The following is a 56872-nucleotide window of genomic DNA, read 5'->3' on the forward strand; positions in this document are numbered from 1 at the left end:
CGGCCCCTGAGCTGCGGGTGCGTTCATCTCGGTCGTCTGTTCGGCGATCTCCGCCTCCACATCGCGGCGGCCCTCCAGCGCGCCCCGGTGGAAACCGCCGAGCCTGCGGCGCAGGGTCTCGGCGTCCACGCCGCCCGTGCGCGGCTTCGGGGCCGGCGGGGGCGCGGAGATCCTGGGCGTCCGCTTGGGCAGGCCCTTGTCGGTGAGCCGCGGGCCCTCGTCCGGGACACGTTCGTGGGTGTCGGGGCCGATGGCGTACGGATCGGTGGTGGTCTGGGCCGGGAGGTGGACTTCCGGGGTGGGATGGGCCGGGGCCGCCGCCGGGGCGCGTTCGGGACCGGGCGCTTCGGCCCGGGGCTCCGGGAGCAGAAGCTCCATCGTGGTCTCGGGAGCGAGTTCCGGCCTGGACGCCGGCTCCGGCGTGGGCTCCGGCTCCGGCTCCGGCATGAGCTCCGGCTCCGGCGTGGGCTCGGGTTCGTACGACGCCCCGGATTCAGGAGCCGCCGCTTCCGCGCCGGGCTCCTGGGCATCCTCGCGTACCGCCCCTTCCTCCGTGGAAGCCTCCCGTACGGCTTCTTCCGCCGCGGCGATCAGTGGGTCCTCGTCGCCCGCGGGTTCCGATGCCGCCAGGACCGAACGGCCCCTCAGGACATTGGAGTTCGCCTCCGCGTCCGCGCCGGGCAGTGACACCGAGGACGCGCTGCCCCCCAGCCGGGTGGTCGTGGGGGCGGTCACCGCGGGCGCGGCGGCGAGCATCGCCTTCGGCAGGACGACCACCGCGGCGACACCGCCCTGCTTCTGCTCGCGCAACTGGACCCGTACGCCGTGCCGGTGGGCGAGCCGGGCGACCACGTACAGGCCGAGCCCGAGGCCGTCGCCGCCCTCCAGGTCGTACGCGTCCTCCGGATCGAAGTCCGAGAGGCGGGAGTTGAGCTGGCTCATCCGCTCGGCGGTCATGCCGATGCCCTCGTCCTGCACGGAGAGCATCACCTCGCCGCTCTCCAGGAGCCAGCCGGAGACCTCGACGGCGAGGTCGGGCGGCGAGAACGACGAGGCGTTCTCCAGGAGTTCGGCCACGAGGTGACTGATGTCGTCGGCGGCGAAACCGGCGAGGTGCGCGTGCGGCGGCAGCACGGCGATGCGAACCCGCTCGTACCGCTCGATCTCGCTCACCGCGGCGCGCACGACATCGACGAGCGGGACGGGACCCGCGTGGTGCTGGACGTGCTCGGCGCCCGCGAGGACGAGCAGGTTCTCGCTGTGCCGCCGCATGACGGTGGCGAAGTGATCGAGCTTGAAGAGCGTGGCGAGGCGGTCCGGGTCCTGCTCGCGGTCCTCCAGGCCTTCGATGACGCCGAGTTGGCGCTCCACGAGGCCGAGGGTGCGCAGCGCGAGGTTGACGAAGGTGCCGTGGATGGTGCCGCGCACCTGCTCCAGGTGGGTGGCCGCATCCGCGAGTTCGGCACGCAGCCGGTCGCGCTCGTCGGCCATCAGCTGACGCTGCCCGATGAGGTGCTTGCGGTCTCCTTCGAGCGTCGCGAGCCGCTCGTGGAGTGCGGCGGCGTGCGCGTGCAGCGCGTTGACGGAGCGGACGACCTGGGCGAACTCGTCGTTGCGGCCGGTGAACTTGACCGGTTCCTCGGCGCCCGGGTCGGCGGCCAGGCGGGCCGAGCCGATCCGCAGCACGGCCAGCGGGCGGGTGAGACTACGGGCCATGGCCATCGAGACGCCGACCGCGACGAGCAGCAGCGTGCCGATGAGGGCGATCCGGATCTCCAGCGCGGTGACGTCGTCGTCCCGCAGCCGTTCGAGGTCCTTGGTGCGGTGGTCGTTGAGGGAGGCCTCGGCGCCGCGCATCAGCTCGACGCGGGCCGACAGGGCCGCGTCCAGCTTCTTGGTGCTGGTGTCGAGTTCGGCGTCGGAGAGCGTCGGCTGGTCGGTGAGGCTCGCGAGGTACTTGTCGGCACTGCCGACGTCAGGCCCGGTGACCGTGGAGTCGTACGAGGACGTGGCGGCCTTGGGCGCCGCCTCGCGGAAGTCGGCGAGGGCCGCGTCCGAGCGGAGCCGGGCCTGCTGGGCCGCGGCGCTCAGCGTGTCGCGCTGCTTGGTGTCGGCGGCCGAGGAGGCGCTCGTGGTGGTCGGCAGACCGGTGACCGGGTTGATGGTGGTCTGGGTGGTGCGCGGGATGCTGAGGGCGGCGAGGAGCAGTCCGCGGGCGGCGGCGGACTGCTGGACCGCGGAGTCCAGCTCGGCGAGGGCGTGCGCGCCGGAGCCCGCGCGGGGCGGCAGCTGGTCGGCCAGGTCCTCGGCGAGGGCGTGGAGTTCGGTGATGGCACCGGAGTACGCCTGATGCGCTTCGAGAGCGGTGCTCTTCCCGGTGAGCGCCGCTCTGCGCAGGGAGGCGATGGAGTCGAGGTCCTTGAGCAGCGTGGCGGGGGCGTCCTCGTCCGCCCGCAACTCCTCGACCTGCCGGTCGACACGGGCTCCGCGCTGCTCGGAGGGGGCCTTGGCCTTCGGCCTTCCGGCGGCGATGTACGAGGTGACCTCGTCCCGTTCGTCGGCCAGCGAGTGCGCCAGGGTCAGCGCCTGCTGGGTCCGCTGCGCGAGCGTCACCAGGTTCTGGGAGTCGTTCAGCTGCCCCGAGGCGGCCAGCACCGTGGGGGCCCCGGCACCGGCGATGGCGGCCGCGACGACCGCCACGGCGACGATGAGCCGGTTGCGTACGTGGGCGGGTCGACCCCTGCCCGTGGAGTCGGCGGTGTCGCCGGTGGCACCGCCCCCGGTTGAGCTGGAGGCCGCCTGCTTGCCTGTGCGCCTCGGCCGCGTCTTCTGCACCGGTGCTCGCATTCCTGACTCGTGTACCCATGGGCCCGGGTGATGACGTCCCGTCAACTGGGGCGTCCGCCCGGTACGGCTCCCGACCCTCCCAGTGCCGGTGGGCAGTGACCCCGCATCATCTGGCCCGCCACCCGAAGGAGTGAACCTCGGACGGGAGTTGCCGGGCAAGTTCCTCCGGCGTGTTCGACGGCCTTGACCGGCGGGCCGGTTGGACGTCGGCGACGCGCTTTGGCAGTATTCGCCGCCACGCTTGACCGGAGTCGATCATTCCATGCCAAACCCGGCGCCTGAGCTGGTGGTCCGCACCCGTCCGGCAACGGATGCCAGCCTTTCGTGGACCTTGTGAAGGGCTCGTGCAGACTGGCCGGATGCGCACTGAACTCGTCTCGGAGCCCGGCGACCCGGACCGCCCCAATGAGGACTTCGCATCGGTCGGCCTTCCGGCCTCAGGACAGGGGGGTTCGCTGGTCGTCCTGGACGGCGTGACACCCCCTCGGGGCGACTACGGCTGTCTGCATTCCGTCGCGTGGTTCTCCGCGCGCCTCGGCGGAGCCCTGACCGAACTGTCCCTTTCCCGCCGGGATCTGACCCTGCCGGAGGTCCTCTCCGGGGCCATTCGCCGAGTCGCCGACACCCACGCCGACACCTGTGACCTTTCTCACCCACGGACACCCCAGGCAACCGTGGTCCTCGCCAGATGGTCCGCCGCCGAGGTCGAGTACCTGGTCCTCTCGGACTCCGCCCTGCTGGTGGAGCCCCTCACGGGCGAGGTGACCGCACTCCTGGACGACCGCCTCTCCCGCCTTCCCCGCGCCTCCCTCGCCACGGACGCCGTCGCCGACACGACCGTTCGCAACAAGGAGGGCGGCTTCTTCACGGCGGCAGCGGATCCCTCGGTGGCCTCCCGCGCGGTGACCGGCACGCTGCCACGCACATCCGTCCGCGCCCTGACCGCTCTCACGGACGGCGCCTCCCGCTGGGTGGAGAAGTTCCACGAGGGCGACTGGGCCGCCCTGTTCACCCTCGTACGCAAGGAGGGCGCACAGGCGCTCGTCAACCGCGTACGGGCACTGGAGACCGCGGACGCGGAGGAGCGGGTGCATCTGCGACGGAGCAAGACGCATGACGATGCGACGGTGGTGTTCGTGGAGCTGTGAGCCGGCGGGCCCGGGCCCGGGAAGCTCAAGCCGGACCGGGGCCAGGGAAGCGTAGGCCGGCCTGCGGGGCCTAGCGCTGCTGTTCCATCCCCGTGTTGAGCTGGTGCAGCAGCCGCGCCAGTTCCGCGACCTCGCGGGGGTCCCAGCCCGCGAGCTGTCGGACATAGCGGGCCCGGCGGGCCTCCCGGACCTTCCGGAAGCGCTCCCGGCCCTCCTCCGTGAGGTGGACGAGCCAGGCGCGGCCGTCGGCGGGGTCGGGCTCGCGGGCCACCAGGCCGAGGTCTTCAAGGGCGCGGAGCTGACGGGACATCGTGGCCTTGCCGACGCCGATGTAGGCGGCGAGTTCGGTGGCACGCTGCCGGCCGCACTCCTCCAGCCGGAAGAGGAGTCCGTACGCGGAGGACTCCAGGTCGGGATGGACCTCGCGGGCCATCTCGCCGGAGGAGGCCCGGGCGCGCCGCAGGAACACGGTCAACTCGCGTTCCAGCGCCGGGAATTCCTGGTCCACACCACTTCCCGACGCCGCGGATTCGACACGCTGCCCGCCGCCGTTTCCGTTGTCGTGCACGTCAGCACCCCTGACCCGGTTTCCCGATTCTGAAAGTTTCCGCCGAAATCCGCTATTGCCGCAGCTCCGCCAGTATTTCGCAGGCGTAGACCAACGGCAGCCTCCGGGCCCTCTTCCCACGCCGTCTTCTACGTGCGTAGCTTCTCTATCAGGCAATCAGTGGCATGCCCACGCCATCAACAAGTCGACGAGGACTTGACCCCCCACCCGAGCGTGCGCCTGTCGTCAGCGTTCCCCCCACCGAGCACCCCCGTGCACCACCGATCTCTTCGGAGGCACGACATGCCCGTGCACAGACACAGACCCGCAACACCCCACCGCCTGCGCCCGCTCGCGGTAGGAATCCTGCTCACCGCGTTCTCCCTCCTGTTCACCCTGCCCTCCTCCGCGGCCGACGCCCCCGCCCGCGGCTCCGCCCACATGGGCATGGGCGTCGTCGCGCACGACGGTCAGGGAGGTACGCCGAGCGGCGGTGACGCCACGCAGACGGAAGGTGTGGACGTCTCCGGCCACCAGGGCAACGTCGCCTGGTCGACCCTGTGGAGCAGCGGAGTCAGGTGGGCCTACACCAAGGCGACCGAGGGCACGTACTACACGAACCCGTACTTCGCCCAGCAGTACAACGGCTCGTACAACGTCGGCATGATCCGCGGCGCGTACCACTTCGCGACCCCCGACACCACGACCGGCGCCACCCAGGCGAACTACTTCGTGGACCACGGCGGCGGCTGGTCGAAGGACGGCAAGACGCTGCCGGGCGCGCTCGACATCGAGTGGAACCCGTACGGGGCCGCCTGCTACGGCAAGACGCAGAGCGCCATGGTCAGCTGGATCAGCAGCTTCCTCGCCCAGTACAAGGCGCGCACCGGGCGCGACGCGGTGATCTACACGGCGACCAGCTGGTGGACCCAGTGCACGGGCAACTACGGCGGCTTCGCGTCCAGCAACCCGCTGTGGATCGCGCGGTACGCGGCCGATCCAGGGACGCTGCCGGCCGGGTGGTCGTACTACACGATGTGGCAGTACACGTCGTCCGGACCGACGGTCGGGGACCACGACAAGTTCAACGGGGCGCTCGACCGGGTGGTGGCACTGGCCAACGGCTGACACACCCGTGCGTTGGCACCGCGCGCACGGCGAAGGCCCGGGCCTCCCTCACGGGACCCGGGCCTTCCCTTTCCGGTCGCGTCCGTCACGCCGCCACCGGAACCTCCGGCGTCGCGCCGTTCGTCGCCGGCGACAGCGCCAGCTCCAGGACCTGTCGGACGTCCGTGACAGCGTGGACGTCGAGCTTCTCCAGGACCTCGGCCGGGACGTCGTCCAGGTCGGGCTCGTTGCGCTTCGGGATGATGACCGTCGTGACACCCGCGCGGTGCGCGGCGAGCAGCTTCTGCTTCACCCCGCCGATGGGCAGGACACGACCCGTCAGCGAGACCTCACCCGTCATCGCCACGTCGGTGCGGACCAGTCGGCCGGACAGGAGCGAGGCCAGCGCCGTCGTCATGGTGACGCCCGCGCTCGGTCCGTCCTTGGGGACCGCGCCCGCCGGGAAGTGGATGTGCACGCCCCGGTCCTTCAGGTCGCCGACCGGCAGTTCGAGCTCGGCGCCGTGCGACCTGAGGAAGCTCAGCGCGATCTGCGCCGACTCCTTCATCACGTCGCCCAGCTGACCGGTCAGGGTCAGGCCCGCCGCGCCCGTCTCCGGGTCGGCCAGCGACGCCTCGACGTAGAGCACGTCTCCGCCGGCGCCCGTGACGGCCAGACCGGTGGCGACACCGGGCACCGCCGTGCGACGCTCGGCCGGGTCCTGGGCGGACTCGGGCACGTGGTGCGGCCGGCCGATCAGACCGCGCAGATCCGCGTCCGTGACCGTGAACGGCAGCTTCCGCTCGCCCAGTTCGTGCTGGGCCGCCACCTTGCGCAGCAGTCGCGCGACGGCCCGCTCCAGGTTTCGTACACCCGCTTCCCGCGTGTACTCGCCGGCGAGCTTGCGCAGGGCGCTCTCGTCCAGCGTGATCTCGTCGGGCTGCAGACCGGCCCGCTCCAGCTGGCGCGGCAGCAGGTGGTCCCGGGCGATGACGACCTTCTCGTCCTCGGTGTAGCCGTCGAGGCGGACCAGCTCCATACGGTCGAGCAGGGCCTCCGGGATGGCCTCCAGGACGTTCGCCGTGGCGAGGAACACGACGTCGCTCAGGTCGAGTTCGACCTCCAGGTAGTGGTCGCGGAAGGTGTGGTTCTGCGCCGGGTCGAGGACTTCGAGCAGGGCCGCGGCCGGGTCGCCGCGGAAGTCGGAGCCGACCTTGTCGATCTCGTCCAGCAGGACCACCGGGTTCATGGACCCGGCCTCCTTGATGGCACGGACGACACGGCCGGGCAGCGCGCCCACGTACGTACGCCGGTGGCCGCGGATCTCGGCCTCGTCCCGTACGCCACCGAGGGCGACGCGGACGAACTTGCGGCCCATGGCGTGCGCGACGGACTCGCCGAGCGAGGTCTTGCCCACACCGGGAGGGCCGACCAGCGCGAGCACGGCACCGCCGCGCCGCCCGCCGACCACGCCGAGCCCGCGCTCGGAGCGCCGCTTGCGCACCGCGAGGTACTCGGTGATCCGCTCCTTCACGTCCTCCAGACCGGCGTGCTCGGCGTCCAGGATCGCCTTGGCGCCCTGGATGTCGTACTCGTCCTCGGTCCGCTCGTTCCACGGCAGTTCGAGCACGGTGTCGAGCCAGGTCCGGATCCAGCTGCCCTCGGGCGACTGGTCGCTGGACCGCTCCAGCTTGTCGACCTCCTTGAGCGCGGCCTCGCGGACCTTCTCGGGGAGGTCGGCGGCCTCGACACGGGCGCGGTAGTCGTCGGACTCCTCCGCGTCCGAGGACTCGCCGTTCAGCTCGCGCAGCTCCTTACGGACGGCTTCGAGCTGGCGCCGCAGCAGGAACTCGCGCTGCTGCTTGTCGACGCCTTCCTGGACGTCCTTGGCGATGGACTCGGCGACATCCTGCTCGGCCAGGTGCTCACGGAGCTGCTCGGTGGCGAGCTTCAGCCGGGCGACCGGGTCGGCGGTCTCCAGCAGCTCCACCTTCTGCTCGAGGGACAGGAACGGAGAGTAACCAGAATTGTCGGCAAGGGCGGAAACGTCATCGATCTGCGCCACGCGGTCCACGACCTGCCAGGCGCCGCGCTTGCGCAGCCAGCTGGTGGCGAGGGCCTTGTACTCCTTGACCAGGTCGGCGACCCGGCCGGGCAGCGGGTCGGGCACGGTCTCGTCGACCCGGGTGCCCTCCACCCACAGTGCGGCACCGGGACCCGTGGTCCCCGCGCCGACCTTCACGCGCCCACGCCCGCGGATCAGCGCGCCCGGGTCGCCGTCGGCCAGGCGGCCGACCTGCTCGACGGTGCCGAGCACTCCGGTGCCCGCGTATGTCCCGTCGATGCGTGGCACCAGCAGCACCTGTGGCTTGCCGGGCGTCGAGCGGGCGGCGGCCTGGGCGGCCTCCACCGCTGCGCGTACATCGGCGTCGTTCAGGTCCAGCGGAACCACCATCCCGGGCAGCACGACCTCGTCGTCGAGCGGCAGCACGGGCAGGGTGAGCGGTGTGGACGTCGAAGCCATGATCTCCCCTTCGGCAGTCAAGTTGAGTTACACCGACTCAATGCACGTGGGTCTTTGATTGTTCCCCGGGGGCCGTTCGCTGTCAGCGATCAGCTCTGCGATCACCTCTCCCCGCTCCCGAGCGCGGTCGGCGCCGGGAATGAACGTCGCGCACGGCCCGGGCGTCACAGGTGCGGTGCCGGATTCGGCTCCACTCCACCGTCTGCCTCCGGGGGGCATCATGCGGTCCGTCAAACTGCTCGTCGTAGTCGGCCTGGTCGCCGCCGCAGCCGTCGGATGCGGCAACGAGACGACACCCGGCAGGGGCGACAAGGTCCGTGACGGCGGCACCCCCGCCGACTCGGAGCGCGCCCGCCAGGTCGCCGCCGCCTGGGAGGGCTCCGAGGCGGCGCGGGTGTGGCAGCGGGGCTACTACCCGCTCGGCGATGCCGTGCAGTTGCCCGAAGGGGCGTTCCACAACAACGCCGACAAGCGCGCTTACCTCACCCAGAACTTCGAACTGCGCGGCTCTCTTCCCGACGCGCCGAAGAAGAAGGGAGAGATCCGGTGGCGCGACGGCGACTCGCTCGCCCTCCCGGTCGCCTCGGCGCGAGCGGCATACGAGAAGCTCGACCGGGGCGGGAACCCCGGTCCCGCCCTCACCGTGACCGGTGCCCGGCTCGGCGAGATGACCCTGCTGACCAGCCGGGGGACGGCGAAGGTGCCCGCCTGGCACTTCACGATCAAGGGCTACGACACTCCGCTCAAGCGCGTCGCGGTCACCCCCGCGAAACTCCCCCGGCCCCCGATCGGGCCCGTGCCGCAGCAGACGGACGAGCTGATGCCGCTCGCCGGGCTGGACATGGTCGCGAAGGACGGCCGGACGGTCACCCTGCGCGCCGAGCACGGAGCGTGCGACGACGGCCCCGCCGTCGACGTACTGGAGACCGGGGGCAGCGTGGTCTTCTCGGCCTCGATCCGCGGTGCTTCCGACGGCCCCTGCACATCCGAGCTGCGCTTCGAGAAGGTGACGGTGAAACTCGACCGCCCGGTCGGCGACCGCATGCTCCTCGACGCGTTCACGGGCAGGCCCGTCCCCTACGAACAGCCCCACTCCACCTCACCGTCCTGGAGCTGACTCCACCCGGACGGCACGGGGTGAGCCGGGCACCGCCACGCCTCCGCAAGGGCACCGCCACACCACCGCAACGGCGTGCACGGGCAACCCCTGCACACTGCAAGCTCATTCACAGCCAACGGGGACCGCAAGACGGGGGCGAACGCACCATGGAGGACGAAATGGGCGTCGTACATCGGCGAGAACGAGCAGTACACGAAGTACTACGCCCTGCGCCGCGACCCGTACCGGCTCACGAACGAGCTCCACGGTGCGACGGCCGCCCGGGAGCGCCGGCTCGGCATCCCTGGGCCGGCACGACGCCTCGCCGCGGTCCGGAACGGCTGACCGACGAGGGGACTCGCGCCGCCTGCCAGCGCCGCACCAGAGGCCACGTCGAGATGCCGATCGTCAGGGACATCAGATGCCCCCAGCCGGTCATCGGGTCGGTGAAGGTGAGGAGGTCGCCGATGAGCATCGCGGCGTAGCCGATCAGCACCGGCCAGCGCAGCCAGGGCGACAGCAGTCCCGCGAGCGCGCCGACGCTCGCGGCGACGCCGAAGCTGATGCCGTAGTCGAGGCGGTGCAGGGAGCTGTCTGGCAGATGGCCGGCCAACACCGAGAGCCCGACGGGCACTTCGGTGGCCAGCGTGGCGACCACATGCCCGAGCAGGAAGACACCGGCCGTCCGCAGCCCGCCTGTCCGCCGCTCCAGCGCGGTCAGCACGACCAGGAACGACACCGCGTAAGGCGAGGTGATCCCGCCGACGATCCACAGCGCGCTCGCGACCAGCACCAGCATCGGGTGCCGCACGAGGTGCGCGACGTCCGTGCTGGATGCCTGGTGCAGCGCGTGCACGAGCGTGGGGTCCGCGTGTTCGGTGACGACCGAGGTGACGGCGAGGACAGCCGCGTACCCGAAGGTGAAAGGCGTCCCGTAGGGGGTGGGGAACAGCCGCCAGGGGCGGAGGGTACGGAGCCGCCCGGCGAGCGCGCCCAGGGCGGACACACGTGCGGCGGCCGAAGCGGCGGCCCCTTCGGGCGACGCGATCAGAGGCGCCGCCATGCCCGGTCCGCGCGACGCGATCGGCACCGCTGCCCCCGTGACCGGTTCGGACGTCACGACCGACGCCGGTGCCTCCGCGGCCGAGCGGAGGTGCGGGGTGACCGAGCCGCCGCGCTGGCGGGGCATCCCGTCCAGAAGATCGTCGAGGAGGGGCGCGCCCGTCTCGGGGTCGGTCGGCGCGGCGTCAGCCCGCGCGGTGGTGCTCCGGTCCACGGTGAGGCGCTCCTTCCGTTGCGCCCCACCCTTCGTGTCCCACACGTCCCTGTCTATGACCGACGCCACGCGAGAGCCGATTCACAGCAACTTCCAAGTCGCGTCAGGCGTCCGTCGGAAGGCCCCGCCCCTCGACCGTGATCTCGCGAAGGAGGCGGTGGGCGTAGGCGCGGAAGCGTCCGACCCTGTCGAAGCCCTTGGGGTCGAGCACCCACTGGATCTGGAGGCCGTCCATGACGGCGGCGGTCTCCTGCGAGACCGCCACGGTGTCGGTGCCGTGCTTCAGCTCCCCGCCGTCGACGGCGCGCCGCAGCGGGCCGGACATGTGGCTCGACGACGTCCGTGTGCCGCCGGGTGAAGCAGGCGTGTCGCCGAACCGCTCCACCAGCCTCTTCGAGAACCCCTACGTCGACCCGGACCGGGCCGAGGAGGTCGTCGGGGCGGGCGAGTTCACCGCGCTCGGCGAGGCGGCCCAGCGCCGCTCCCTCACCGCCCTGACCAACCAGGACCTGCTGCCGCTCAAGGGCCGCCCGAACCTGTACGTCCAGGGCGTCGACGAGCGGACGGCCTCGGCGTACGGCAATGTCGTCGCCCACCCCGTCGACGCGGAGTTCGCGGTACTGCGCCTGCGCACCCGGTACGAGAAGCGTCCCGGGGCCTTCGAGTCCTTCCTCCACTCCGGTTCGCTCGCCTTCCCCGAGGACGAGCCGAAGGAGATCCTGCGGCTCCTGGAGACGGTGCCGACGCTGGTGTGCGTCAACCTCGAACGACCCGCCGTACTCCCGGAGATCGCCGAGAAGGCGGCCGCCCCGGTCGCCGACTACAGCGCCTCGGACGCCGCCCTGCTCGACATCGCCTTCGCGCGGGCACGGGCCGAGGGGCGCCTGCCGTTCGAACTGCCGCGCTCCATGGCGGTGGCGGCGTCCCGGCCGGACGGCCCAACAAGACGAAGGACCCGGTGTTCCCGTACCGGCACGGGATCGCGCTCAAGGGTTAATTCGGCTACCCATCCTGGTGAAACTGCCAGGATGGGAGCCATGCCTGCCTCGTACGACACCCCTGTGGTCATCGACCGACGCCAGGGCCCGTACGGCGAGGTCGTGCTGCGGCGACACGGCGCGCTGCTGCAGATCATCGCCAACGGGTGCTTCCTGATGGACACCTCCGACGGCCGCTCGGAGCGGCTGCTCGTCGACGCCGCGTACGACGCGCTGGACGGGCGCGCGCAGCCGAGTGTGCTGATCGGTGGTCTCGGCGTCGGGTTCTCACTCGCGCACGCCGCCGCCGATCCCCGGTGGGGGCGCATCACGGTCGTCGAACGCGAGCCGGCCGTCATCGACTGGCACCTCCACGGACCGCTCTCCGCGATCTCCGCCGAGGCCCTCGCCGATCCACGCACGGAAATCGTCGATAACGATCTGGTTGCCTACGTCAATGAGATCTCCGCCACGTACGACGCGCTGTGTCTCGACATCGACAACGGGCCCGGCTGGACGGTCACCGAGGGCAACGAGGGCCTGTACTCGAAGGCAGGACTGGCAAGCTGCGCAAGGGCCTTGAGGCCCGGCGGGGTGCTCGCCGTGTGGTCGGCACAGCCCTCTCCGGAATTTGAAGGAACCCTATGGAATGCCGGGTTCCAGCGGGTGCGTACCGAAGAGATCCCGGTTGCCCGGGGCGTTCCGGACGTCGTACACCTCGCAGTGAGGCCTGGATAGCCGCGGCACGGTGACTGCCCGTACCCTGCTTCCCTGACGCAGATCATTCAAGCGTCAAGCGCAGGCATGGGATCACCCCACGGATTCCGGAAAGCACACCTCAGGGGCGGGCGATGGAGCAGACACACACCTCCCACAACGGCACGGCGGCGACGCCGGGCGCTCAGCGCCGGGTGCTGGTGGTCGAGGACGACCCGACGATCGTCGACGCGATCGCGGCCCGCCTGCGTGCCGAGGGATTCCTGGTGCAAACCGCGGGCGACGGCCCTGCCGCCGTCGACACCGCCGAGGCCTGGCAGCCCGACCTGCTGATCCTCGACATCATGCTGCCCGGCTTCGACGGCCTGGAGGTCTGCCGCCGCGTGCAGGCCCAGCGCCCGGTGCCGGTGCTGATGCTCACCGCGCGCGACGACGAGACCGACATGCTGGTCGGGCTCGGCGTCGGCGCCGACGACTACATGACGAAGCCGTTCTCGATGCGCGAGCTGGCCGCCCGCGTGCACGTCCTGCTGCGCCGGGTCGAGCGCGCCGTCGTGGCCGCCTCGACGCCGCGCAGCGGAATCCTGCGCCTCGGGGAGCTGGAGATCGACCACGCGCAGCGCCGGGTACGGGTGCGCTCGGAGGACGTCCACCTGACGCCCACCGAGTTCGACCTGCTGGTGTGCCTCGCGAACACCCCCCGTGCCGTACTCTCGCGCGAGCAGCTGCTCGCCGAGGTGTGGGACTGGGCGGACGCCTCCGGTACCCGGACCGTGGACAGCCACATCAAGGCGCTGCGCCGGAAGATCGGCGCCGAGCGGATCCGCACGGTCCACGGCGTGGGCTATGCGCTGGAGACCCCGACTCCCTGAGCCGGGCCTTCGTCGGGAGCTTCTTGAGGGGGCTGATGTGATGAGCGGGCTCGGGCAGCGCGGCGCCGACGCGCGTGGTTTCGGGGAGCGCAGTAGCGCGGGTCCCTGGGGCGGCGTCCGGCCCTTCTCCATCAAGACGAAGCTCGGCACGCTGGTTGTCGTCTCGGTCTTCATCACCACCGGTCTGCTGATGATCGCGGTGCGCACCGAGACCGAGCTGCGCTTCATCACGGTCTTCTCGATGATCGCCACACTGTTGATAACGCAGTTCGTGGCGCATTCGCTCACCGCGCCGCTGGACGAGATGAACGCGGTGGCCCGGTCCATCTCACACGGCGACTACACACGCCGGGTGAGCGACAGCCGCCGCGACGAGCTGGGCGACCTGGCCGAGACGATCAACCTCATGGCCGACGAGCTGGAGGCCCAGGACCGCCAGCGCAAGGAACTCGTGGCAAATGTCTCGCACGAGCTGCGCACCCCCATCGCGGGCCTGCGCGCGGTCCTGGAGAACGTCGTGGACGGCGTCTCCGCCGCCGACCCCGAGACGATGCGTACGGCACTGAAGCAGACGGAGCGCCTCGGCCGGCTGGTCGAGACGCTGCTCGACCTGTCGAGGCTGGACAACGGCGTCGTACCGCTGCGCAAGCGGCGTTTCGAGGTCTGGCCGTACCTGTCGGGCGTGCTCAAGGAGGCCAACATGGTCGCCTCCGCGCGCGCGGGCATCGCCTCGGGCTCCGGCAGCCACACGCGCACCGACGTCCATCTGCACCTCGACGTGTCCCCGCCGGAGCTGACCGCGCACGCGGACCCGGAGCGGATCCACCAGGTCGTGGCGAATCTCATCGACAACGCGGTCAAGCACAGCCCGCCGCACGGCCGCGTGACCGTGAGGGCCAGGCGGGGCGACCTCCCGGAGTCGCTGGCCCTGGAGGTCCTGGACGAGGGGCCCGGCATTCCGAAGTCGGAGTGGCACCGGGTCTTCGAACGGTTCAACCGCGGCGGGGTCCCCTCGCCGCACGGTCCCGGCAGCGACGGCGGTACGGGGCTCGGCCTGGCCATCGCGCGCTGGGCGGTCGATCTGCACGGCGGCCGGATAGGTGTGGCCGAATCCCAGCGGGGTTGCCGGATCCAGGTCACCCTTCCGGGACTTCCATCTCTGCCAAGTTGACGTAAAGTTCGAACCGGAGCCGCAAGATCCATGGGTGTCCGCACTGGCGGACACGTGTGATCAGGCACAGGGGCCGCGTGAGTCGTACCGCGACCCGGAGTCGACGTACCCGGACGTGTCCATTCAGCACCGGAACCACGCTTGTTTCCCGCCATTTCCATAGCCGAAACACGGTTTCCGATGTGACTTGCGCGACGTTGGACGGGCCCGACCTGACCTTCCCGGCGCGGGAGGCGTAGCCTTTATTTCCGCTGTCCATCACCTTGTGAAGCGGAAGAGGGCGGTTGCCGCCGTGTCGCCACAGTCCCCCAGTAACTCGAGCATCTCGACCGATGACCAAGCCGCCGGGAAGAACCCCGCCGCGGCGTTCGGTCCCAATGAGTGGCTCGTCGACGAGATCTATCAGCAGTACCTCCAGGACCCGAATTCGGTAGACCGAGCCTGGTGGGACTTCTTCGCCGATTACAAGCCGGGCGTCGCTGCCGCCTCGGCTCCGGCGGGTACTGCGGCCGCAGGGGCCGCCGCCCCGTCATCGGTGCCTCAGGCCGCTCCGGCGGCCCCTGCGGCGCCCGTGACGCCCCCGGCTCCGGCTCAGGCCGCTCCGGCGGCTCCTGCCGCGCCCGCGGTACCGCAGCCCGCTGCCGCCGCCCCGGCTCCCGCGAAGGCCGCTCCGGCCGCCGCCAAGCCGAAGGCCGCGCCCGCCGCCGCGCCCGCGGGAGGCCCCGAGCTCGTCACGCTGCGCGGCCCCGCCGCCGCGGTCGCGAAGAACATGAACGCCTCCCTGGAGCTGCCCACGGCCACGTCCGTGCGCGCGGTCCCGGTGAAGCTGCTCTTCGACAACCGCATCGTGATCAACAACCACCTGAAGCGTGCCCGGGGCGGGAAGATCTCCTTCACCCACCTCATCGGCTACGCCATGGTGCAGGCCATCAAGGCCATGCCGTCGATGAACTACTCCTTCGCGGAGAAGGACGGCAAGCCGACCCTGGTCAAGCCGGAGCACGTCAACTTCGGCCTCGCCATCGACCTGGTGAAGCCCAACGGCGACCGCCAGCTCGTCGTCGCGGGCATCAAGAAGGCCGAGACGCTGAACTTCTTCGAGTTCTGGCAGGCCTACGAGGACATCGTCCGCCGCGCCCGTGACGGCAAGCTGACGATGGACGACTTCACCGGTGTCACGGTCTCCCTGACCAACCCCGGCGGCCTCGGCACCGTCCACTCGGTCCCGCGTCTGATGCCCGGCCAGTCGGTCATCATGGGCGTCGGCTCCATGGACTACCCGGCGGAGTTCCAGGGCACCTCCCAGGACACCCTGAACAAGCTCGGCATCTCGAAGGTCATGACGCTCACGTCGACCTACGACCACCGGGTGATCCAGGGCGCCGCCTCCGGCGAGTTCCTGCGCATCGTCGCGAACCTGCTGCTCGGCGAGAACGGCTTCTTCGACGAGATCTTCGAGTCGCTGCGGATCCCCTACGAGCCGGTCCGCTGGCTCAAGGACATCGACGCCAGCCACGACGACGACGTCACCAAGGCCGCCCGCGTCTTCGAGCTGATCCACTCCTACCGGGTCCGCGGCCACGTCATGGCCGACACCGACCCGCTGGAGTACCGCCAGCGCAAGCACCCCGACCTGGACATCACCGAGCACGGCCTCACCCTGTGGGACCTGGAGCGCGAGTTCGCGGTCGGCGGCTTCTCCGGCAAGTCGATGATGAAGCTGCGCGACATCCTCGGCGTGCTGCGCGACTCGTACTGCCGCACCACCGGCATCGAGTTCATGCACATCCAGGACCCGAAGCAGCGCAAGTGGATCCAGGACCGCGTCGAGCGCCCGCACTCCAAGCCGGAGCGCGAGGAGCAGCTGCGCATCCTTCGCCGGCTGAACGCGGCGGAGGCCTTCGAGACCTTCCTGCAGACGAAGTACGTCGGCCAGAAGCGCTTCTCGCTGGAGGGCGGCGAGTCCGTCATCCCGCTGCTGGACGCGGTGATCGACTCGGCCGCCGAGTCCCGCCTCGACGAGGTCGTCATCGGCATGGCCCACCGCGGCCGCCTGAACGTCCTCGCGAACATCGTCGGCAAGTCGTACGCGCAGATCTTCCGCGAGTTCGAGGGCAACCTCGACCCGAAGTCGATGCACGGCTCCGGCGACGTGAAGTACCACCTGGGCGCCCAGGGCACCTTCACCGGCCTGGACGGCGAGCAGATCCGGGTCTCGCTGGCCGCCAACCCGTCCCACCTGGAGACGGTCGACCCGATCATCGAGGGCATCGCCCGCGCCAAGCAGGACATCATCAACAAGGGCGGCACGGACTTCACCGTCCTGCCGGTCGCCCTGCACGGTGACGCGGCCTTCGCGGGCCAGGGTGTGGTCGCCGAGACGCTCAACATGTCGCAGCTGCGCGGCTACCGCACGGGCGGCACGGTCCACATCGTCATCAACAACCAGGTCGGCTTCACGGCGGCGCCCGAGTCCTCGCGTTCTTCGATGTACGCGACCGACGTGGCCCGCATGATCGAGGCGCCGATCTTCCACGTGAACGGTGACGACCCCGAGGCCGTCGTCCGCGTCGCGCGTCTGGCCTTCGAGTTCCGCCAGGCGTTCAACAAGGACGTCGTCATCGACCTGATCTGCTACCGCCGCCGCGGACACAACGAGTCCGACAACCCGGCGTTCACGCAGCCGCTGATGTACGACCTGATCGACAAGAAGCGCTCGGTGCGCAAGCTGTACACCGAGTCCCTGATCGGCCGCGGCGACATCACGCTCGAAGAGGCCGAGCAGGCGCTGCAGGACTTCCAGGGCCAGCTGGAGAAGGTCTTCACCGAGGTCCGCGAGGCGGTTTCGGCCCCGGCCGAGGTTCCGGCTCCGGACACCCAGCCGCAGTTCCCGGTCGCCGTGAACACCGCGGTCTCCCAGGAGGTCGTCAAGCGGATCGCCGAGTCCCAGGTCAACATCCCCGACCACGTCACCGTGCACCCGCGTCTGCTGCCTCAGCTGCAGCGCCGGGCGGCGATGATCGAGGACGGCACGATCGACTGGGGCATGGGCGAGACCCTGGCGATCGGCTCCCTGCTCCTCGAAGGCACTCCTGTCCGCCTCTCCGGCCAGGACTCCCGCCGAGGCACCTTCGGCCAGCGTCACGCGGTGCTGATCGACCGGGTCACGGGCGAGGACTTCACTCCGCTCCAGTACCTCTCGGACGACCAGGCGCGCCTGAACGTCTACGACTCCCTGCTCTCCGAGTACGCGGTCATGGGCTTCGAGTACGGCTACTCGCTGGCCCGCCCCGACGCGCTGGTGATGTGGGAGGCGCAGTTCGGCGACTTCGTCAACGGCGCGCAGACGGTCGTGGACGAGTACATCTCGGCCGCCGAGCAGAAGTGGGGCCAGACGTCCGGCGTCACCCTGCTCCTCCCGCACGGCTACGAGGGCCAGGGCCCGGACCACTCCTCGGCCCGTATCGAGCGCTTCCTCCAGCTGTGCGCGCAGAACAACATGACGGTCGCCCAGCCGACGCTCCCGTCGAACTACTTCCACCTGCTGCGGTGGCAGGTGCACAACCCGCACCACAAGCCGCTGGTGGTCTTCACCCCGAAGTCGATGCTGCGCCTCAAGGCCGCCGCGTCGAAGTCGGAGGAGTTCATCTCGGGTCAGTTCCGCCCGGTCATCGGCGACGACTCGGTCGACGCGGCCGCGGTCCGCAAGGTCGTCTTCTGCGCCGGCAAGCTGTACTACGACCTCGAGGCCGAGCGGAAGAAGCGCGGCGTCACGGACACGGCCATCATCCGCATCGAGCGCCTGTACCCGCTGCCGGGTGCCGAGCTCCAGGCGGAGGTCAACAAGTACCCGAACGCCGAGAAGTACCTGTGGGCCCAGGAAGAGCCGGCGAACCAGGGCGCCTGGCCCTTCATCGCCCTCAACCTGATCGACCACCTCGACCTGGCGGTCGGCGCGGACGTCCCGCACGGCGAGCGCCTGCGCCGCATCTCGCGCCCGCACTCCTCGTCCCCTGCCGTGGGTTCCGCCAAGCGGCACCAGGCGGAGCAGGAGCAGTTGGTGCGGGAGGTGTTCGAGGCGTAGGTCTCGGCACGCGGTCGCGTAGGCCGGTTCTTGTACTGCGGCGGAGGCCCGGTTCCCTTTCGAGGGGCCGGGCCTTCGGCGTGCGGGCGGTTCACGTGGTCAGGGGTTCGAAGCCCAGCAGGGGCGCTCGCGGTGCCGGGCGGCGCGGGTACGGGGGGTGATCGGCGCCGAGGGTCGCCGCCAGGTTGTTGAGGACCCAGCCGAGCGCCCAGGGGTGGCCGGGCCCCACCGCCCGCTCCATGTCGGCACGTGCTCGGTCGGCGCGTACCGGGGAGTCGGCACCCACGCCTCACGTCTCCTGCGGTTCGAAGTCCCAGTAGGGCCGGTTCCGGGAGCGGGCCGAGATGGTGTGGACGTGGCGGGGGCCCAGCGTGGCGTCCAGGTCGGAGAAGGCTTCCTGTTCGACCTTCTCGGCTTGCTGACGGTCCCTCAAGGCGCGCAGGTCGGCGGCGAGGGCGATGCGGGCGGACAGGGTCAGCGGGTGAGTACGGCCGAGGGCTTCGGTGGCCCGGGCGACCGTGGTCTGACTGAGCAAGGCCGCCGACTCGGGGTCTCCCACGAGGTTGTGCATGGCGGCGGAGTTGATCGCGCAGCCCAGGGTCCAGGGGTGGTTCTCGCCCACGGCCGCGGTCATGTCGGCCAGCGCCTCTTCGATGACCACATGTGCCTGTCCCCGTTCGCCGACGCTCCGCAGGACCAAGGCGTGATTGGCACGGACACCGGCGATGAAGGGGTGCCCCTCGGCCAGCATCACCTCGTAGCGCGCGACGACGGACTCGCCGAGTTCCCGCGCCTGGTCGATATCGCCGTGCTCTCGCAGGAAACAGCTGGTGGTGGCGGCGAACCTCAGGGTCTGCGGGTCGGTCTCGCCCAGGACGCGCTCACACCGCTCCAGCACACGGGGGAGCAGCACGCCCGCCGCGGCGCGGTCTCCGCTGCGGTAGTGGCACAGGGCGAGATTGTGTTCCGCCTCCAGGGTCGGTGGCGTGTCGGGCCCCATGACGAGTTGGTACTCGCGCACGTTGTTGGTCTGGATCGACTCGGCCTCGGTGTAACGGCCCAGCAGGCGCAGGTCGACGGCGTAGTGGAGCTCGGAGGAGAGCGCCCACGGATGCCGAGCCCGCAGCAACAGCCGGCGTGCCTCCATCGTCCGCCGGTCGATGTCCAGCGCCTGCTCGTAGCGGCCGAGCAGCCGCAGGGACACCGCCAGGTTGTTCTGGGCCCCGAGGGTCCGCGAGTCCTGTTCGCCCAGGAGGTCGCGGTACATCAGCACGAGCCGCTGGGAGAGTTCCAGCGCCTCGTCGTAGCGGGCGAGGCCGCGCAGGTCCGCGCCGAGACCGCTGACCGCGCGCAGGTGGTCCAGGTCTTGCTCTCCCCGCTGTTCGCGCAGATGGTCGACGGCGGCCCGCTCGATCGTCTCGGTGCGCTGGTAGTCGCCCACCGCGCGCAGCAGGTTGGCGTAGTGGTGGGTCAGCTCCCAAATCCGGGGGTGGTTCTCGCCGAGCAGCGTCCGCCAGGCTTTCAGGGCCCGTTCGCCGAGTTTGATGCCCGCGCGGTACTCGCCCGAAATGTACATGTACCGAAGGCAGTTGAAGACCAGCGTCTGCACCGCCGGGTCCTTGCTCTTCAGTACGTCCGCGAACTTCAGGTGCGGAACGATCTCCGCGTAACCGGGCCACAGCCGGGTGTCGGTGGGGCGGCGCGGATCGGCGGCGGCCAGTGCCCGGCGCACGACGTCGATGAACTCTCGGCGGTCCTCGTCCGGCATGTCCTTGTGGACGATCTGGTGGACCATCCGGTGGAGGTACAGGGACTCGCCGGAGGAAGCGGCCTCGTCGGTGGCCGCCTCGTGGGACTCCAGGCGGACGACGGAGTACTGGCGGAGCTGGTTGATCGCCTTGTTCCACAGGAGCGGGTCGTTGAGGAGGCCGGCGATCTGTTCGGGCAGCTCGTCGTGCGGCATCTCCTTCAGGAGGCGTACGGGGATGAAGCCCGGTGCGAAGAAGGTGCACAGGCGGAGCAGGTCGACGGACTCCGGGACGGTGTCACGGAGCTTGTTCAGCAGTATTGACCAGGCGGTCTGGAAGGCGACCGGGAAGTCCGCGGAGATCTTGACGACGTCCTGGTCGATGCCGCCGTCCAGGAGGGCGATGTACTCCTGGACGGAGAGGTCGGAGTCGTTGAGCCAGCCCGCCGTCTGATCGAGCAGGAGAGGCAGGTCCTCCAGCGCTTCGGCGAGTTGGTCGGCCTCGGGCTCGGTGAGGCGGGGCGCCCGGCGGCGGATGAAGGCGACCGACTCGTCGCGGCCGTAGACCGGCACTTCCAGCAGCTTGCTGTTGTGCTCGCTCCACTCGGGGTTGCGCGAGGTGATCAGGACGTGGCCGGGGCCGGTGGGGACCAGGTCGTAGATCTGGTCCGGCTCGTCGGCGCCGTCCAGGATCAGCAGCCAGCGGGCGTAGGGGTCACCGCGGCGCAGCGAGTCCCGCACTGCGCGCAGCCGCTCGCCGTATTCGGCGCCCGTCGACAGCCCCAACTGCGGTGCCAATTCAGCCAGTCGACGCCGGTAGGTGACCCGTTTCTCGGCGTTGACCCACCACACCACGTCGTACTCGGAGCCGAAGCGGTACACGTACTCCGCCGCGAGCTGTGTCTTGCCCACGCCCGACATGCCGTGCAGGGTGACCACGCCGGCGCCCGACTCGGCGCCCTGGAGGAGGTGGTAGGCGTCGTTCAGCAGCGGCTCACGGCCGGTGAAGCGGGTGTTGCGGCGCGGCACGCCGCCCCACACCTCGGGCATGGCCGCAGGGAAGCGCGGGCCCCGGCGGGCGCCCTCGACGGACTCCGGCAGGGGATCGGCGGGCAGGTCGAGGCGGTCCAGGACGCGACGCTCGGCCTCGTCGGCACCCATGTTGTTGAGCTCGACCGCGCCGAGTACGGCGGCGGCGGTCGGCACCGGGCTGGTGGTGACGGAGACGGCCGCGAAACGGGTCGGGTCGGGGGCGACGACCTCGCGCAGCGCGGTGTTCCACTCGTCGTGGGTGCGCGGGCCCAGCTGGAAGTACCACTCACTGACGATGATCAGAATCCGGCCCTGGGCGAGCATCAGGTCGCGCAGCAGGTCCACGAGCGGTACTTCGGCCGGGGAATCCCAGCGCTGGTACACGACGCGATGGCCACGCCGCTCCAGACGGTCCCCGATCCAGGCCGCCCAGGCCCGGTTGAAACCGGCGAAGCTGATCGTGACGGTCTGCTTCGCGGCCCCCCTCTCGGTTGGCCCGACCGGCGTACGAGCTCCAGACATGCAGCGGCCTCCCCGCGCGAGATTTTAGAACCGCTGCGAGGTCCGGCGATAGGCACTGACGGATACCAGTCGCTTGCTTCACGGTTCCTTTTCCATCCTTTTCAAGCGACGATCTTGGCGCACTGATCGTCCCGCGTCCGGGAACCCGTGGCTTTCGGCGAGGATGGCTCAATCGAGCCGGTGGCGCGGCGCGTTCGGCGGGTGCGCGACACGTCCGGCGTGCGCCGCGCACGGCTGGTTCACCCCGCTCCCGGCTCATTCGCCCGGCGCGTGGCGCTGCGTCCACAGCGCTCGGGCCGCCCGTATGTACGCCTGCGCGCGCGCCGTCTGCCCGCGCGGCGCGGGGTGCTCGGCGAGCCGTTCGTACACCGCGATCATCTGGTCGACGAACCGGCGCCCCTGAGCGGTGAGGTCCCCCGATCCGACAAGGGTCGGCAGTACGGCCCCGACCTGCTCCCGGTAGCGGGCGTGCTGGGCCCACGCGGAGTCCCGGTGGACGGGGTGGGTGGTGACGAGCGCGGTGCGCTGGAAGAACTCCGCCAGCGCGAGGTGGGAGTACGTGCCCTGCAACAGTCCGTCGTACGGGCGCGGGTCGGGTCGCCAGGGCGCGAAGTAACGTGCCTGCGGTCCGGCGTGGTGGAGCGTCAGCATGTCACTGAGGGCCGCCAGTTTGGTGTGCTGCAGTTCGTGCACCAGCGTGGCCGCGAAGGTCATGGGTGTGGGCGGGGTGCTGCTGAGGAGGGCGCCGAAGGCCTCGCGCCGGGTGCCGCTGCAGCTGCCGGTGGTCCGGCCGTCGGCCGTCGAGCCGGGCGGCGCGGACAGCGGGACCAGACAGCGCAGCAGGGCGACGGCCTCCGTGACGCGGTGCTCGCCACCGAGCCGGAGCACGGACGCGATGCCCGACCACGACTGCAGCCAGCGTTTGCGCTCGGCGTCATCGAGGGCGACCGGTCCGCTGAGCTCGTGGTGCCGGCGGCCGCCGCGCGCGGTGCGGTACGGGTCCAGGTCGTCCAGGGGTACGGGGTCCGAGCCGGGCAGCAGACCGGGCAGCGCGTAGGCGGGTGTCCACGCGGCGGCCTCGGACCAGGCGCCGAAGCCGCCGCTCTGCAAGCGCACAACGATGTCCTTCTCGCCACGGCGGCGCAGGGTCAGACTCCCCCGGCGGTGCACGACGTCGACCGGGACGTCCCCGGACGCGCCCGTGCGCAGCGCGCCGAGGGAGGGCAGGGTCAGCACGCCGTCGCGCGCGGTCAGCCGTACCGCGTAGGAGACCCCCGCGCGGGCGGCGACGACTGCGGCCAGCGCCCCGAAGTAGGCCAGATCGCGGCTGAGTTCGCGCGCGTCCCGCGCGGCGCGCGGCCCGGCTCCCGCACCGAGCCCGCGCAGACAGTACCGGGCCCACGGCCCGACGAAGGGGTGCAGGAGCTGGGTGCGGACGGGCGAGAGCGCGACTCCGGCGAGGGCGCGCCCGGTCGTGGTCGTGGACACCGGGCCGGCATGGGCGCCGCCCTCGGACACCGGCGCCCCTACGGCTCGGTACGCCCCTGGTGCCGGGCCGAGCCGTGCATCGCCGTTCGACGCCGCCGGCTCCACGTCCGGGCCCACGTAGACCCCCGGCCCGTCCGGGCCCGCGTGCGCACCCGGTCCCGGAGCGACACGGGGGCCGCCCCCGGGCGCCGCCTCCGCCACCTGCCCGTACGCGGCCGACGCCGGGCCGGCATCGGTGGTGTGGTCGACGGGCGCCCGCGCGTCCGCGGTGGAGGCACCCGCACCGGTCCAGGACCCGGTACCGCTCACCCCCGCGATCCCCGAGCCGCCCTCGTACCCCCAACCGCCCCGCCGGACGGGCGGCTCCACCCGGTCCGCCTCCTCCAGCAGCCCCCAGTCCTCCCGCAGCCGCGCCCGGGCGTCGGCGGAGCAGACCCCGGGGTCGGCCGCCTCCACCGCGTCGAGCACGGCGCGCAGCAGCAGCAACCGGCGCGTGTACTGGTCGCGTACGAGGAGGCCCAGGGTCTCGGGGCCGCCTTCGGTGCGGCCGAGTTCGGTCAGGGCCCGGTCCGGAACCACCGGCAGGATCACGGGGTGCCTCCTTCGAGAGAGGCCGTGACGGGCGCGGCGGCCCCGGCGAGCCGTCCCGCCACATGGCGGATGAAGCGCTGGAGGTCGGCGCAGTAGACGGAGGGGTTGGCGAAGCCGTGTCCGGTCCGGTAGCGGTGCGCGTAGTGGCCGCCGCCGCAGACGGACAGGAGCGGGCAGGCACGGCAGCGCGCGGCGAGCGAGGCCGCGCCCGATTGCCGGGCCGCGACACCGGGGTGACGCAGAGCCTCGTCGAAGCTGTGCCGGAAGACGTCGAGGCCGGTCTCCGCCGCTCCCTCGTAGCAGGACTTCAGGGAGTCGACCTGCTCGATCGACCCGTCCGTCTCCACGACGACGGCGTCGAACGGGGCCAGCCCCAGCGACTCGGTGGCGGCGGGCAGCCCGAACAGCAGCGCCAGGCACTCCTCGAAGAGCCGCACGCGCGTCTCCCGCCGCCCGGCTCCCCACCAGCGGTCGAAGACGGCACACAGCCAGTCTCCGTACGGGACATCGGTGACGTCCCAATGCGGCGGCGGGGCCGACCAGTTGCCGTGCGGCAGCAGCAGGTCGAGGGCCGGTGGCCGCAGGGCGAGGAGGGAGTCGTACAGCTCGACCGGGTCGGTCGTGGGGTCCACGACCGTGAGGATCCCGGCGTACGCCTCGGGGAAGCGGTCGGCGATCAGGCGGGCCCCGCGCGAGGCGGCGGGCCAGGACGGGCGCCCCGCGCGGTCGGTGCGCAGTGTGTTGTGCGCGGGCAGGCCGCCGTCGAGGCTGATGCCGACGCGGATGCCGTGCCCGGCCAGCACGGCGAGCCGCCGCTCGGTGAGCAGGGTGGCGTTGGTCTGGACGGTGGCGTGCACGGTGCAGGAGTCCGGTACCCGGTCGCGTACGAGATCGGTGAAGCGGGCGAGCGTGTCCGCGCCCGCGAGCAGCGGCTCGCCGCCGTGCAGGACGAGGGAGAGCGCCGTCATGCCGTGGGCGTGCGCGTGCTCGCCGATCCGCAGCGCGGTCCGGGCCAGCACATCGGACGGGGCGGCGGCGGGGCGGGTGCGCCAGGTGTGGTCGGGGCCCTCATAGAGGTAGCAGTAGCGGCAGGCCAGGTTGCAGCGGCCGTGCGCCTTGACGATGAACTGCCGGAAGGGGAACGGCGGTTCGAGCGCCGGAACAGCTGTGATCGAGGTCGCGGAGGTCGCCTCGTCAGACACTCCGGCACCCCCATGCTCTACGGCCCGCGATCCCACGGTACGGTCCGCGTCACGGCCCCCTGCCCGTACGGGGCGGCATTCCCTGGCGGGGGCCGGACGCAAACGCGGCACGATCGAACTTGTCCGGTTCAACCACAGGGCCGACCGAAACTGACGCATTGTGAACGAAGATTGACCGCTTCCACGTTCACCTAGGCCTCCAGATCGCCCCTCAGAACGCGTTGTTGAACCCCCAGAGCATCTCGCTCGGCTGCCCGGCCCGCTCCCTCAGCTCCTCCAACACCTCGGCCAGTACCGGGTGTTGAATGGTCCTGAGATCCGCGAGGTCCAGCTCCAGCAGGTCCGGCAGCCGCCCTGCCGCATCCGTCAGGTCCAGCCGCCGCCCCGCGGCATCCGCGGGCTCCGGCAGCCGCTCCGCGGCGACGTCGGAATCCAGTGCGTCGTCCCGTGCACCCATGTCCTCCCCCTTTTCCCTCACTCCGCTCCGGCACCAGCCGGGCAGGCGCTCCTCACCCCGCCCCGGCGGCCGCCGGGCAGGCGCTCCCTCACTCCAGCTCGGCCAGCCGCTGTGCCGTCTGCCGGGCCGTCGGCTCGCCCGTGCCGACGGCACCGTCCGGCAGCCTGGACCACTCGGCCCGGGCGGCCCGGTAGGCCTCGCGTGCGGCACGCGGGCGCGCCGCCGCCTCGTAGGACATACCCCGCCAGTGATGCGCCTGCGCACCCAGCTCCACGGCCTCCTCGCGGCGGCGGTCCGTCTCCGCCTCCTCCTCGGCGTCACGCGCCGACTCGGCCGCGGCGCGGAAGGCGTCGACCGCCTCGTCGAGCCGGGCGGGCCGGCCCAGGTTCTGGTAGGCCTCGAACTGCGCCTGCCCGAGCTCGAGCCAGCAGCGCGCCGCCGTCAGCGGTTCGCCGGCCTCCAGCGCCGCGAGCCCGAAGAGGTGCTCGGCCTCGCGCAGATCCACCCGGTCGCCCCGGGCCCGGTAGCGCAGCATCAGGGCGCGGCCGAGCAGCAGCAGACGGTACGCGAGCTCCCCGCTGCCCGCGGGGGTTTCGGTACGGCAGTCGCGCAGCACCCGGATGGCCTGGGACAGCGACTCGCGCGTACCGGGACCGTTGGCGGGAACCGCCCGGCGCAGCAGCACTTCACCCCATTCGGCGAGGACGTCCGCGTGCGCGGGGGCGTCCCGTGGCACGCCCCGGGAGGCCTGCTCGAACCGTTCGGCGGCGTCCTGGAGCTCGCGCGGGTCGCCCGAGTCGGCGTACCGCGCCACCTTGATGCGCCCAGCGCGCACCAACAGCGCAGCGCGCAGGCCCTGTTCACGGGTCAGGCCCAGCGCCTCGTCGACGTGCGCCTGGGCGTCGTCCAGCGCGCCGCCCGACTGCAGGATCGCGTCGACGAGGTCGAGGAGGATGCGCACCCGGGACGGCTCACCTGCGGTGAGGAGCCCGGGCTCGGGGCCGGGTTCCAAAGCGGCGCGCAAGGAGTGCGCGCCCTGTTCCGCGTACAGCCGGGCCTGTTCGTGGTCGGCGGTGGCGCTGGACAGGCGCAGCAGGACGCGGCCGTGCGCCAGCGGCAGTTCGGGCGGGCGGTGGCGCCGGTCGGGCCAGGCGTCGCCGAACGCCTCCAGCATGCCGACCGCGCCCTGGAGCAGCGCAGTGTCGCCGCCGAGGCGCCACTGGGCCTCCAGCGCGCGCACGCGCTCCAGGGTGAGCCGCAGGGCTTCCGCGGCCTCCAGGCCGGGCGCGGCGCAGGCCACCGCGTACTCGCGGTCGGCACGTTGCAGCAGATCGAGCGCGCCGCGCCGGTCGCCGCGGCGCCTGCGGTCGATGGCGGCGGCGTGCAGCACCCGTGCCAGCACGGCCCGTTCCCGCAGCGCGCGCGGGTGCGCGACCGCCCGTTCGGCGGCCGCCTCCGCCTCGCGCAGCAGCTCCGCGCCACCCTGCACCTCCCACAGCCGCAGCACACAGTTGGCGTACTCGGACCACAGCTCCGGGTCGGCGCCCGCGGGCAGTTCGTGCTCGGTGGCGCCGCGCAGCAGCTGCACGGCGTCGATGAGGTCCTGCACCATGCCGTCGGTGTCGAACTGCCCGGCCAGGGAGCGGGCCCGGATCACCGCCGCGTGGGTGGGCCGCTCGTCGGGCAGGTCGGTGCGTCCCCGGGCGCTGTACAGCGCGAACTGTTCCGGCAGTGGCATGAAGCGCTCCAGAACCCGCGCGGCGACCTCGGCGAAGGGCTGCGGGACCAGAGTGGCACCGCCGTTGTCGCCGTTCTCGCCCGGATATCCGGCGCCCGGCGCATACGGCCGTCCGGAGCCGCCCTCGCCGAGCTGCGCGAGCGCCAGGGCTGGGAAGTTGGGGCCGCCCTTGCCGAAGCGGTACTCGATGTACTCCGAGCAGTGCTTGAGCACCAGCATCGCCTCGTCGCGGCCCAGCGGCGACAGGAGCGCCTCCTGCACGCCGGGCGCGAACTCGTACCACTGGGCGCCGTCCGCGCCGAACTCCTCCGCCTTGGCGCGTGACACCAGGCCGCTGAGCAGGACCTCGGCAAGTTCGGACGGTCCGGAGTCGGGCAGCATGGTGCGCTGCACGAGCTGCATCACGGGCAGGCTGAGGGGCGCCGCCGCCAGATAGCCGGCCAGGCGTCCGGCCGTCTTCGAGGCGTTGGAACGGAACCGGCTGACCAGTTCGAGCGCGGACAGCCGGCGCCCGGGGCGGGCGGCCCGGGCGGGCGGATGGTCGTGACGCACCCAGCCGACGGCGCCGGCCACGGGCCCCGCACCAGCCCCGGACAGCAGTCGCGCCCAGGCGCCGAGCGCGGCGGGCTCCGGCGGCAGTACGGGCACGGGCAGCGCACCGGCGCGGGCGTCCGGCGGGGCGCCGGTCGGCAGCCGGACCTTCAGTGTGGCTGCGCCCGCGAGCGCCTCGCCGCGCATCAACTCGCCGTACGACACCGGGAGTCGGGTGCGGTTCCACATGCGCTGCGGCAGTGGCTGGAGTACGGCGGCGGGGCCGAGGCGGGACAGGTGGTGCAGCAGCCGGTGGGCGTGGCCGCTGTGCCACAGGGGGCCCGCGCAGTCGCTGACGAGGAGGGTGATCCGGCGGCCCGTGGGGTCGCTCAGCCGGTCGGCGGAGTGCAGCGGGGCCGCGCCGGGCTCGGGACTGCGGCTGACGGCGGGCTCGCCGTCCGGGCCCTGATGCAGATGGCTGACCTCGATGTCCCAGAAGGCGCCCAACTGGCCGAAGACCTGCTCCAGTTCCGCGAACATCCGGTCCCACACCCGCATCGACGAGGAGGCGTCCATCACCAGCTGGAGTGCCGCGTCGGCCCGTGTCACCCCGCGGAACACCGGCAGGACCAGACCGCCCGCCCGGGCGCTCAGCTCCGCGGTCGCCGTCTCGTCGAGGACCGTGCGCAGGGGCGGCGCGCCGGTCCGGTAGCCCTGCAACGGGCGTAATGCGCGCTGGAGTTCGAGCGGGGCGGGGAACGCGGCCGCGGCGGGCACCCCGACCGGCAGCACCGTCACCCGACCCTGTCCGTGCCCCTGCGGCGCGCCGTCCCGCGGCACGGGATACAGGGCGACACGCCGGTCCCCTCCCCCGTCCTGCGGCGGCGGTTCACCGCCGTCGCCGGGCGGCTCCGGAGCGGTGGCGGACGGGTCCGTGCGCTCCGGGACCGGGTCGCGCCCGGCACCAGACAGGGAGCCGGGCGTCGGGACGCGGCCCTCGGCCCGCTCGACCGCATCCGTCGGGCGTGCCCAGCGGGCCAGCCAGAGACTGTCGCACAGCTGCTTGGCGTCGGGGTCGAGCCCGATCTGCCGCATCCGGGCGATGAGTTCGGCGATCGGGTCGCCGCCGGGCAGGGCGGTGTCTCCCGGGACACCGGGAGTGTCGGGACCGTGGCGCGCCGCGGCGTCAGGCATCGGGCCTCACCTCGGGCGGTCGAGTCGCTGGATGAGCAGGTCCGCGAGACGGTCGCGACTGGGCGGGGCGGCTGCGTCGGTGAGGTAGATGGCGTTCAACAGCTGGTCGGCCGCGACGAGTTCGCTGCGCGAGCGCTCCAGGAAGTGGGTGATGAGATCGTCCCCGGCCCGCGCGGCCTCGTCACCGAGATGGGCGCGTACGAAGGTGGCGAGCCGCTTGTGGTCCGGGCGCCCCAGCTCCAGGTGGATGCAGCGGCGCATGAGGGGGGCGGGGAAATCGCGCTCGCCGTTGCTGGTGAGCACCACGAAGGGAAAGGAGCGGCAGCGCACCCGGCCGTCGCGCACCCGCGCCTTGGTGCCGTCGGCGGTGAGCACCTCGGCCTCGCCGCCGGGCAGCCGGTCGGCGACGCGCTCCAGCTCGGGGATGGCGAACTCGCCCTCTTCGAGCACATTGAGCAGGTCGTTGGGCAGGTCGATGTCGCTCTTGTCCAGCTCGTCGATGAGCAGCACACGCGGAGTGTCGGACGGCAGCAGCGCGGTGCCGAGGGGGCCGAGCCGGATGTAGCTGCCGATGCCCTCGACCGAGCCGGGGGCCCCGGGAATGGCCGGATCCGTGCCCTGCGGAGCGGCGATCTGCACGTCCTGCAGCCGGGCGATCGCGTCGTAGTGGTACAGCCCGTCCTGCAGCGTGGACCGGCTGACGATCGGCCAGCGCAGCACATTGCCCAGCCCCAGTTCGTACGCCACCGAGTGCGCCAGCGTGCTCTTGCCCGCGCCCGGGCTGCCGGTGACCAGCAGGGGCCGGCGCAGATAGAGCGCCGCGTTGATCATTTCGAGTTCCTCGGCGCCCGGCCGGTGCAGCTCGGCCAGATGCCGGTGCGCGCCCAGCCTGCGGTCTTCGGAGCCGTCGCCGTTCCTCCCGGCCGCGTCCCGGCTCGCGAAGTCGCGCCAGGGGGGTGGAGCCGGGAGGCGGTCTATGCCGTCGTGGGGTTCACCGGCGCCTCGGTAGATGAGCCACTCGCTGGATTCGGTCATTGCCCAGTCCTCGTCGTCACTCGTCCACCATGGCCGCCGTCGAACATGCGGGAGCGTGCATCACCGTATCGACCCACGGGGGGCCTCGAAAGGGCCCGGTACGGGCTCGTAACGGCCCAATTCGGCGCCGTAAAGGCCCAGTTCGATTTCGCGGGCGCCCGGTACGGCAGAGCGCCGCGTCCCACGGTCATGGCGCCTCCAACAGGTCGCCGGCGCCGGGCAGCGGCCGGCTCGGATCGTCGTAGAACAGGGCGATGCCGTCGGCCCAGTAGGTCTCCCGCAAACCCGCGCGCAGCCCCACCCGCAGCGCGTGGACGACTTCGGGAAGGCGCCCGGCGCTGCCCGCTTCCGCGATGGTGTCACCCACGCGCCGGTGGAACTCTCCGCAGACGGCGTCCGGTTGGTCCGGCCGGCGCCGCCACAGCGCGACGCCGTAGCCGCCGTGCACGATCCGCAACAGCGCCACCGGGTCGTCCTCGAAGCGATGGTCGCCGTATCGGCACAGCACCGGGACCGTGGTGTGGGGCAGCCCGCGCAGCGACTCCGCGGGCGGTACGGGTACCCGTCGCCCGTCCTCGCAGTCCAGGACTTCGGCCTTCGCGCCGTACGCGTGGATGCGCCGCCAACGGGCCTCGCGCTCGTACTGCTCCTCGTCGGCGGACAGCTGCCGGTCGACAAAGTCGCCCTCGTCCGGCAGCTGCTCCCGGTCGGCGCAGCGCACGACGACCGGCCGTTGGGCGCCGAGCGGTAGCGCGTCCGGCGCGAACCGCCAGGCGTCGACGTCCAGTCCGAGCAGCTGATGGGGCAGCGCCACCTGGAGAACCGCGGGCCGCCAGGGCTGGTCGCAGTGCCGGAAGGCTTCCGCCAGGGGCGCCGCGAGGCTGCCGGTGAGTTCGGTCAGCGGAATGCGCTCTGCCTCGCCCAGCCGCACCACCTCCCCGTCCGGACGGCCCACGGAGACCCGCCAGTCGCAACGGTCCGGTTCCCAGCCCCGCTGCTCCAGTTCGAGCAGCGCGTAGAGATGGGGCGCACCATCGGCGACATGCGACAGGGCGCGCGCCCTCTGTGCCTCCGCCTCATGCTCCGCACGGTTCGGCGAAGACCGGAGACCCTCGGTCGGCTGCTGCGCGAGCCGGCGGCGGTACCTGACACCAAGGCCCTCCGCGGCCCGCCACGCCCACTCCCACAAGGCCCGCTCCGCGCTCTCGGTATCGGCGGTGACGAAGGGGCGCTCGGCGGTCATGACCCGCACCACATAGTCGATGACCAGATCCAGCGCGCCGTCCTGGCGCGAGCTCTCGTACAGCGCCCCGAGACCGTCGCGCCAGGCGCGCGGCGCCGGGTGCGGGATCCCCGCATGGCCGCCCAGCAGGGACTCGAGGATGCCGAACAGCTCGCCGGTACTGGCCGGAGGCGGCAGATCGGCGAGCCTGCCGAGCAACCGGGTCCGCTCGAACGGGCTGAAGGCGCGGCCGGGCCGCGCGCCGAGCTGGTCCTGCACGTCGACCCAGGTGTTGCCGTCGTAATCGGGATGGCGCTGCCGGTCGCGGTGATAGCGATCGTGGGCGTGGAAGACGGCCTGGTACAGATCCTCGTGCTCGCCCCGCACCTCACCCGTCGGCACCGGCAGGGACCGTAACTGCTCCACCCCCGTGCAGGTACCGCCGAGCCCCCGGTCCGCCTGCGACTTCAGGACGCCGACGACCTCACCGCGTACGGGATCGACGACCGGCCCTCCCGAGACGCCGGGCGGCAGCACGTCGCCGCCCAGCCGGATCTGCTCGTCCTCGGACCAGCCGCCGAGGGTGCCCTGCACCGTGCAGGTCCCGTTCAGCCGGCGCAGCTCACCGCCGACGACAGACCATCCCGAGTAGAGGACCTTCGCCTCTTCGTAGTACGCCACCGGGCGCTCGGTGACATAGACGCAGCCGTGGTCGACGGGCTCACGCAGCCGGACGAGCGCGAGGTCGGGGGCCGGCCAACTGCCGCGCACGACACCCTCGGCATGCTGCGGGAGTGCCGTCGCCACTTCGCCCGCGACGGCCGACGTACCGCGGCCCGGCCCCGTCTCATAGACCACGGTCACCTCGCCCCCCTCCCCGCTCCGAGCCACATGCGCGCAGGTCAGAACCCAGTTCGGAGCGACGAAGAAGCCACTCCCGAGGAACGTGCCGGGCTCGTCCAGGGCATACCCGGCCCCCGCGCGATGGATGCGCACCGTCGCCGCCGTGACGAGGTCACGCAGCGCACGGTGCGCGTTCCCGGGGCCGCCCGGTGCGCCCGGGGCGTGCCCGTCCGTCATGTCCCGCCCCCGACGGAGGCGTCACCGGGGCCGCCGTGCGCCGGGGCGCCGGGGGACGCGCCCGCGTGCGGGTCGGCCGGCGGGTTCGCCTGTGCGTTTCGGCCGGTTGAGCCCGGCTGCGCGTTGCCGCCGGTGACGGCCGGGTGCGTGTGGGGGTCGGTGGTGCCGGGCCGCGCGCTCACGTCGGTGGCTTCGAGGTCCGGTGGGCCGCCGTTCCAGGTGAGCGTCACCGTGATGCCGGCCTTGGCCTCGCCGTCCGCGAGGAGGCCGACCACCTTGCCTGCCTTGGCCGTCAGCTCGATCCCGAACTCGACGCTGACCTCGTCGGGCCGTACCGCCCGCAGGGGCGCGGCCAGCGAACGCGCGACGCTGGTGATCACCGACTGCAGGCTCTCGACCTGCGCCTCCACCCGGTCGCCGAACCCCGTGTCCGTGTATGACAGCCCGCCGGACGGTTCCTCCAGCTGCTCGGCCCCCGAGATCCGGGCCCAGACCGGCGTCCCGTCCGGCATCTCGATCCGTGCGATCCGGGTCACTGCTTCACCCATGGCATCCCCCGTTCCCCCACGCCCCCGTGGTACCGCCGACCTTGCAGGCTAGCCGCAGCGGGGCGGCCACGACAGAGGACCTCCGCGCGCAGCGCGCCCCACCTATCCTTTTCCCAGCGTTCCACTTCACTTTCACCGACGGAGCACCATCCATGTACTTCACCGACCGTGGCATCGAGGAACTTGAGAAGCGGCGGGGCGAGGAAGAGGTCACCTTCGAGTGGCTCGCCGAGCAGCTGCGGACGTTCGTCGACCTCAACCCGGACTTCGAGGTGCCGGTGGAGCGGCTGGCGACGTGGCTGGCGCGACTGGACGACGAGGACGACGAGGAGTAGGGCACCCCTCGGGGCTGCGTACTCGTGGGCATCATCCTTTGGGGCGTCGTACGCGTGGGGCGTCATCCCTTGGGGCGTCGTACGCGTGGGGCGTCATCCCTTGGGGCGTCGTACGCGTGGGGCGTCATCCCTGGGGCGTCACCCTGGGGGCTTCGTGCTCGTCGGCTCACCCCGCGGGGCTCGTGCTCGCGGGCGTCAGTCGAAGGCGCGCAGGTGGCCGTATGCCAGGCCCAGGGCGCCGTGGATCATCAGGAGGGCGCCTGCGGCGATCCAGCCGGCACTGCGGCGCCGTACGCCCCAGACGGTGAGCGGGAGCCCGGCGGCCAGCTCGGCCGTGGCGAGGGCATGGGCCTTCGAGCCGCGGGACCAGGACCCCAGGCTGCCGCCTTCCAGCACGTCGAGTTCCGCGCGCACGGCGGCGCGCCACCCCGTCCACTCGATCTGCTCGGCGCCGGGCTGGATCCGGGCCACCTCGCGGAGCCGGTCGGTCGGTTCACCCGGGCTGATCCCGGCCGGAAGCACCATCCCCGCGCGCGTGAGGACGGCGAGCAGAGTGCGCACGCGCGTGCGGGCGTCCGCGCCGGGGTCGGGCTTCGTCAACTGCTCCAGGGACTGCATGTCCAGCACCGGATCGAGACCGAGCCGCGCGGCCAAGGTGCGCATCGCCTCGTCCTCGCCGACCGGGGTGCCGTTCGCCAGCCATTCGTAGCCGACGGTGCGACGGAAGCCCGAGGCGAGAGTGCAGCCACTGTGGTCGGCGTCCCACCACAGGGCCAGTACCGGCCAGGAGGCGCCGACGGCGAGGGCCGCGGCCCAGCCGGCGAGCACGCGGTCGACGGGTTCCGCGCCGTGCTGCCAGGGCTTGCCCTCGGGAACCAGCACGCTCCACTCGGGACCGGCCCCGGTGAGCAGCATCCGCTCGCGCAGCAGCTGGGCGGCGGGGCCGACGGACTCGGGGTGCGCCCGGCACAGGAGCAGGGCGCCGGGGGCCGTGGCCGAGGACTCGACGGGCAGAGTCGACATGGCCCCACTTTAGGCCGTTTCACCCCCTTCATCGCGCCCGTGATCCCCAGAACGGGTGTCTTGACTTTCCGCATCCGCGATATATCGTGAATGACGGAAGACGCGATATGGCGCGTCGAGTCCGGACTCGACGGGGGTCCGGTCCGGTCGAGGAGGTCTGCACCATGTCCGAGTGGTCCGTCGCAGAGCCGAGGAAGCTCACCTTCGACGACCCCGTGACGGCGCTGCACGTGCGCGTCGTCAATGGAACTGTCAACGTCGTGGGCACCGACGAGGGTTCCGCCCGGCTCGAGGTGTCCGAGCTGGAGGGCCCGCCGCTCCAGGTGACCCAGAAGGACGGCACCCTCACCGTGGCGTACGAGGACCTGCCCTGGAAGGGCTTCCTCAAGTGGCTCGACCGCAAGGGCTGGCGACGCAATGTGGTGGTCTCCCTGGCCGTCCCCACCGGCACCCGGGTCGAGGTCGGCGTGGTCGGCGCCGCCGCCGTGGTCTCCGGGGTGGACGCGCGCGTGGAGGTCAAGGGCGTCACGGGCGACACGACACTCGTCCGCATCGCGGGTCCCGTACGCGTGGACACGGTGTCCGGAAGCCTGGAGGCCCAGGCCGTCACCGGTGACCTCCGCTTCAACTCCGTCTCCGGCGACCTGACCGTCGTCGAGGGCTCGGGCTCCTCCGTACGGGCCGACTCGGTGAGCGGCTCGATGATCGTGGACCTCGACGCCACGGGCACCCCGACCGACGTCCAGCTCACCAATGTCTCGGGCGAGATCGCCATCCGGCTCCCGCATCCGGCGGACGCGGAGGTCGAGGCGAACACTGCCAGCGGCACCGTCTCCAGCGCCTTCGAGGACCTCCGGGTCAGCGGGCAGTGGGGCGCCAAGAAGATCACCGGCCGGCTGGGCGCGGGCAATGGCAGGCTGAAAGCGATGACCGCCTCCGGCTCCATCGCACTGCTCCGCAGGCCACCGACGGAGGACGGGCCGTACGACGACGATCCGGCACCCCAGGACGCGGCCCCGGCCGACAGCCCGATCGACGACTCGACGAACACCTCGCCCCACGGCCCGACCGACAAGAAGGTGCTCTGAGATGCCCCCCGTCTTCGCTCATGGCCGCCTTCGCCTCTACCTCCTGAAGCTGCTGGACGAGGCGCCGCGCCACGGGTACGAAGTGATCCGGCTCCTGGAGGAGCGCTTCCAGGGCCTGTACGCGCCCTCGGCGGGCACCGTCTACCCCCGGCTGGCGAAGCTGGAGGCCGAGGGGCTCGTCACGCACACCACCGAGGGCGGCCGGAAGGTGTACGCGATCACGGACGCGGGCCGCGCCGAACTGGCCGACCGCAGTGGCGAACTGGCCGATCTGGAGCTGGAGATCCGCGAGTCCGTGGCGGAGCTCGCAGCCGAGATCCGGGCCGACGTACGGGGCGCGGCGGGCGATCTGCGCCGCGAGATGCGAGCGGCCGCCACCGAGGCCCGGCGGGGCTCCAAGGGCGGCGCCGGGGCCAAGGAACACGACGCGGAGCCGGGTGAGTTCGGGGGCATCGGCGACTACCAGGACAAGGAGTCGTGGCGGGCCGCGAAGGAGGAGATGCGACGCGTCCGGCAGGAGTGGAAGGAACAGGCCCGCCGCGCGAAGGACGAGAGCCGCCGCGCCCGCGACGAGGCCCAGCGTGCCCGCCGCCAGGCCAAGGAGGCCCAGGAGCGAGCCCGCGCCCAGGCCCAGGAGGAGATGCAGCGGATGGCCAAGCACGTCCAGGAGCAGGTCCAGGACCACTTCGCGCGGGGCGACTGGCCGACCGGCGTACGCGAAGGACTGACCGAACTGGCCAAGGAATTCGGCGACTTCGGCAAGAACTTCGGAAAGGACCTGGGCAAGGACCTCGGCAAGGACTTCGGCTTCGGCCGCACGGACACGAAGGCCGGTTCGACCACGGAACCGGAGTACACGGTCACCCCCGAGGACTTCCCCGCCGACTACGAACCCTCCTGGGCCCACGAGGACTCCACCGGCAACCCCGCCCGCGACCTCGACCGCCTCCTGGACCGCTTCCGCGACGACATCCGCGACGCGGCCCGCGACCACGGCGTGACGGAGGACCAACTACGCGAGACCCGCCGCCACTTGTCGACGGCGGCGGCACATATCGGAGCGGCGCTGCGCAAGCGCGTTTAGCCCGTCCGGCGTCTGAGGACGAGGCCGTCAAGGCCGAAGCGGGGGTCCCGGGGGGCGGCAGCCCCCCAGGTACGGGACGGGTAGGGGCGGAGGGGGCGAAAAACACCCCCAAGCCCCACCCCACCCGCGCACCTTCACCCCGCCTCGGCCACCCCACCCCCGCCGCCGTACAGGACCCGCGTCACCGCCTCGTACGTAACCCCGTGATCGGCAAGCACCTCCGCCAGAACCCCGGGCCGCACGGTGAGCGCCATGAGCAGATGCTCGTCACCGATGTGCCGCTCACGCCGAGCGAGAGCGATCCGCAGGGACTGCGTCAGCGCATCCTTCGCCCCCTGGGCGAAGGGCCGCCGCCGGGCCCAGCGACCGCCCCCCACCCCCCTTCGCCGACCCCAATGCCCCTTCCCCGTGCGCCTCTTCGACCCGGGAGACGATCTCCGACAGGTCGATGCCCAGCCCGGAGAGGGCGTCCGCATCGGCACGGGAGAGACCACCGCGACGCCGCGCCTCGGCGAGGTCCCGCTCCACCGAGTCCCGCCGACCGGCCAGCCCGAGCGACGCCAGGGCGAACGATCCCCGGCTCCCCTCCCGATCGAGGAGGGCGAACAGCATGTGCTCCGCCTCCACCGTCTCGGCCCCCGCCCGCTCGGCCTGGAGCACCGCCCCCTCGACGACAGCACGCGCATCCTTGGTGAACCGCTCGAACATCACTGCCTCCCGTACTTCTTGTGCACGGCCTGCCTGCTCACTCCGAGTTCCGCGGCGATCTCCTGCCACGACCAGCCCTGATTGCGCGCACTGCGCACCTGCACCGCTTCCAACTGCTCCAGCAGCCTCCGCAGCGCGGAGACAGCCCGCAGCCCGACCCGCGGATCGCGATCACCCGCGCGCTCGGCAAGATCCGTTGCTTCGGTCATGATGTCAACCTACGTTGACAGCACCCACCTGTCAACCACGATTGACAGACGACGGCCGGCCCGGAAACCGGACCGGCCGTTGTCGGCAGAGAAACCTGCTAGGAGTTCGTCAGCACGATCTTCCCGAACTGATCGCCCGCCTCCAGTCGTTCGAACCCTTCGCGGGCCCGGTCGAGCGGCAGCACCTCGTCGATGACGGGGCGGACGCCGGTGGCGGCACAGAAGGACAGCAGGTCCTCCAGCTCGTCCTTGGTACCCATCGTGGAGCCGACGATCTTCAGCTCCAGGAAGAAGACCCGGGTCAGTTCGGCGTGCGAGGGCCGGTCGCCGCTGGTCGCCCCGGAGATGACCAACGTGCCACCGGGCCGCAGCGACTTGATGGAGTGCGACCAAGTGGCGGCACCCACCGTCTCGATGACGGCGTCGACCCGCTGCGGCAGCCGCGCCCCGGACTCGAGCGCCTCCACGGCCCCCAGCTCGACGGCCCGCTTCCGCTTGGCCTCGTCGCGGCTGGTGGCGAACATCCGAAGCCCGGCGGCCTTCCCCAGCACGATCGCGGCGGTGGCCACGCCGCCGCCCGCGCCCTGCACGAGGACGGAGTCACCGGGCCGCACCCCGGCGTTGGTGAACAGCATCCGGTACGCCGTCAGCCAGGCCGTGGGCAGACAGGCGGCCTCTTCGAAGGACAGCTCCTTGGGCTTGGGAAGGATGTTCCACGTCGGTACGGAGACCTGCTCGGCGAAGGTGCCCTGGTAGCGCTCGGTGAGAATGGACCGGGGCTCCTTGGGTCCGACCCCGTGGCCGGTCTGGCCGATGACGGAGTGCAGCACCACCTCGTTGCCGTCCTCGTCGATGCCGGCGGCGTCGCAGCCGAGGATCATCGGGAGCTTGTCCTCGGCCAGGCCGACTCCGCGGAGGGACCACAGGTCGTGGTGGTTGAGCGAGGCGGCGCGTACGTTCACGGTCGTCCAGCCCGGCCTCTTCTCGGGGGTCGGGCGCTCCCCCAACTCCAGGCCGTTCAGCGGCTGGTCACGGTCGATTCGGGCGGCATAGGCAGCGAACATGACCTTGACGATAGGCTCCGCCCCCGGCCGGGGGAACCATGTCCCCCTGTGACACGCGTCCCGCCGCCCCCGGGCCCTGGGGTGAGGCCGAGGAATGTCCTTCGCCCCCTCCGCCCCCACCCGTCCCCTGGAGACTGCGCAGTTCCCCGCGCACCTTCTGGGGCGCGGGGAACTGCGCGAACAACCCCCACCCACCCCAGCCGAAAGGCTGGTCGGGGCGGAGGGGGCGAAAACCACCCACCCGGACGCCCCCCACGCAAAAAATGGCCCCGCCGGGAAACCCGGCGGGGCCATCACGCACACCGCGTCAGCGGCGAGCAACCCCCTCGGCCCGAGCAGCCGCGGCCACCGCCGCAGTCACCGCCGGAGCCACCCGCTCATCAAAGGGCGAGGGAATCACATAGTCCGCCGCAAGATCGTCCCCGACGACCGCGGCCAACGCATCGGCCGCCGCGATCTTCATCCCCTCGGTGATCCGGGACGCCCGCACCTGCAGCGCCCCCGCGAAGATCCCGGGGAACGCCAGCACGTTGTTGATCTGGTTCGGGAAGTCGGACCGCCCGGTCGCGACGACGGCCGCGTACTTGTGGGCGATGTCGGGGTGCACCTCGGGGTTCGGGTTGGCCATCGCGAAGACGAAGGCCCCCTCCGCCATCGACGCCACCGCCGGCTCCGGCACCGTACCGCCGGAGACGCCGATGAAGACGTCGGCGCCCGCGAGCGCGGTCTCCAGCGACCCCGTCAGACCGGCCTTGTTGGTGATCTCCGCGAGCTCACGCTTGACGTCCGTCAGGTCGTCCCGGTCCTTGGACACGATGCCCTTGCGGTCCGTGACAGCGACATCCCCGAGCCCCGCCTCCAGCAGGAACTTGGCGATGGCGACCCCGGCCGCACCCGCGCCGGAGATAACCGCGCGCAGGTCGCCCAGCGACCGCCCGGTCAGCTTCGCGGCGTTGCGAAGCGCCGCCAGCGTCACGACCGCGGTCCCGTGCTGGTCGTCATGGAAGACGGGAATGTCCAGCCGCTCCTGGAGCTTGCGCTCGATCTCGAAGCACCGCGGCGCCGAGATGTCCTCCAGGTTGACACCACCGAAGGACGGCGCCAGCCGGGCCACGGTCTCGACGATCTCGTCGACGCCCGTGCAGTCGAGCGCGATCGGCACCGCGTCCACGCCGCCGAACTGCTTGAACAGAATCGCCTTGCCCTCCATGACGGGGAGCGAGGCCTCCGGGCCGATGTCGCCGAGTCCGAGCACCGCCGTCCCGTCCGTCACCACAGCGACGACGGACGACTTCCACGTGTAGTCGTGGACGAGCTCGGGCTGCTCGGCGATCGCGCTGCACACCTTCGCGACGCCGGGCGTGTACGCCAGGGACAGGTCGTCCTTGTCACGGACGGGCACGGTGGCCTGCACGGCCATCTTGCCGCCGCGATGCAGCGCGAATGCCGGGTCGAAGGAATCGAGGGGCTCGGCCCCGCCTTCCTGATCCGTACTGCTGTCGCTGCGAGGATTGACGATCTCCGCTGCCACTTTGTTTTACCCCTTAAGTCTTTATTGGTTGAGGGTGACCACTCCTGGTTGAGGGGTGGGCGGGCACCGCGCAAGCCCAGCCGCCGTGGTTGCGTACGGGCTTTGCGCGACGGGCGCGCCGCACACGCGCCCTGAGCCCCGGATGAGGGGTGTAAAGAACCTTCTTACCGGACGGACGGTGCCGACGACGAGTCCATAACGCGAAGGTCACACGCCGGTGACATGACTCATAACCGAATATGTGGACAAGTCCGCGACTTGCCCTCATGTCGCCGCAAGCGCGGAGTAGCGGCCGCCCGCATCCTGAGATGCGCCGAAGATCTTCCGGCCGGAAGGAGGGATTCCCGCACAAGGTCCGGCCTTGATGTACCGGCCCGTAGCGGCTCGGGGGTCACCCGTTATCCGATTTTGACATAGCGAGTCCCCTGAATGGCGCCGTCCGAATGGCAGGATGCCGTCATCACACGAGGTCGCGACACTCGAAGGTGTGTGTTCTCGTCGACCTATCGGCTACTCCCTCATCCGCCGGAGGAACCCAACATGACCGCACGCTCCACCCGTCGTACCACCGCCGCGAAGTCCCGGACAGCAGCGGTCGGCGCGATCGCGGTCGCAGGCGCCCTGATCCTCACCGGCTGCGGTGACCAGACGAAGGACAACTCGGGCAGCTCGACCGCAAGCACGAGCTCCGCGCCGCTGGCCGACAAACTGCCCAAGGCGATCCGAGACGCGGGCGTCATCAAGGTCGGCTCGGACATCGCGTACGCGCCGGTCGAGTTCAAGGACAGCTCCGGCAAGACGGTCGGCATCGACCCCGACCTGGCGGACGCGATGGGCAAGCAGCTCGGAGTGAAGTTCGAGTTCCAGAACGGCACCTTCGACACCCTGATCACGGGCCTGCGCTCCAAGCGGTACGACATCGCGATGTCCGCGATGACGGACACCAAGGACCGCCAGGAAGGCATCGACTCCGACACCGGCAAGAAGGTCGGCGAGGGCGTCGACTTCGTCGACTACTTCACCGCCGGTGTCTCGATCTACACCCCCAAGGGCAAGACCCAGAACATCAAGACCTGGGCCGACCTGTGCGGCAAGAAGATCGTGGTGCAGCGCGGCACGGTCTCCGAGGACCTCGCCAAGTCCGAGTCCAAGAAGTGCACCGGCGGCAAGAAGATCACCATTGAGTCCTACGACAACGACCAGCAGGCCCAGACCCGGCTGCGCGGCGGTGGCGCCGACGCCGGCTCCTCGGACTTCCCGGTCGCCGCGTACGCGGTGAAGACCTCGGGCGGCGGCAAGGACTTCGAGCTCGTCGGCGAGCAGGTCGAGGCGGCGCCGTACGGCATCGCGGTCGCCAAGTCCAGCACCCAGCTGCGGGACGCCCTCCAGGCCGCGCTGGACGCCGTCATCAAGAACGGCGAATACGACAAGGTCATCTCGAAGTGGGGCGTCGAGGCCGGTGCCGTCAAGACGGCCACGGTCAACGGCGGCAAGTGACCGCGGAACCGAGCGGGCACTGAAAGGCAACAACACCCGTGACTGTTGACATCGACAAGACGACGGGCCCGGAGGACACTCCCCCGGCCGGACCGGAAGCCATCAAGGCCATCCCTGTCCGGCACTACGGGCGGTATGTCTCCGCGGTCATCGCGATCGCGCTCCTGGTCGCCGTGGTCTACGCGTTCTCCCAAGGCAAGATCAACTGGGGTGCGATCCCCGACTACTTCTTCGACGACCGCATCATCAACGGCGTGCTCAAGACGCTGCTGCTGACGGTCCTGTCGATGCTGATCGGCGTCGTCGGCGGCGTGCTCCTCGCCGTCATGCGGCTGTCGAAGAACCCGGTGACCTCGTCCATCGCGTGGTTCTACATCTGGTTCTTCCGCGGCACGCCCGTCCTCGTGCAGCTGGTGGTCTGGTTCAACCTGGGCCTGGTCTTCACGTACATCAACCTCGGTCCGATCTACAAGGACTACTGGTCCAGCTTCATGACGCCGCTGCTGACGGCGCTCCTGGGTCTGGGTCTGAACGAGGCCGCGTACATGGCCGAGATCTGCCGGGCCGGTCTCCTCTCGGTCGACGAGGGCCAGACCGAGGCCAGCCACGCGCTGGGCATGAGCCACAGCAAGACCCTGCGCCGGATCGTGATCCCGCAGGCGATGCGCGTGATCGTGCCGCCCACGGGCAACGAAGTCATCAACATGCTGAAGACGACCTCCCTGGTCGCCGTGATTCAGTACTCCGAGCTGTTCCGTGTCGCGCAGGACATCGGCCAGACGTCCGGCGCCCCGGCGGAGATGCTCTTCCTCGCCGCCGCCTGGTACCTGCTGCTGACCTCGGTGTTCAGCGTCGGCCAGTACTACCTGGAGCGGTACTACGCTCGGGGTAGTAGCCGTAGTCTCCCGGCCACTCCGTTCCAGAAGATCAAGGCCAACATGCTGTCGCTGGGCCGTCCGAGGGGAGGCAATGCATGACCGCCAACGTGACCAAGGCGGACTCCGCCACGGCGATGGTCAAGTCCGAGGGCGTCCACAAGTCCTTCGGCCCCGTCGAGGTCCTCAAGGGCATCGACCTGGAGGTGAAGTCCGGCGAGGTCTTCTGTCTCATCGGCCCCTCCGGCTCCGGCAAGTCGACCTTCCTCAGGTGCATCAACCACCTTGAGAAGATCAACGCCGGCCGCCTGTCCGTCGACGGTGAGCTGGTCGGCTACCGGCAGCACGGCGACAAGCTGTACGAGCTGCGGGACCGCGAGGTCGCGATGAAGCGCCGGGACATCGGCATGGTCTTCCAGCGCTTCAACCTGTTCCCGCACATGACGGCGCTCGAGAACGTCATGGAGGCGCCGGTCCAGGTCAAGAACGTCAGCAAGGCCCAGGCCCGGGAACGCGCGGGCCAGCTCCTGGAGCGCGTGGGTCTTGCCGACAAGGCGAAGAACTACCCTTCGCAGCTCTCCGGCGGCCAGCAGCAGCGCGTCGCCATCGCCCGTGCGCTGGCGATGGACCCGAAGCTGATGCTCTTCGACGAGCCGACCTCGGCGCTCGACCCGGAGCTGGTCGGTGACGTCCTCGACGTCATGCGCGACCTCGCCGAGTCCGGCATGACGATGATCGTCGTCACGCACGAGATGGGCTTCGCCCGCGAGGTGGGCGACTCGCTGGTCTTCATGGACGGCGGTGTGGTGGTCGAGAAGGGCCACCCCCGTGACGTACTGACAGACCCGCAGCACGAGCGGACGAAGTCGTTCCTGTCCAAGGTGCTCTGAGGGGTTTCCCGACGGCCGGATGCCGCCCGCCCGCGAAGGGGTGGGCGGCATCCGTCTTTCCGGATCACCTCAGGTTCAGCCGGGGGCTGCGCGGCGAGAGGTTGCCCTCAGTGTGGAGGACCTTCATCCGCACGAAGGTCGTGAACTGCCCCCTCGAGCAAGGGCTGTCCCGCAAATGATCTTCGGGTGTGCGGGCGCGGCCGGTTGTGCAACGGCTGGCTTCTTGTGAGGAGCTCCAAGGTCGGATACGGATGGGAGCCGGGCCAGGGCTCGCCCCACTGCCAGATATCCAGGAGGCTGCCGACGGGCAGCTTCTGGGTGGTGCAGCCCACTCGCCCGTCCTCGGGGGCGTCCCTGCACGGGTCCTCGAACCCCTTGCCGCCCGTCTTCGCCAACCGGACCGCCTTGGTGGTGAACTCGCCCGCGGTGGGCGCGCCGGCCGGACTCGGTCCTCCCAACCAGCCCGGCACGCTGCTTGGGCGCGAGCCGCGCGAGAGCTGCCCGCACCATGAGTCCGGTGTCGCAGTCGACCAACTGCCCCGACACGTCCGGCACTTCGCCGTATGCCTGCTCGCGCCGCCGGAACCGGCGGCGGGCGGAGATGACGGTGTTGACCAGCACCTTGCGTTGCGCGCATGGGCCTCGAGGTTGTCGAGGCGTCCGTGCCGGCGCGCGCCGAGGACGATCTTCACCAGGGGCGTCTGCACGAGACCCTCTGCCTCGTCGCGGTTGCCGCACAGCAGATGGGCTCCCCCAAGCTCTCGGCTTCGCTCGAGCAGGGGGCACCCCCACCGAAACAGCGCTATGCGTCTGCCCTCCACGAAGACGTGCGGAGCGGCTTCCTCGCCGCGCGTTATCCCGCCCCCTTCCCCGGCCCGGGTCGCGGACCGTCTCACCCTTCCAGTGCGGTGGGGGTCCCACAGGACACAGAAGAGGCGGTACGGATTTTCCGTACCGCCTCGATCGCCGCGCCCTCGAGGTTACTTGAGTGCGAGGAGAAGCGTGTCCGAGGGCGAGCACCACACCGGCCTGGCCTCTCCGAAGCCCTTCTCGCGCAGCACGCGCGCGTGCCAGGCGGCGGACGGCGTGTCGCCGTCGGCGTGCTCGCCGTAGATCTCGAAGCGGCGGGCGGTGGGCGCGGCGAGGACGGGGTCCTTCGCGGCCAGCTCCCACCATTCGGCCCAGTCGAGGGCGCCGTTCTTCTTGGCCTGATCCATATGGGCGTGCCGCTGCGCACGCTCGGCCGCGTTGATCCTGGGCGTCGTCTCGTCGATCATGTGGTCGGCATTCATGAAGACACCGCCGTCGCGGACGAGTTCCGCGACCTGACCGTAGAGGGCCGCGAGAGGTTCGCTGTGCAGCCAGTGCAGGGCCGTGGCAGTCAGGACGGCGTCGTACGAGTCGTACGGCAGCAGAGTGGGCCACCGCGGGTCCTTGAGGTCGGCCGTGACGAAGGAGACCCGGTCGTCGCCCTCGAAGGTGCCCTCGGCGATGGTGAGCAGCGCGGGGTCGAGATCGACGCCGGTGCCGGTGGCGCCGGGGAAGCGGGCGAGCAGCCGGGCCGTGATGGTGCCGGTGCCGCAGGCGAGGTCGAGGACGCGCGGCTCAGGGCCGACCAGGGCCTCGACCATGTCGAGCATCACCCGGAAGCGCTCCTCGCGGTCCGGCATGTACCACTCCTGCTGCCGGTCCCAGCTCTCCTGCCAGGCGCGCCAGTCGGTTCCGGTACTGACGGTCATGGAAGCCCCTTACTTCGCTCGCCCACGTAATACCCTGGAAGCACGATCATCTGTTACCTGACCGCAGCCACGACGATAGAGCGCCTTCGTAAGGACTACAAGTGGAACTGGCCTATTACTCGGATTACGCCGTCCGTCTCGTCAACAGCGAGGAGCCGGCCCGGGGCAAGGACTCCCTGACCTCGGTCGAGGCCGTCCGCGACCTCTTCGAAGGCAACTCTTCGGCGGCCCGCCGCACCACGGACGCGGACGTCACCCGCTTCCGCTCCGTACGGGCCCGGCTGCGCGCGGTCTTCGAAGCGGCCGACGGCGGCAACGAAACCCTCGCCGTGGACCTGCTGAACTCGCTCCTCCTGGAGTTCCCGGTGAGCCCACAGATCGCCGGCCACGACTACCGGGACGACGACGGGCGCCCCCTGTGGCACATGCACCTGGCGGAGCACCCGTCGAACGCGACGGCGGGTTACGCGGCCATCGCGGCGATGGGCCTGGCCTTCCACTTGACGGAGTACGGCGTCGACCGCCTCGGCCTGTGCGAGGCGTCCCCCTGCCGCAACGCCTACCTGGACACCTCGACCAACCGCTCCCGGCGCTACTGCTCGGACCGCTGCGCGACCCGCGCCAACGTGGCGGCCTACCGCGCCCGCAAGCGCCTGGAGGCGGACCGGTCGGACAGCACGGGCCTGGCGGCCCCCACCACCCACCGGGCGACGGCGACCGGCGACCGCTGATCACCTTTCAGGGGCCGATACCGGAACCGCACCTTCCCGAGGACGAGTTCCTCGGGAACGGTCCCGTAATCAGTGCTGTCGCCCCCGGCGAACGCATTGTCCCCGAGCACCCACCAGCCCCCCTCCCGGCGCTCCGCGATTCGCTTGACGACCAGCAGATCCTGCTGGAACGGATGACGCAGGACGACGACGTCACCGGGCCTGACCCGCGCCCCCCACTGCACGACGAGCCGATCCCCGTGCTGAAGCGTGGGAACCATGGACGGTCCCGTCACCTCGGCCGCCCCGAACGGCAGCACGGCCCTCCCACGCTCGGTCTCCTGCGACAGCTCCGGCATCACCGGCACCTCCCCGGTCCTATCCTCCACCAGTCCCAGTTTCACCCTGGACTTTTGTCCTAAGCCCATGGGGGCACTCGCGAAAACCCGTCTCCCACGGAGTAATGTCCCACCTGAGAAGACGATCACGAGGAAGGACAGCTCAATGCTCTCCCGCCTGTTTGCCCCCAAGGTCAAGGTCAGCGCGCACTGCGACCTGCCCTGCGGTGTGTACGACCCGGCCCAGGCCCGCATCGAGGCGGAGTCGGTGAAGGCCGTCCAGGAAAAGATGGCCGGCAACGACGACCCGCACTTCCAGGCTCGCGCCACCGTCATCAAGGAGCAGCGCGCCGAGCTCGCCAAGCACCACGTGTCGGTGCTCTGGAGCGACTACTTCAAGCCCCCGCACTTCGAGAAGTACCCGGAGCTGCACCAGCTGGTCAACGACACCCTGAAGGCCCTCTCGGCCGCCAAGGCGTCCACGGACCCGGCGACCGGCCAGAAGGCGCTGGACTACATCGCCCAGATCGACAAGATCTTCTGGGAGACCAAGAAGGCCTGACCCAGGGCCGGTTACGGTTCGCCTTGACCGGCGAGCGGTGCACCCTCGCAGGTCAGCGAGTCTTTTGAAGGGGCTCGGCCGAACCCTCGGCCGGGCCCCTTCGGTGTTCCTCAGGGGTCGGGTTCCACGCCGCGCCGCGACCGAGATCGCCCCGGAGGTCGCCTCGGCCGCTGCGCGGGCTGCTGGTGAGCACCGAGATCGGCGACAGCGCCGCCCTCGCCGTCGCCTGGCGCGTCGGGCTCACCGTCCTCGGCTACTTCTGGGCGCGCTCGGCGTACGACCGCACCCGCTGACCCGCCGGCCCGCTGGTGGCGCGGTCCCGCAACAGCTCCAGCGCCGCACCCCGCAACTCCTCGCCCCTCAGGGCGGCATACGCCGACACCGCGTCGTCGTACGCCGCCCGGTCGGCGCGTTCGGCCGCCTCCCCGAGGCGGGCGGAGGACATCGTCGGCTGGAAGCCGCGCAGGCAGCGGAAGCGCTCGGCGAGGGCGAGGAGCCGTGCCGCCTGTTCGCCCGCGCCCCGCTCCAGTTCGACCATGGCGAGCGCCAGCAGGTAGGTGCCGCACACCGGCAGGTCGACGACGTACGCGGGCTGTGTGACGGTCGGAGTGACCAGCAACACCCGGAGTCTGTCGGGCAGTTCACGTACCAGCGGCTCCACCAGGTCGAGACGGCCGTGCTGGGCGTGGGCGATCACGGCGACGGCGTGGGCCTCCAGGTTCCACGCCTCCACGCCGGACGGATCGGCCTGGAAGAGCGGCCCTTCGGGGCCGGGACCCGGCTCGGCGGCCCGCCGCCAGGTGCGCAGGCCCTCCTCGGTCCGCCCGCGCGCGAGCAGGATCTCCGCCCGCACCCCGTGGCCGTACATCAGCGTGCCGAACGGGTCGTCCGCCTGGTTCAGCGCCGTCTGCTCCAGCCAGTGCTCGGCCTCGTCGAAGGCGCCGAGCTGGAGGTGGACCAGCACCAGGGCCCAGCGGACTCCCATCGTGTCGGACCAGGGGCCCAGCAGCTGTTCCTGGAGCCGCAGCGCCACCAGGATGTGACGCCGGGCCTCCTCGCTCCGCTCCAGCTGGAGGCAGAGTTCGCCGATCCGGCCGTGGGCCTGGGTCAGCATCCACGGGCTGCCCCGCCCGTCGAGCGCGGCCAGCGACCGCCGGGCCGCCGCGAGGGCCCGCTCCGGGTCGTTCTCGTTTTCCGCCACGAAGCTCACGGCGGAGTTCGCGACCGCGGCCACCAGCGGTTGGGCGCTGTCGCACAGGGCCGGCAGCTCGGAGTGCGCCCGCGGCAGGGCGCCCAGCACCGTCGCCGCGGCCCGCACGAGGGTGTCCGGCGGAGCCGGCGGCAGCCTGCGCAGGGTGGCCAGGGAGCGCAGAGCAGGGGTCCGCGGCCCGTGCAGCAGGAACAGGTTCGCGGTGAACAGCACGGCCGCGGTCCGCGTGACCTCCACATCCTCCGGCCCGGGCCGCAGACGCGCCAGGAGCGGGCCGATCTCCTCGATCAGTGTGACCACGCGCGTGTAGTTGGACTCCAGGTTCCACATGCCCGAGAGCACCGCGGCGACCGCCGCGACCGTGGGCCCGTCGGCGCGGGCCTGCGCGAGCCGCAGCGCGTGGACGAGGTTGTCCTGCTCGGCGCGGAACCGGTGCAGAGCGGCGACCGACTCGACCTCGAGGACCGCCTCGTGATGGTCCCGCCCGAAGTCCCGCGCCCACGCCAGGAGTCGGCCGGTCACCCGGTCCGTCTCCCCCTCCGCGTCCCGACGGGCGGCGCTGAACTCCCGTACGGTCTCCAGCATGCGGAAGCGGACGCCCGATGCGGTGTCCGTGACCTTGAGGAGCGACTGGTCGACGAGATGTTCGAGGACATCGAGTACGTCCATGGCGTCGTCGCCCAGCAGATGCTGTGCCGCCCGCGCCGTGAAGTCGTCCGGGAGGACCGACAGCGCGCGCAGTGCCGCGCGCCCCTCGGCGTCGAGCAGGTTCCAGCTCCAGTCGACGACGGCGAGCAGGGTGCGGTGCCGCTCCGGCGCGTCGCGCGCGCCGCCCTTGAGCAGGGCGAAGCGGTCGTCCAGGCGGCGGGCTATCTCGCCGACCGACATGACGCGGACGCGGGCCGCCGCCAGCTCCGTCGCCAGCGGCAGACCGTCCAGGTGGCGGCAGAGTTCCTCGACCGTGGCCGCGGGCAGATCGACGCCGGGCCGCGCGGCCCGTGCCCGCTGCCCGAACAGCTCGACGGTGGTCGCCAGGCTCAACTCCGGGAGCAGGTACACCGATTCGGAGGAGAGGCCGAGGGGGGCCCGGCTGGTGGTGAGGACGCGCAGGTCGCGGGTGGCGGACACGAGGGCCTGTACGAGGTCGGCGGCGCCGCGCACGACGTGCTCGCAGTTGTCCAGGACCAGCAGGGCGCCGGGGCCGAGGGCGCCGGCCATGCCGGTGAGCACGTCGGTCGGGACGCCGGGGTGGCCGCCGGGTCCTGCGGCGACGCCGAGCGCGGAGGCGACCTCGTCGGCCACGTCGGCGTCGGAGGTGACACCGGCGAGCGCCACGAAGTGCACGGACTTCTGCTCGGCCGCGCGGCTCACCGCGTGCGCGAGGCGGGTCTTGCCGAGGCCGCCCGCGCCGACGATCGAGGTGACCCGGGAGGTGCGCAGCAGATCCGTGACCGCCGCGATGTCGTCGGCGCGGCCGAGCAGCGGGTTCGGCTCGTGCGGGACGCCGCGGCGGACGGCCGGGGCGTCGTCGCGCAGCAGCTGCTGATGCACGGCGCGCAGTCCGGGGCCCGGGTCGGTGCCGAGGTCGTCGCGCAGGGTGCGGCGGTAGGTGGCGTAGCGGGCGAGAGCGGCGGCGGGGCCGAGCGTGGCGGCTTCGCAGCGCAGCAGCTCCGCGAGGACCTCCTCGTCGCGGGGGTGCTCCCGTACGAGGCCGGTGAGCGCGTCGACCGCCTCGGCGCCGCGGCCGAGCCGGGCCAGGGCGAGCGCGCGGGCGCGCACCAGGGTCGTGTACGCCGGGACGCGCGCCGCGCGCAGCGCGGAGACCGGGTCGGCCGCCAGGTCGTCGGCGCTGCCGTCCCACAGCGCGAGCCCCGCCTCGGCGTGCGACAGCGCGGCGGTGTGGTCGGCGTCCCGGGCCGCCCGGGAGCTCGCGGCCGCGGCGAGCAGGACGGCGGAGCTGTCCACCTGTGCCTCGTCCAGCGTGAGGCGGTAGCCCGTGGCGGTGCCGGCGATCAGCTCGGCACCGAGCTGGGAACGGGCCCGTGAGACGAGGACCTGCAGGGCTTTCGTCGGATTCTCCGGCTGCTCCTCGGGCCACAGCCCGTCGACCAGCCGGGCCGTGCTGCACCCGGTGCGCAGATCGTCCGCGAGCAGGGCGAGCAGGCCACGCAGCCGGGGTCCGGCGACCTCCCGGCCGCGATGGGACACCCGCGAGAGGAAGGTCAGCTCGGCGGTCATTCGAGTAGGTTAGCGAGCGCGGGTGCCGGGGTGTCCGGGACGTGGGACCCCTCGGTATCGGCGCTCCGGGCCATCGTGTCAGCGCCGGATGTCATCCTGGTGCGGTGACTGTCGAGGACTTGGTCCGGCTGCGCCGGGCCCGCGACCGGATGGACCGTGAGTTCGCGGAGCCGCTGGACATGGACACGCTCGCGCGCACCGCGCTGATGTCTCCTGGCCACTTCCAGCGGAGCTTTCGCGCGGCCTTCGGCGAGACGCCGTACACCTATCTCATGACCCGCAGGATCGAGCGCGCCAAGGCCCTGCTGCGCCGCGGCGACATGACGGTCACGGAGGTGTGCTTCGCCGTGGGCTGCACCTCGCTCGGCTCCTTCAGCTCCCGCTTCACGGAGCTGGTCGGCGAGACCCCGAGCGCGTACCGGGCCCGCCCGCACGATCACGGCGCCCCCATCCCGTCCTGCGTGACCCGGCGCCTGACCCGCCCGGCCCGCCACCCGAACCCGGAGGCGGAACCGGGCTCGCGCCTCTAGCGTCCGTGCCGCGGTCCGGGCCGGCAGGCCTCGGGATCTGGACGGCAGATCGGGGCGGCAGGCCCTAGCGTGAGGCGTATGGACCTGAAACTCTCGCAATGCTTCATCGCCGTGGACGACCACGACAAGGCGCTCGCCTTCTACCGGGACGTGCTGGGCCTGGAGGTCCGCAACGACGTCGGGTTCGAGGGGATGCGCTGGGTGACGGTCGGCTCGCCGCTCCAGCCCGACGTGGAGATCGTCCTGGAGCCCCCCGCGGCGGACCCGAGCACCTCCCCGGCGGACAAACAGGCCATGGCCGAGCTGCTGGCCAAGGGCGTGCTGCGCGGTGTCATCTTCTCCACCGCCGACTGCGACGCCCTCTACGAACGCGTCCACGCCTCCGGCGCCGAAGTCCTCCAGGAACCCATGGACCAGCCCTACGGCCTCCGCGACTGCGCCTTCCGCGACCCGGCGGGCAACGTCCTCCGCTTCACCGAACGCACCGATGCCTGACCCGGACTAGGGCTACGTCGGCCCCGCCGACCTCTTCGCTGGCCTGCCCCGGGAGGCGAGCGGGGCTGGACCACCCGTCGGCCTTCACCCACGAAGTGGTCTTCCGGCGCTGCACGGGGTGCCGGGAGGTCGGAATCGTGCGGGAGGGAGACTACGTCTGTGTCTTCTGCGGGTGCGGTCTGCCCGTGGAGTGGAATGTCTGACGAACGTCCGAGGAGTCATCCGTGCCGTCCGCCCGCCCCCGTGTCCTGTACGTCAGCGACCTGGCCTATCCGGCCAAGGGGCGCCGTTACTGCGACGAGGACATCCTTCTCACCTCGCGGCTGCGCGAGGAGTTCGACATCGCCGTGTGTCATCCGCTGGACGCGGCCGGGTTGATGGACGGCTTCGACGTCGTGGTCGTGCGGAACAGCGGGCCATTGCTGAACTACCAGGCGGAGTACGACGCGTTCCGGGAGCGGGCGGTCGCGGACGGTGTGCGCGTGTACAACGAGCTCTCGGGGAAGGGGGACATGGCGGGGAAGACGTACCTGCTGGAGCTGACCGCGGCCGGGTACCCGGTCATCCCCACCATCGACCGCGCACAGGACCTGGGGCGGCTGCCCGACGTCGACACGTACGTGGTGAAGCCGAAGCTGGGGGCCGACTCCATAGGGCTGGAGTTCGTGGCGCGCGAGCGGCTCCCCGAGCTGGCGTACGGCGACGTCCTCGTCCAGCCGCGCATCGACTTCCGCTACGAGGTGTCCTTCTACTTCGTCGACCAGGCCTTCCAGTACGCCCTGTACGCGCCCCGCCCTGACCAGCGCTGGGCCCTGGAACCGTACGAACCGACCGAGCAGGACCTGGAGTTCGCGCAGCGGTTCGTCGACTGGAACGACATCGCGCACGGGATCCAGCGCGTGGACGCCTGCCGGGCCCCCGGCGGCGAGCTGCTCCTCGTCGAGCTGGAGGACCTCAACCCGTACCTGTCCCTGGACGTCCTCGCCCCCGACGCACAGGACGCCTTCGTCGCGAGCATGAAAACCTCGTTGCGCGCGCTGATCGGGCGGGAGACGGTACGAGCCGTACCGACCGTCCGACAGGGAGCGCCCCGATGACCGCACAACCGATCCGGTGGACCTACGCCTTCGTCGACCGGCCCATGAAGGAGTTCGGGCCGGCCACCGACTTCTGGACCGCGGTCACGGGGACACGGCTGTCGGAACCCCGCGGCGACCAGGACGAGTTCGTCACGCTGATGCACGAGGGCGCCGACGCGTGTGTGAAGGCGCAGGGCGTCGAGTCGGGCGACGGCGGCGCGCATCTCGACCTCGCCGCCGAGGACGTACCGGCGCTGGTGGAGTCGGCGCTGCGACTGGACGCGACACTCGTCGCCGATCACGAGGGATGGGCCGTATTGCGTTCCCCCGGCGGGCAGTTGTTCTGCGCAGTGCCGTGGCACGGGGAGTCCGCCCGGCCGCCCGTCGTCGAGGGACCGAGCGGCGCGACCAGCCGGCTCGACCAGGTGTGTGTCGACCTGGCACCTTCCGTGTACGACACCGAGATCACCTTCTGGAGCGAGCTCACCGGCTGGGACTCACACCCCGGCGCGCTCCCGGAGTTCCACCTGGTCAAGCCCCCCGCCACCTTCCCCTTCCGCATCCTCCTGCAACGCCTCGACAGCGACCGCCCCACCTCCGCTCACCTCGACATCGCCTGCTCGGACATCGAGGCGGTGCGGGCCCGGCACGAAGATCTTGGCGCCACCCTGGTCCACCGCGGCGCCCACTGGGCGGTGATGCGGGACCCGGTCGGCGGCACCTACTGCCTGACGCCCCGCGATCCCGGGACGGGCAGCCTTCACCAGCGAAGGGTCGCGTACGCGCAGACGCCGTGCTCCCCGTCCTCGACGCGCGGGCACGACGACGGCAGGTCGTCGTAGCGAAGGAGCGGGGCCGGGACCTCCCGGTGGTCCTTGTTCTCCTCCCAGACGCGGGGTCGCTGCGGCTCCGCCGAGTCCTGGAGCCACAGCGTGAGGCCACCGCCCACGGCCACCACCCACACCCCCAACACCCACCGCCACACCCGGCGCCGTCCGCCCGCTGTCGTCACGCCGACGTCACCCCGCCCTGGTACCACGAGCACTCGGTGAGGTGCAGAAGAGGTTCGGCCATGCCGCAGACGCTACGGCTTGAGGCGGGTGGACCGCGCGTGCAAATAGCGTTGTTCGGGAAGGCTGAGGGTCTTGCGGGCCGCGGACTCGTACGCGGCGCGGGCCGCTGCCGGGTCGCCCGCGCGTTCCAGCAGGTGGCCGCGGACCGCGTCCAGCCGGTGACCTGCCGCCAACTCGTCCTCCAGCGCGTCGAGTTCGGCCAGGCCCGCCCGCGGCCCGTGCACCATGGCCACCGCCACCGCCCGGTTGAGGCGCTCGACGGGGCCCGGGACCTTACGGACCAGCATGTCGTACAGGCCGAGGATCTCGGGCCAGTCCGTCGCCTCCGGGGACGGCGCCTCGTCGTGCACCGCGGAGATGGCGGCCCGGAGCTGATAGGGCCCCGCCCGCCCCCGCGACGACGACAGCGCCCGCGTCACCAGGGCCACGCCCTCCTCGATCGCCGCCTTGTCCCACAGATCGCGGTCCTGCTCGTCGAGCGGCACCAGCTCGCCGTGCGGTCCCGTCCGGGCGGCGCGGCGGGCGTCGGTGAGCAGCATCAGCGCCAGCAGCCCCGTCACCTCGTGGTCCTCGGGCAGCAGCCGGTGCACCGTACGCGTCAACCGGATGGCCTCGCCCGCGAGTTCGGCCCGCCTCAGCACCGCTCCGGACGTCGCCGTATAGCCCTCGTTGAAGATCAGATACAGGGTGTGCAGGACGGCGGGCAGCCGCTCCTCCCACTGATCCGGACGCCCGAATCGCACCCCCTTCACCCGCTGCTTGGCCCTGCTGATCCGCTGGGCCGTCGTCGCCTCGGGCACGAGGTACGCCCGGGCGATCTCCGCCGTGGTCAGACCCCCGACGGCCCGCAGGGTGAGCGCGATCTGCGCGGGCGGGGTCAGATCCGGGTGGCAGCAGAGGAAGAGGAGCGAGAGCGTGTCGTCCTCGCTCGGCGCCCGGTCCACCCCCGGCGGCGGCGCCGTGAAGGCGTCGCGGGGAGTCAGCGCCACCGCCTTCTCCTCCCGCAGCCGCCGCGCCTCCTCACTGCGCAGCGCGTCCGTCAGCCGTCGCGAGGCGACCTTGATCAGCCAGCCGCGCGGATTGTCGGGCACGCCCATGTCGACCCACTGCCCGGCCGCCGCGAGCAGCGCCTCCTGTACGGCGTCCTCGGCGGCGTCGAAATGCCCGTACCGGCGGACGAGCGCGCCGAGGACCTGCGGAGCGTGCCGGCGCAGCAGATCCTCGACCTCGATGCTCATGCCGGTCAGATGTCCCCGGCGCCGTCCAGAATGGGCCGGATGACGACCGGGTAGTCGGTGACACCCTCCGGGCAGGGGCACCGCGTGACGCGCTCGGCGATCTCGGTGACCCGCTCCAGGCTCGCGCACTCCAGGACCCAGTAGCCGGCCATCAGCTCCTTGGTCTCGCTGTACGGGCCATCGGTGATCACGGCCTTGCCGTCCTTGCCCAGGGCGACCAAGCGGGTCTGCGCCGGCTCGGCCAGCCCCTGTCCGTCGATCAGCTCCCCGGTCTCGGACAGGTCGTCGTTGATCGCGCCCATGTACGCGTACATGGCCTGCAGTTCCTGCTCGCTCCAGGCCGGGGCCTGTGCGGACGCCTTGCCGCGCATGGCCTCGTAGTCGGCCTGCGTGCCCTGCACCATCACCAGGTACTTCATGAGTCCACTCCTTCGGCTCCCGCCGCCCTCGGTGGGCAGCTCTCACAGGAGACGTCGGAGCCGACCCTCGATTCTCTACACGCCGCGCGCGTTCGGTCAGGATTTCTCCGTGATCCGCTCGCCCGGCTCGCCCGGCTCGCCCGGCCCGCCCGGCTTGCCCGGGGGCTCCTCCGCGGGCTCGCCGACGTACGCCTCGCACCTCGGATTCCGGCAGGGCCCGGGCCGCCAGAGGGGGACCCACGCACCCAGCGTCTTGTGACGCTGTACAACCGTGGCGACCGGCTGCCCGCATCGGGGACATACACGCTCATCGGTGCCCATGCCTCAAGGGTAGGACGGCGGAGCCTTCAACGCTTCCTGCTGTACGTCCTCACGAGCACCCCGTTCTTGAACACCCGCACCCCGTCGAGCGCGAACTCGGCGACGTCGAACCCGGAGCCGAACATCGGCATGCCGGAGCCCAGAACCACCGGGTAGGTCTTGATGACGAGCTCGTCCACCTCGTCGATCAGCGCGCCCGCGAGCTGCGAGCCGCCGCACAGATAGATGCCGAACTCGCCGTCCTCCGCCTTGAGTTCGCGGACCTTGCCGAGGACGTCGTCCGCGACGATCTCCACGTGCGGGTCGGGCGACTCCCTGAGGCTGCGCGAGGCGACGTACTCGCGCAGATGGGCGTAGGGGCTGGTGACGCCGGCGTCCAGCGCCAGGTCGTAGCTGGCGCGGCCCTGGATGATCGTGTCGAAGTGCCGGTTCTCCAGATCGTCGATGCCGAGCGGGCGGCGGCCCTGGGTCGGCAGTGTGTCCGGGTACTCCGCCTTGAGGAAACCCTCGAAGAACTCCTCGTCGACGAACGGCATGAAGAACTGCGCGTCGCCGTCCGGGGCTCCGATGAAGCCGTCGATCGAGCAGGCGATGAAGTACGTGAGCTTGCGCAAGCGGGTCTCTTTTCGTCAGTCGTCGGGCAGTCGGCCATTTCTCAACCACTGCAGTTATAGTGCTTCGTCTGTAGTGGTTGCAAGGGACTTATGGAGGTTGCGCAATGGCACGGAACCCGGAGCGCAGAGCGGCCCTCGTCGACGCGGCCGTGGAGGTACTGGCGCGCGAGGGAGCACGCGGGCTGACGTTCCGCGCCGTGGACGCCGAGGCCGCCGTTCCGGTGGGCACCTCGTCGAACTACTTCACCGACCGCGACGACCTGCTGAACCAGGTCGACACCCACCTCCACCGGCGCCTCGCCCCCGACCCGGCCGTGCTCGCCGAGTTGCTGAAGGGGCCGAAGGACCGCTCCCTGGTGCTGGAGTTCATGCGCGACCTGCTGGCCCGCGCGATCCGTGACCGCACGGGCTATCTCGCCCTCTTCGAGATGCGCCTGGAGGCCACCCGCCGCCCCGCCCTGCGTGCCTCGTACACCAAGTCGGTGCGCGGCGACCTGGAGCAGGGCATGGAGTTCCACCGGGCCGCCGGGCTGCCCGGCGGCGACGAGACGGTGACGGTGCTCTATCTCGCCGTGCTCGGGCTGCTCCTGGAGCACCTGACCCTGCCCGGGGTGCTGGACGGCGTACTGCGGGGAGTCGCCGTCCCGGACGATCTGCTCGAACGAATCGTGACGACGATCGTTCCCCCGGGCTAGGGCCGCACCTCGCGCCACATGGGCCACATCTGCGGACCGTCCGGCAGATCGAGGGGACGCCCGACAAGGTCGAATCCGAGACGCTCGTACAACTTCCGGCTGCGGGCGTTGCTCGCCTCCAGATACGCGGGCAGACCCTCGCGGTCGCAGCGGTCGAGGACCGACTGGATGAGCGCGGTGCCCAGGCCCTCACCCTGCCGCTCCGGCGCCACGGCGATCATCCACAGATATTCGTGGTCGCGGCCCGCGGGGTGAACGTCCGCCGTCAGCCGTCCGATCAGCTCGACGCGCTCGTTGTCCGGGTCGACGGCCTCGCGCAGCTGGACGGGACCGTCCTCGTCGCCGTGCTCCTCGGCGGGAACGGACAGCCACAGGGCACACGCCACACCGTCCTCGGTCAAGTCGACCCGTCCCTCGGCGAGCACGACATCAACAAACGCGGCCATCATCTTGTGGTGCGTAGCACGCCGGTGCGCCGCGTCCGGAAACACCCAGCCGCTCACCGGATCATCCAGAAAGGCCGCGTCGAGCAACCGGACGACCAGCTCCCG

Annotated in this window: 45 protein-coding genes and 2 pseudogenes (2 of these 47 only partly in view); 20 read left to right on the forward strand and 27 right to left on the reverse strand. The window is 71.3% G+C overall.

The window, feature by feature from the left end:
• Nucleotides 1–2835, reverse strand: partial view of a sensor histidine kinase gene (locus tag ACZ4RZ_RS00680; protein WP_467740676.1) — the 5' portion only. The gene continues 90 nt to the left of window position 1, outside the view; only the first 2835 of its 2925 coding nucleotides appear in the window; it begins with the start codon at nt 2833–2835; the stop codon falls past the left edge of the window.
• A gap of 371 nt (nt 2836–3206) precedes the next feature.
• Between ACZ4RZ_RS00680 and ACZ4RZ_RS00685 the strand changes: the two genes are divergently transcribed.
• The gene (locus ACZ4RZ_RS00685; protein WP_467740678.1) at nt 3207–3995 is read left to right on the forward strand and encodes a protein phosphatase 2C domain-containing protein; all 789 of its coding nucleotides are present in this window, start codon (nt 3207–3209) and stop codon (nt 3993–3995) included.
• A gap of 70 nt (nt 3996–4065) precedes the next feature.
• Here ACZ4RZ_RS00685 and ACZ4RZ_RS00690 read toward each other — a convergent pair whose 3' ends face one another.
• Nucleotides 4066–4563 (reverse strand): MarR family winged helix-turn-helix transcriptional regulator, encoded by a 498-nt coding sequence (locus ACZ4RZ_RS00690; protein ID WP_467740680.1) that lies wholly within the window; start codon nt 4561–4563, stop codon nt 4066–4068.
• Between the two features lie 282 nt (nt 4564–4845).
• On the opposite strand from ACZ4RZ_RS00690, the gene ACZ4RZ_RS00695 reads away from it, so the two are divergent.
• A complete protein-coding gene (locus tag ACZ4RZ_RS00695; protein WP_467740682.1) occupies nt 4846–5670 on the forward strand; it encodes a lysozyme in 825 nt (274 codons plus the stop codon).
• An 85-nt stretch (nt 5671–5755) separates the two neighbouring features.
• On the opposite strand, the gene lon is transcribed toward ACZ4RZ_RS00695, so the two are convergent.
• Entirely contained in the window at nt 5756–8173 is a 2418-nt protein-coding gene (gene lon / locus ACZ4RZ_RS00700; RefSeq protein WP_467740684.1) for an endopeptidase La, read from the reverse strand.
• A 220-nt stretch (nt 8174–8393) separates the two neighbouring features.
• On the opposite strand from lon, the gene ACZ4RZ_RS00705 reads away from it, so the two are divergent.
• On the forward strand, nt 8394–9290 hold the full coding sequence (locus ACZ4RZ_RS00705) for a hypothetical protein (RefSeq protein WP_467740686.1): 897 nt from the start codon (nt 8394–8396) through the stop codon (nt 9288–9290).
• A 232-nt stretch (nt 9291–9522) separates the two neighbouring features.
• Here ACZ4RZ_RS00705 and ACZ4RZ_RS00710 read toward each other — a convergent pair whose 3' ends face one another.
• Nucleotides 9523–10548, reverse strand: a complete 1026-nt coding sequence (locus ACZ4RZ_RS00710; RefSeq protein ID WP_467740688.1) for a rhomboid-like protein — start codon at nt 10546–10548, stop codon at nt 9523–9525.
• Between the two features lie 103 nt (nt 10549–10651).
• Nucleotides 10652–10873: a TetR family transcriptional regulator C-terminal domain-containing protein gene (locus ACZ4RZ_RS00715; protein ID WP_467740690.1), complete on the reverse strand. Its 222-nt coding sequence runs from the start codon at nt 10871–10873 to the stop codon at nt 10652–10654.
• A 712-nt stretch (nt 10874–11585) separates the two neighbouring features.
• Between ACZ4RZ_RS00715 and ACZ4RZ_RS00720 the strand changes: the two genes are divergently transcribed.
• The 4 genes from ACZ4RZ_RS00720 (at nt 11586) to ACZ4RZ_RS00735 (ending at nt 18369) form a co-directional block, all read left to right on the forward strand.
• Nucleotides 11586–12263 carry a spermine/spermidine synthase domain-containing protein gene (locus ACZ4RZ_RS00720; RefSeq protein ID WP_467741907.1) on the forward strand — a complete coding sequence of 226 codons (678 nt, stop codon included), beginning with the start codon at nt 11586–11588 and terminating at the stop codon, nt 12261–12263.
• Nucleotides 12264–12376: 113 nt separating this feature from the next.
• Complete coding sequence (locus tag ACZ4RZ_RS00725) at nt 12377–13114, forward strand: response regulator transcription factor (RefSeq protein WP_054236710.1); 738 nt, start codon at nt 12377–12379, stop codon at nt 13112–13114.
• 40 nt (nt 13115–13154) lie between these two features.
• Entirely contained in the window at nt 13155–14285 is a 1131-nt protein-coding gene (locus ACZ4RZ_RS00730) for a HAMP domain-containing sensor histidine kinase (protein WP_467740693.1), read from the forward strand.
• 292 nt (nt 14286–14577) lie between these two features.
• Complete coding sequence (locus tag ACZ4RZ_RS00735) at nt 14578–18369, forward strand: multifunctional oxoglutarate decarboxylase/oxoglutarate dehydrogenase thiamine pyrophosphate-binding subunit/dihydrolipoyllysine-residue succinyltransferase subunit (RefSeq protein ID WP_467740695.1); 3792 nt, start codon at nt 14578–14580, stop codon at nt 18367–18369.
• Nucleotides 18370–18460: 91 nt separating this feature from the next.
• Here the strand turns inward: ACZ4RZ_RS00735 and ACZ4RZ_RS00740 are convergent, their stop codons facing one another.
• From ACZ4RZ_RS00740 to ACZ4RZ_RS00780, 9 genes are all read right to left on the reverse strand, one after another.
• On the reverse strand, nt 18461–18655 hold the full coding sequence (locus ACZ4RZ_RS00740) for a hypothetical protein (RefSeq protein WP_467740697.1): 195 nt from the start codon (nt 18653–18655) through the stop codon (nt 18461–18463).
• A 3-nt stretch (nt 18656–18658) separates the two neighbouring features.
• Nucleotides 18659–21670 carry an FxSxx-COOH system tetratricopeptide repeat protein gene (fxsT, locus tag ACZ4RZ_RS00745; protein ID WP_467740699.1) on the reverse strand — a complete coding sequence of 1004 codons (3012 nt, stop codon included), beginning with the start codon at nt 21668–21670 and terminating at the stop codon, nt 18659–18661.
• Between the two features lie 255 nt (nt 21671–21925).
• Nucleotides 21926–23749 (reverse strand): aKG-HExxH-type peptide beta-hydroxylase, encoded by a 1824-nt coding sequence (locus tag ACZ4RZ_RS00750; RefSeq protein WP_467740701.1) that lies wholly within the window; start codon nt 23747–23749, stop codon nt 21926–21928.
• Complete coding sequence (locus ACZ4RZ_RS00755; protein ID WP_467741908.1) at nt 23746–24921, reverse strand: FxsB family cyclophane-forming radical SAM/SPASM peptide maturase; 1176 nt, start codon at nt 24919–24921, stop codon at nt 23746–23748. The genes ACZ4RZ_RS00750 and ACZ4RZ_RS00755 overlap by 4 nt, the downstream gene beginning before the upstream one ends.
• A 241-nt stretch (nt 24922–25162) precedes the next feature.
• On the reverse strand, nt 25163–25408 hold the full coding sequence (gene fxsA, locus ACZ4RZ_RS00760; RefSeq protein ID WP_467740703.1) for an FxSxx-COOH cyclophane-containing RiPP peptide: 246 nt from the start codon (nt 25406–25408) through the stop codon (nt 25163–25165).
• Nucleotides 25409–25496: 88 nt separating this feature from the next.
• The gene (locus ACZ4RZ_RS00765; RefSeq protein WP_467740705.1) at nt 25497–28871 is read right to left on the reverse strand and encodes an SAV_2336 N-terminal domain-related protein; all 3375 of its coding nucleotides are present in this window, start codon (nt 28869–28871) and stop codon (nt 25497–25499) included.
• Nucleotides 28872–28877: 6 nt separating this feature from the next.
• The gene (locus tag ACZ4RZ_RS00770; protein ID WP_467740707.1) at nt 28878–29906 is read right to left on the reverse strand and encodes an AAA family ATPase; all 1029 of its coding nucleotides are present in this window, start codon (nt 29904–29906) and stop codon (nt 28878–28880) included.
• Nucleotides 29907–30093: 187 nt separating this feature from the next.
• Nucleotides 30094–32208 (reverse strand): VMAP-C domain-containing protein, encoded by a 2115-nt coding sequence (locus tag ACZ4RZ_RS00775; protein WP_467740709.1) that lies wholly within the window; start codon nt 32206–32208, stop codon nt 30094–30096.
• Entirely contained in the window at nt 32205–32756 is a 552-nt protein-coding gene (locus ACZ4RZ_RS00780) for a CU044_2847 family protein (RefSeq protein ID WP_467740711.1), read from the reverse strand. Before ACZ4RZ_RS00780 ends, ACZ4RZ_RS00775 begins: the two co-directional genes overlap by 4 nt.
• Nucleotides 32757–32908: 152 nt before the next feature.
• Here ACZ4RZ_RS00780 and ACZ4RZ_RS00785 point away from each other — a divergent pair, with 152 nt between their 5' ends.
• Nucleotides 32909–33091, forward strand: a complete 183-nt coding sequence (locus tag ACZ4RZ_RS00785) for a DUF6104 family protein (protein WP_005312030.1) — start codon at nt 32909–32911, stop codon at nt 33089–33091.
• Nucleotides 33092–33286: 195 nt separating this feature from the next.
• Here the strand turns inward: ACZ4RZ_RS00785 and ACZ4RZ_RS00790 are convergent, their stop codons facing one another.
• Nucleotides 33287–34114, reverse strand: coding sequence for a hypothetical protein (locus ACZ4RZ_RS00790; RefSeq protein ID WP_467740713.1), 828 nt, complete (start codon nt 34112–34114; stop codon nt 33287–33289).
• A gap of 164 nt (nt 34115–34278) precedes the next feature.
• Between ACZ4RZ_RS00790 and ACZ4RZ_RS00795 the strand changes: the two genes are divergently transcribed.
• Together ACZ4RZ_RS00795 and ACZ4RZ_RS00800 are read left to right on the forward strand one after the other, a co-directional pair.
• On the forward strand, nt 34279–35202 hold the full coding sequence (locus ACZ4RZ_RS00795; protein ID WP_467740715.1) for a DUF4097 family beta strand repeat-containing protein: 924 nt from the start codon (nt 34279–34281) through the stop codon (nt 35200–35202).
• A 1-nt stretch (nt 35203) separates the two neighbouring features.
• Complete coding sequence (locus ACZ4RZ_RS00800) at nt 35204–36286, forward strand: PadR family transcriptional regulator (protein ID WP_467740717.1); 1083 nt, start codon at nt 35204–35206, stop codon at nt 36284–36286.
• Between the two features lie 134 nt (nt 36287–36420).
• Here the strand turns inward: ACZ4RZ_RS00800 and ACZ4RZ_RS00805 are convergent.
• The 4 genes and pseudogenes from ACZ4RZ_RS00805 to ACZ4RZ_RS00820 all read right to left on the reverse strand — a co-directional run bounded on the left by ACZ4RZ_RS00805 (nt 36421) and on the right by ACZ4RZ_RS00820 (nt 39798).
• Nucleotides 36421–36994, reverse strand: a pseudogene (locus ACZ4RZ_RS00805) (Clp protease N-terminal domain-containing protein).
• Nucleotides 36994–37203 (reverse strand): helix-turn-helix domain-containing protein, encoded by a 210-nt coding sequence (locus tag ACZ4RZ_RS00810; RefSeq protein WP_121405930.1) that lies wholly within the window; start codon nt 37201–37203, stop codon nt 36994–36996. Before ACZ4RZ_RS00810 ends, ACZ4RZ_RS00805 begins: the two are co-directional and overlap by 1 nt.
• A gap of 98 nt (nt 37204–37301) precedes the next feature.
• Complete coding sequence (locus tag ACZ4RZ_RS00815) at nt 37302–38267, reverse strand: zinc-binding dehydrogenase (RefSeq protein WP_467740719.1); 966 nt, start codon at nt 38265–38267, stop codon at nt 37302–37304.
• A 307-nt stretch (nt 38268–38574) separates the two neighbouring features.
• A complete protein-coding gene (locus tag ACZ4RZ_RS00820) occupies nt 38575–39798 on the reverse strand; it encodes an NAD(P)-dependent malic enzyme (protein WP_467740721.1) in 1224 nt (407 codons plus the stop codon).
• Nucleotides 39799–40338: 540 nt separating this feature from the next.
• On the opposite strand from ACZ4RZ_RS00820, the gene ACZ4RZ_RS00825 reads away from it, so the two are divergent.
• The 3 genes from ACZ4RZ_RS00825 to ACZ4RZ_RS00835 are packed head-to-tail and all read left to right on the forward strand — an operon-like array spanning nt 40339 to nt 43060.
• A complete protein-coding gene (locus ACZ4RZ_RS00825) occupies nt 40339–41295 on the forward strand; it encodes an ABC transporter substrate-binding protein (RefSeq protein WP_467740723.1) in 957 nt (318 codons plus the stop codon).
• Nucleotides 41296–41333: 38 nt separating this feature from the next.
• Nucleotides 41334–42272, forward strand: coding sequence for an amino acid ABC transporter permease (locus ACZ4RZ_RS00830; RefSeq protein WP_467740725.1), 939 nt, complete (start codon nt 41334–41336; stop codon nt 42270–42272).
• Between the two features lie 35 nt (nt 42273–42307).
• Nucleotides 42308–43060: an amino acid ABC transporter ATP-binding protein gene (locus tag ACZ4RZ_RS00835; RefSeq protein ID WP_467741910.1), complete on the forward strand. Its 753-nt coding sequence runs from the start codon at nt 42308–42310 to the stop codon at nt 43058–43060.
• A 450-nt stretch (nt 43061–43510) separates the two neighbouring features.
• Here ACZ4RZ_RS00835 and ACZ4RZ_RS00840 read toward each other — a convergent pair.
• Both ACZ4RZ_RS00840 and ACZ4RZ_RS00845 read right to left on the reverse strand, forming a co-directional pair.
• A pseudogene (locus ACZ4RZ_RS00840) lies at nt 43511–43917 on the reverse strand (SigE family RNA polymerase sigma factor); the annotation flags it as partial.
• Nucleotides 43918–44040: 123 nt separating this feature from the next.
• Nucleotides 44041–44799, reverse strand: a complete 759-nt coding sequence (locus tag ACZ4RZ_RS00845; RefSeq protein WP_467740727.1) for a class I SAM-dependent methyltransferase — start codon at nt 44797–44799, stop codon at nt 44041–44043.
• A 101-nt stretch (nt 44800–44900) separates the two neighbouring features.
• On the opposite strand from ACZ4RZ_RS00845, the gene ACZ4RZ_RS00850 reads away from it, so the two are divergent.
• Complete coding sequence (locus ACZ4RZ_RS00850; protein ID WP_467740729.1) at nt 44901–45530, forward strand: CGNR zinc finger domain-containing protein; 630 nt, start codon at nt 44901–44903, stop codon at nt 45528–45530.
• Here the strand turns inward: ACZ4RZ_RS00850 and sodX are convergent.
• Nucleotides 45434–45868: a nickel-type superoxide dismutase maturation protease gene (gene sodX, locus ACZ4RZ_RS00855; RefSeq protein WP_467741912.1), complete on the reverse strand. Its 435-nt coding sequence runs from the start codon at nt 45866–45868 to the stop codon at nt 45434–45436. The genes ACZ4RZ_RS00850 and sodX overlap by 97 nt on opposite strands.
• A 145-nt stretch (nt 45869–46013) precedes the next feature.
• Here sodX and sodN point away from each other — a divergent pair, with 145 nt between their 5' ends.
• Entirely contained in the window at nt 46014–46409 is a 396-nt protein-coding gene (sodN, locus tag ACZ4RZ_RS00860) for a superoxide dismutase, Ni (RefSeq protein WP_004983535.1), read from the forward strand.
• 253 nt (nt 46410–46662) lie between these two features.
• Here the strand turns inward: sodN and ACZ4RZ_RS00865 are convergent, their stop codons facing one another.
• On the reverse strand, nt 46663–49857 hold the full coding sequence (locus ACZ4RZ_RS00865) for an ATP-binding protein (protein ID WP_467740731.1): 3195 nt from the start codon (nt 49855–49857) through the stop codon (nt 46663–46665).
• 104 nt (nt 49858–49961) lie between these two features.
• On the opposite strand from ACZ4RZ_RS00865, the gene ACZ4RZ_RS00870 reads away from it, so the two are divergent.
• The 4 genes from ACZ4RZ_RS00870 to ACZ4RZ_RS00885 all read left to right on the forward strand — a co-directional run bounded on the left by ACZ4RZ_RS00870 (nt 49962) and on the right by ACZ4RZ_RS00885 (nt 52803).
• The gene (locus ACZ4RZ_RS00870; protein WP_467740732.1) at nt 49962–50387 is read left to right on the forward strand and encodes a helix-turn-helix transcriptional regulator; all 426 of its coding nucleotides are present in this window, start codon (nt 49962–49964) and stop codon (nt 50385–50387) included.
• A gap of 78 nt (nt 50388–50465) precedes the next feature.
• Complete coding sequence (locus ACZ4RZ_RS00875) at nt 50466–50882, forward strand: VOC family protein (protein WP_467740734.1); 417 nt, start codon at nt 50466–50468, stop codon at nt 50880–50882.
• Nucleotides 50883–51106: 224 nt separating this feature from the next.
• The gene (locus ACZ4RZ_RS00880) at nt 51107–51979 is read left to right on the forward strand and encodes an ATP-grasp domain-containing protein (protein WP_467740735.1); all 873 of its coding nucleotides are present in this window, start codon (nt 51107–51109) and stop codon (nt 51977–51979) included.
• Nucleotides 51976–52803 (forward strand): VOC family protein, encoded by an 828-nt coding sequence (locus ACZ4RZ_RS00885; RefSeq protein WP_467740736.1) that lies wholly within the window; start codon nt 51976–51978, stop codon nt 52801–52803. The genes ACZ4RZ_RS00880 and ACZ4RZ_RS00885 overlap by 4 nt, the downstream gene beginning before the upstream one ends.
• 242 nt (nt 52804–53045) lie before the next feature.
• On the opposite strand, the gene ACZ4RZ_RS00890 is transcribed toward ACZ4RZ_RS00885, so the two are convergent.
• The 3 genes from ACZ4RZ_RS00890 to ACZ4RZ_RS00900 all read right to left on the reverse strand — a co-directional run bounded on the left by ACZ4RZ_RS00890 (nt 53046) and on the right by ACZ4RZ_RS00900 (nt 55626).
• Complete coding sequence (locus tag ACZ4RZ_RS00890; RefSeq protein ID WP_467740738.1) at nt 53046–54272, reverse strand: RNA polymerase sigma factor; 1227 nt, start codon at nt 54270–54272, stop codon at nt 53046–53048.
• Nucleotides 54273–54277: 5 nt separating this feature from the next.
• The gene (locus ACZ4RZ_RS00895) at nt 54278–54691 is read right to left on the reverse strand and encodes a YciI family protein (protein ID WP_467740740.1); all 414 of its coding nucleotides are present in this window, start codon (nt 54689–54691) and stop codon (nt 54278–54280) included.
• A gap of 347 nt (nt 54692–55038) precedes the next feature.
• On the reverse strand, nt 55039–55626 hold the full coding sequence (locus tag ACZ4RZ_RS00900) for a dihydrofolate reductase family protein (protein ID WP_467740742.1): 588 nt from the start codon (nt 55624–55626) through the stop codon (nt 55039–55041).
• A gap of 104 nt (nt 55627–55730) precedes the next feature.
• Between ACZ4RZ_RS00900 and ACZ4RZ_RS00905 the strand changes: the two genes are divergently transcribed.
• Nucleotides 55731–56321: a TetR/AcrR family transcriptional regulator gene (locus tag ACZ4RZ_RS00905; RefSeq protein WP_467740744.1), complete on the forward strand. Its 591-nt coding sequence runs from the start codon at nt 55731–55733 to the stop codon at nt 56319–56321.
• On the opposite strand, the gene ACZ4RZ_RS00910 is transcribed toward ACZ4RZ_RS00905, so the two are convergent.
• Nucleotides 56318–56872, reverse strand: partial view of a GNAT family N-acetyltransferase gene (locus tag ACZ4RZ_RS00910; RefSeq protein ID WP_467740745.1) — the 3' portion only. The gene runs 36 nt beyond the window's last position; only the last 555 of its 591 coding nucleotides appear in the window; the start codon falls outside the window, past its right edge; its stop codon occupies nt 56318–56320. The genes ACZ4RZ_RS00905 and ACZ4RZ_RS00910 overlap by 4 nt on opposite strands.

This window comes from Streptomyces sp. NPDC027189 (assembly GCF_055566975.1).

Coding starts and splice junctions, on each gene's coding strand:
- ACZ4RZ_RS00800 (WP_467740717.1), top strand. CDS start 35,204: ATGCCCCCCGTCTTCGCTCATGGCCGCCTTCGCCTCTACCTCCTGAAG.
- ACZ4RZ_RS00715 (WP_467740690.1), bottom strand. CDS start 10,873: ATGTCCGGCCCGCTGCGGCGCGCCGTCGACGGCGGGGAGCTGAAGCAC.
- ACZ4RZ_RS00905 (WP_467740744.1), top strand. CDS start 55,731: ATGGCACGGAACCCGGAGCGCAGAGCGGCCCTCGTCGACGCGGCCGTG.
- ACZ4RZ_RS00695 (WP_467740682.1), top strand. CDS start 4,846: ATGCCCGTGCACAGACACAGACCCGCAACACCCCACCGCCTGCGCCCG.
- fxsT (WP_467740699.1), bottom strand. CDS start 21,670: ATGTCTGGAGCTCGTACGCCGGTCGGGCCAACCGAGAGGGGGGCCGCG.
- ACZ4RZ_RS00895 (WP_467740740.1), bottom strand. CDS start 54,691: ATGAAGTACCTGGTGATGGTGCAGGGCACGCAGGCCGACTACGAGGCC.
- ACZ4RZ_RS00835 (WP_467741910.1), top strand. CDS start 42,308: ATGGTCAAGTCCGAGGGCGTCCACAAGTCCTTCGGCCCCGTCGAGGTC.
- ACZ4RZ_RS00810 (WP_121405930.1), bottom strand. CDS start 37,203: ATGACCGAAGCAACGGATCTTGCCGAGCGCGCGGGTGATCGCGATCCG.
- sodN (WP_004983535.1), top strand. CDS start 46,014: ATGCTCTCCCGCCTGTTTGCCCCCAAGGTCAAGGTCAGCGCGCACTGC.
- ACZ4RZ_RS00845 (WP_467740727.1), bottom strand. CDS start 44,799: ATGACCGTCAGTACCGGAACCGACTGGCGCGCCTGGCAGGAGAGCTGG.
- ACZ4RZ_RS00725 (WP_054236710.1), top strand. CDS start 12,377: ATGGAGCAGACACACACCTCCCACAACGGCACGGCGGCGACGCCGGGC.
- ACZ4RZ_RS00780 (WP_467740711.1), bottom strand. CDS start 32,756: ATGGGTGAAGCAGTGACCCGGATCGCACGGATCGAGATGCCGGACGGG.
- ACZ4RZ_RS00875 (WP_467740734.1), top strand. CDS start 50,466: ATGGACCTGAAACTCTCGCAATGCTTCATCGCCGTGGACGACCACGAC.
- ACZ4RZ_RS00730 (WP_467740693.1), top strand. CDS start 13,155: ATGAGCGGGCTCGGGCAGCGCGGCGCCGACGCGCGTGGTTTCGGGGAG.
- ACZ4RZ_RS00795 (WP_467740715.1), top strand. CDS start 34,279: ATGTCCGAGTGGTCCGTCGCAGAGCCGAGGAAGCTCACCTTCGACGAC.
- fxsA (WP_467740703.1), bottom strand. CDS start 25,408: ATGGGTGCACGGGACGACGCACTGGATTCCGACGTCGCCGCGGAGCGG.
- sodX (WP_467741912.1), bottom strand. CDS start 45,868: ATGCCGGAGCTGTCGCAGGAGACCGAGCGTGGGAGGGCCGTGCTGCCG.
- ACZ4RZ_RS00720 (WP_467741907.1), top strand. CDS start 11,586: ATGCCTGCCTCGTACGACACCCCTGTGGTCATCGACCGACGCCAGGGC.
- ACZ4RZ_RS00770 (WP_467740707.1), bottom strand. CDS start 29,906: ATGACCGAATCCAGCGAGTGGCTCATCTACCGAGGCGCCGGTGAACCC.
- lon (WP_467740684.1), bottom strand. CDS start 8,173: ATGGCTTCGACGTCCACACCGCTCACCCTGCCCGTGCTGCCGCTCGAC.
- ACZ4RZ_RS00825 (WP_467740723.1), top strand. CDS start 40,339: ATGACCGCACGCTCCACCCGTCGTACCACCGCCGCGAAGTCCCGGACA.
- ACZ4RZ_RS00685 (WP_467740678.1), top strand. CDS start 3,207: ATGCGCACTGAACTCGTCTCGGAGCCCGGCGACCCGGACCGCCCCAAT.
- ACZ4RZ_RS00790 (WP_467740713.1), bottom strand. CDS start 34,114: ATGTCGACTCTGCCCGTCGAGTCCTCGGCCACGGCCCCCGGCGCCCTG.
- ACZ4RZ_RS00765 (WP_467740705.1), bottom strand. CDS start 28,871: ATGCCTGACGCCGCGGCGCGCCACGGTCCCGACACTCCCGGTGTCCCG.
- ACZ4RZ_RS00705 (WP_467740686.1), top strand. CDS start 8,394: ATGCGGTCCGTCAAACTGCTCGTCGTAGTCGGCCTGGTCGCCGCCGCA.
- ACZ4RZ_RS00890 (WP_467740738.1), bottom strand. CDS start 54,272: ATGAGCATCGAGGTCGAGGATCTGCTGCGCCGGCACGCTCCGCAGGTC.
- ACZ4RZ_RS00865 (WP_467740731.1), bottom strand. CDS start 49,857: ATGACCGCCGAGCTGACCTTCCTCTCGCGGGTGTCCCATCGCGGCCGG.
- ACZ4RZ_RS00815 (WP_467740719.1), bottom strand. CDS start 38,267: ATGTTCGCTGCCTATGCCGCCCGAATCGACCGTGACCAGCCGCTGAAC.
- ACZ4RZ_RS00775 (WP_467740709.1), bottom strand. CDS start 32,208: ATGACGGACGGGCACGCCCCGGGCGCACCGGGCGGCCCCGGGAACGCG.
- ACZ4RZ_RS00885 (WP_467740736.1), top strand. CDS start 51,976: ATGACCGCACAACCGATCCGGTGGACCTACGCCTTCGTCGACCGGCCC.
- ACZ4RZ_RS00785 (WP_005312030.1), top strand. CDS start 32,909: ATGTACTTCACCGACCGTGGCATCGAGGAACTTGAGAAGCGGCGGGGC.